This is a genomic window from Cupriavidus sp. L7L (genome assembly GCF_004353535.1).
GTDB lineage: Bacteria > Pseudomonadota > Gammaproteobacteria > Burkholderiales > Burkholderiaceae > Cupriavidus > Cupriavidus oxalaticus_A.
This window is the reverse complement of the sequence record NZ_SMNY01000005.1, coordinates 1-55612: the sequence shown is the minus strand read 5'-3', so window position 1 is coordinate 55612 and position 55612 is coordinate 1. Positions and strand designations below refer to the sequence as shown.

The 55612-nt window shown below is 61.3% G+C and carries 55 protein-coding genes, 2 tRNA genes and 5 pseudogenes; 32 read left to right on the top strand and 30 right to left on the bottom strand.

The window, feature by feature from the left end; translation table 11 throughout:
- Positions 1 to 97 precede the first annotated feature (97 nt).
- From E1J61_RS05610 to E1J61_RS05595, 4 genes are all read right to left on the bottom strand, one after another.
- Entirely contained in the window at positions 98 to 1120 is a 1023-nt protein-coding gene (locus E1J61_RS05610; RefSeq protein WP_133093145.1) for a LacI family DNA-binding transcriptional regulator, read from the bottom strand.
- A gap of 175 nt (positions 1121 to 1295) precedes the next feature.
- Complete coding sequence (locus E1J61_RS05605; protein WP_133093144.1) at positions 1296 to 2279, bottom strand: tripartite tricarboxylate transporter substrate binding protein; 984 nt, start codon at positions 2277 to 2279, stop codon at positions 1296 to 1298.
- A gap of 62 nt (positions 2280 to 2341) precedes the next feature.
- Entirely contained in the window at positions 2342 to 3565 is a 1224-nt protein-coding gene (locus E1J61_RS05600) for a CaiB/BaiF CoA-transferase family protein (RefSeq protein WP_133093143.1), read from the bottom strand.
- Positions 3566 to 3593: 28 nt separating this feature from the next.
- Entirely contained in the window at positions 3594 to 5195 is a 1602-nt protein-coding gene (locus E1J61_RS05595) for an FAD-binding oxidoreductase (RefSeq protein ID WP_133093142.1), read from the bottom strand.
- A 398-nt stretch (positions 5196 to 5593) separates the two neighbouring features.
- Between E1J61_RS05595 and E1J61_RS37335 the strand changes: the two genes are divergently transcribed.
- The 6 genes from E1J61_RS37335 to E1J61_RS05570 all read left to right on the top strand — a co-directional run bounded on the left by E1J61_RS37335 (position 5594) and on the right by E1J61_RS05570 (position 12679).
- A complete protein-coding gene (locus E1J61_RS37335) occupies positions 5594 to 5758 on the top strand; it encodes a hypothetical protein (RefSeq protein WP_165971431.1) in 165 nt (54 codons plus the stop codon).
- Between the two features lie 353 nt (positions 5759 to 6111).
- Positions 6112 to 7251 (top strand): hypothetical protein, encoded by a 1140-nt coding sequence (locus tag E1J61_RS05590; protein ID WP_243736794.1) that lies wholly within the window; start codon positions 6112 to 6114, stop codon positions 7249 to 7251.
- Between the two features lie 301 nt (positions 7252 to 7552).
- Positions 7553 to 8560, top strand: a complete 1008-nt coding sequence (locus E1J61_RS05585) for a LacI family DNA-binding transcriptional regulator (protein WP_133093140.1) — start codon at positions 7553 to 7555, stop codon at positions 8558 to 8560.
- A gap of 104 nt (positions 8561 to 8664) precedes the next feature.
- A complete protein-coding gene (locus E1J61_RS05580; RefSeq protein WP_133093139.1) occupies positions 8665 to 9999 on the top strand; it encodes an FAD-dependent oxidoreductase in 1335 nt (444 codons plus the stop codon).
- Positions 9996 to 11681, top strand: coding sequence for a dihydroxy-acid dehydratase (locus E1J61_RS05575; RefSeq protein WP_133093138.1), 1686 nt, complete (start codon positions 9996 to 9998; stop codon positions 11679 to 11681). The genes E1J61_RS05580 and E1J61_RS05575 overlap by 4 nt, the downstream gene beginning before the upstream one ends.
- A gap of 23 nt (positions 11682 to 11704) precedes the next feature.
- Complete coding sequence (locus tag E1J61_RS05570; RefSeq protein WP_133093137.1) at positions 11705 to 12679, top strand: tripartite tricarboxylate transporter substrate binding protein; 975 nt, start codon at positions 11705 to 11707, stop codon at positions 12677 to 12679.
- 389 nt (positions 12680 to 13068) lie between these two features.
- Here E1J61_RS05570 and E1J61_RS05565 read toward each other — a convergent pair whose 3' ends face one another.
- Genes E1J61_RS05565 through E1J61_RS05535 form a run of 7 tightly spaced genes read right to left on the bottom strand, consistent with a single transcriptional unit; the run spans position 13069 to position 20775 of the window.
- On the bottom strand, positions 13069 to 14067 hold the full coding sequence (locus E1J61_RS05565; protein ID WP_243736793.1) for a tripartite tricarboxylate transporter substrate binding protein: 999 nt from the start codon (positions 14065 to 14067) through the stop codon (positions 13069 to 13071).
- 58 nt (positions 14068 to 14125) lie between these two features.
- Positions 14126 to 15274 (bottom strand): mandelate racemase/muconate lactonizing enzyme family protein, encoded by a 1149-nt coding sequence (locus E1J61_RS05560; protein ID WP_133093135.1) that lies wholly within the window; start codon positions 15272 to 15274, stop codon positions 14126 to 14128.
- On the bottom strand, positions 15271 to 16284 hold the full coding sequence (locus E1J61_RS05555; protein WP_133093134.1) for a hydroxyacid dehydrogenase: 1014 nt from the start codon (positions 16282 to 16284) through the stop codon (positions 15271 to 15273). The genes E1J61_RS05560 and E1J61_RS05555 overlap by 4 nt, the downstream gene beginning before the upstream one ends.
- Positions 16281 to 17357 (bottom strand): tartrate dehydrogenase, encoded by a 1077-nt coding sequence (locus tag E1J61_RS05550; protein ID WP_133093133.1) that lies wholly within the window; start codon positions 17355 to 17357, stop codon positions 16281 to 16283. The genes E1J61_RS05555 and E1J61_RS05550 overlap by 4 nt, the downstream gene beginning before the upstream one ends.
- A gap of 21 nt (positions 17358 to 17378) precedes the next feature.
- Positions 17379 to 18263, bottom strand: coding sequence for an NAD(P)-dependent oxidoreductase (locus E1J61_RS05545; protein ID WP_207951181.1), 885 nt, complete (start codon positions 18261 to 18263; stop codon positions 17379 to 17381).
- Between the two features lie 29 nt (positions 18264 to 18292).
- A complete protein-coding gene (locus E1J61_RS05540; protein WP_133093132.1) occupies positions 18293 to 19753 on the bottom strand; it encodes an NAD-dependent succinate-semialdehyde dehydrogenase in 1461 nt (486 codons plus the stop codon).
- A 38-nt stretch (positions 19754 to 19791) separates the two neighbouring features.
- A complete protein-coding gene (locus E1J61_RS05535; protein ID WP_133093131.1) occupies positions 19792 to 20775 on the bottom strand; it encodes a D-glycerate dehydrogenase in 984 nt (327 codons plus the stop codon).
- A gap of 178 nt (positions 20776 to 20953) precedes the next feature.
- Here E1J61_RS05535 and E1J61_RS05530 point away from each other — a divergent pair, with 178 nt between their 5' ends.
- Positions 20954 to 21793 carry a FadR/GntR family transcriptional regulator gene (locus tag E1J61_RS05530; RefSeq protein ID WP_371702912.1) on the top strand — a complete coding sequence of 280 codons (840 nt, stop codon included), beginning with the start codon at positions 20954 to 20956 and terminating at the stop codon, positions 21791 to 21793.
- A gap of 356 nt (positions 21794 to 22149) precedes the next feature.
- On the opposite strand, the pseudogene E1J61_RS05525 reads toward E1J61_RS05530, so the two are convergent.
- Positions 22150 to 22476: pseudogene (locus tag E1J61_RS05525) on the bottom strand (transposase); the annotation flags it as partial.
- 225 nt (positions 22477 to 22701) lie between these two features.
- Between E1J61_RS05525 and E1J61_RS05520 the strand changes: the two are divergent.
- Positions 22702 to 23208 (top strand): phosphate-starvation-inducible PsiE family protein, encoded by a 507-nt coding sequence (locus tag E1J61_RS05520; RefSeq protein ID WP_133093130.1) that lies wholly within the window; start codon positions 22702 to 22704, stop codon positions 23206 to 23208.
- A 70-nt stretch (positions 23209 to 23278) separates the two neighbouring features.
- On the opposite strand, the gene E1J61_RS05515 is transcribed toward E1J61_RS05520, so the two are convergent.
- On the bottom strand, positions 23279 to 24211 hold the full coding sequence (locus E1J61_RS05515; protein ID WP_133093129.1) for a LysR family transcriptional regulator: 933 nt from the start codon (positions 24209 to 24211) through the stop codon (positions 23279 to 23281).
- Positions 24212 to 24328: 117 nt separating this feature from the next.
- Between E1J61_RS05515 and E1J61_RS05510 the strand changes: the two genes are divergently transcribed.
- From E1J61_RS05510 to E1J61_RS05490, 5 genes are all read left to right on the top strand, one after another.
- Positions 24329 to 25081, top strand: coding sequence for a 3-oxoacyl-ACP reductase family protein (locus tag E1J61_RS05510; RefSeq protein ID WP_133093128.1), 753 nt, complete (start codon positions 24329 to 24331; stop codon positions 25079 to 25081).
- A 14-nt stretch (positions 25082 to 25095) separates the two neighbouring features.
- On the top strand, positions 25096 to 25719 hold the full coding sequence (locus E1J61_RS05505) for an NADPH-dependent F420 reductase (RefSeq protein WP_133093127.1): 624 nt from the start codon (positions 25096 to 25098) through the stop codon (positions 25717 to 25719).
- A 930-nt stretch (positions 25720 to 26649) separates the two neighbouring features.
- On the top strand, positions 26650 to 27087 hold the full coding sequence (locus E1J61_RS05500; protein WP_133093126.1) for an Hsp20/alpha crystallin family protein: 438 nt from the start codon (positions 26650 to 26652) through the stop codon (positions 27085 to 27087).
- Between the two features lie 14 nt (positions 27088 to 27101).
- Positions 27102 to 27509, top strand: coding sequence for an Hsp20/alpha crystallin family protein (locus E1J61_RS05495; protein ID WP_133093125.1), 408 nt, complete (start codon positions 27102 to 27104; stop codon positions 27507 to 27509).
- 104 nt (positions 27510 to 27613) lie between these two features.
- Positions 27614 to 27997 (top strand): hypothetical protein, encoded by a 384-nt coding sequence (locus tag E1J61_RS05490; protein ID WP_133093124.1) that lies wholly within the window; start codon positions 27614 to 27616, stop codon positions 27995 to 27997.
- 690 nt (positions 27998 to 28687) lie between these two features.
- Here the strand turns inward: E1J61_RS05490 and E1J61_RS05480 are convergent.
- The 9 genes from E1J61_RS05480 to E1J61_RS38145 all read right to left on the bottom strand — a co-directional run bounded on the left by E1J61_RS05480 (position 28688) and on the right by E1J61_RS38145 (position 35964).
- Positions 28688 to 29818: an aromatic ring-hydroxylating dioxygenase subunit alpha gene (locus E1J61_RS05480; protein WP_133093122.1), complete on the bottom strand. Its 1131-nt coding sequence runs from the start codon at positions 29816 to 29818 to the stop codon at positions 28688 to 28690.
- Positions 29819 to 30327: 509 nt separating this feature from the next.
- Positions 30328 to 30543: a hypothetical protein gene (locus E1J61_RS05475; protein WP_133093121.1), complete on the bottom strand. Its 216-nt coding sequence runs from the start codon at positions 30541 to 30543 to the stop codon at positions 30328 to 30330.
- Between the two features lie 41 nt (positions 30544 to 30584).
- Complete coding sequence (locus E1J61_RS05470) at positions 30585 to 30848, bottom strand: hypothetical protein (RefSeq protein ID WP_092140914.1); 264 nt, start codon at positions 30846 to 30848, stop codon at positions 30585 to 30587.
- Between the two features lie 61 nt (positions 30849 to 30909).
- Positions 30910 to 32127 (bottom strand): hypothetical protein, encoded by a 1218-nt coding sequence (locus tag E1J61_RS05465; protein WP_133093120.1) that lies wholly within the window; start codon positions 32125 to 32127, stop codon positions 30910 to 30912.
- Positions 32128 to 32217: 90 nt separating this feature from the next.
- On the bottom strand, positions 32218 to 33579 hold the full coding sequence (locus E1J61_RS05460) for a hypothetical protein (protein ID WP_243736792.1): 1362 nt from the start codon (positions 33577 to 33579) through the stop codon (positions 32218 to 32220).
- 227 nt (positions 33580 to 33806) lie between these two features.
- Positions 33807 to 34451: a response regulator transcription factor gene (locus E1J61_RS05455; protein ID WP_133093119.1), complete on the bottom strand. Its 645-nt coding sequence runs from the start codon at positions 34449 to 34451 to the stop codon at positions 33807 to 33809.
- A gap of 2 nt (positions 34452 to 34453) precedes the next feature.
- Positions 34454 to 35293 carry a sensor histidine kinase gene (locus tag E1J61_RS05450; RefSeq protein WP_243736791.1) on the bottom strand — a complete coding sequence of 280 codons (840 nt, stop codon included), beginning with the start codon at positions 35291 to 35293 and terminating at the stop codon, positions 34454 to 34456.
- Between the two features lie 199 nt (positions 35294 to 35492).
- Positions 35493 to 35690, bottom strand: a complete 198-nt coding sequence (locus E1J61_RS05445; protein WP_240746092.1) for a response regulator transcription factor — start codon at positions 35688 to 35690, stop codon at positions 35493 to 35495.
- Positions 35674 to 35964 (bottom strand): response regulator transcription factor, encoded by a 291-nt coding sequence (locus E1J61_RS38145; protein ID WP_133093117.1) that lies wholly within the window; start codon positions 35962 to 35964, stop codon positions 35674 to 35676. Before E1J61_RS38145 ends, E1J61_RS05445 begins: the two co-directional genes overlap by 17 nt.
- A gap of 58 nt (positions 35965 to 36022) precedes the next feature.
- On the opposite strand from E1J61_RS38145, the pseudogene E1J61_RS38140 reads away from it, so the two are divergent.
- From E1J61_RS38140 to E1J61_RS05415, 3 genes and pseudogenes are all read left to right on the top strand, one after another.
- Positions 36023 to 36214: pseudogene (locus E1J61_RS38140) on the top strand (hypothetical protein); the annotation flags it as partial.
- Positions 36210 to 36446, top strand: a pseudogene (locus tag E1J61_RS38135) (hypothetical protein); the annotation flags it as partial. The pseudogenes E1J61_RS38140 and E1J61_RS38135, both read left to right, overlap by 5 nt.
- A 642-nt stretch (positions 36447 to 37088) precedes the next feature.
- Complete coding sequence (locus E1J61_RS05415) at positions 37089 to 37793, top strand: dienelactone hydrolase family protein (protein WP_195428368.1); 705 nt, start codon at positions 37089 to 37091, stop codon at positions 37791 to 37793.
- A 233-nt stretch (positions 37794 to 38026) separates the two neighbouring features.
- On the opposite strand, the gene E1J61_RS05405 is transcribed toward E1J61_RS05415, so the two are convergent.
- Both E1J61_RS05405 and E1J61_RS05400 read right to left on the bottom strand, forming a co-directional pair.
- The gene (locus E1J61_RS05405) at positions 38027 to 38209 is read right to left on the bottom strand and encodes a hypothetical protein (RefSeq protein WP_243736790.1); all 183 of its coding nucleotides are present in this window, start codon (positions 38207 to 38209) and stop codon (positions 38027 to 38029) included.
- A gap of 38 nt (positions 38210 to 38247) precedes the next feature.
- Positions 38248 to 39000 carry an SDR family oxidoreductase gene (locus E1J61_RS05400; RefSeq protein ID WP_133093115.1) on the bottom strand — a complete coding sequence of 251 codons (753 nt, stop codon included), beginning with the start codon at positions 38998 to 39000 and terminating at the stop codon, positions 38248 to 38250.
- Between the two features lie 479 nt (positions 39001 to 39479).
- Here E1J61_RS05400 and E1J61_RS05395 point away from each other — a divergent pair, with 479 nt between their 5' ends.
- Both E1J61_RS05395 and E1J61_RS05390 read left to right on the top strand, forming a co-directional pair.
- The gene (locus E1J61_RS05395; protein WP_133093114.1) at positions 39480 to 39959 is read left to right on the top strand and encodes a carboxymuconolactone decarboxylase family protein; all 480 of its coding nucleotides are present in this window, start codon (positions 39480 to 39482) and stop codon (positions 39957 to 39959) included.
- Positions 39960 to 39963: 4 nt separating this feature from the next.
- Positions 39964 to 40365, top strand: a complete 402-nt coding sequence (locus E1J61_RS05390; protein ID WP_133093113.1) for a cupin domain-containing protein — start codon at positions 39964 to 39966, stop codon at positions 40363 to 40365.
- A gap of 109 nt (positions 40366 to 40474) precedes the next feature.
- On the opposite strand, the gene E1J61_RS05385 is transcribed toward E1J61_RS05390, so the two are convergent.
- Positions 40475 to 40762: an ATP-binding protein gene (locus tag E1J61_RS05385; protein ID WP_256376127.1), complete on the bottom strand. Its 288-nt coding sequence runs from the start codon at positions 40760 to 40762 to the stop codon at positions 40475 to 40477.
- 519 nt (positions 40763 to 41281) lie between these two features.
- On the opposite strand from E1J61_RS05385, the gene phaZ reads away from it, so the two are divergent.
- Positions 41282 to 42523, top strand: a complete 1242-nt coding sequence (gene phaZ, locus E1J61_RS05375; RefSeq protein ID WP_133093111.1) for a polyhydroxyalkanoate depolymerase — start codon at positions 41282 to 41284, stop codon at positions 42521 to 42523.
- Positions 42524 to 42770: 247 nt separating this feature from the next.
- Here the strand turns inward: phaZ and E1J61_RS05370 are convergent, their stop codons facing one another.
- The 3 genes from E1J61_RS05370 to E1J61_RS38125 form a co-directional block, all read right to left on the bottom strand.
- On the bottom strand, positions 42771 to 42971 hold the full coding sequence (locus tag E1J61_RS05370; RefSeq protein WP_133093110.1) for a hypothetical protein: 201 nt from the start codon (positions 42969 to 42971) through the stop codon (positions 42771 to 42773).
- Between the two features lie 353 nt (positions 42972 to 43324).
- Positions 43325 to 43765, bottom strand: coding sequence for a PilZ domain-containing protein (locus tag E1J61_RS38130; RefSeq protein WP_243736789.1), 441 nt, complete (start codon positions 43763 to 43765; stop codon positions 43325 to 43327).
- Between the two features lie 103 nt (positions 43766 to 43868).
- Complete coding sequence (locus E1J61_RS38125) at positions 43869 to 44210, bottom strand: CHASE domain-containing protein (protein WP_243736788.1); 342 nt, start codon at positions 44208 to 44210, stop codon at positions 43869 to 43871.
- Between the two features lie 344 nt (positions 44211 to 44554).
- On the opposite strand from E1J61_RS38125, the gene E1J61_RS05355 reads away from it, so the two are divergent.
- The 4 genes and pseudogenes from E1J61_RS05355 to E1J61_RS05340 all read left to right on the top strand — a co-directional run bounded on the left by E1J61_RS05355 (position 44555) and on the right by E1J61_RS05340 (position 46500).
- Positions 44555 to 44977, top strand: coding sequence for an NUDIX domain-containing protein (locus E1J61_RS05355; RefSeq protein ID WP_133093108.1), 423 nt, complete (start codon positions 44555 to 44557; stop codon positions 44975 to 44977).
- An 81-nt stretch (positions 44978 to 45058) separates the two neighbouring features.
- A pseudogene (locus E1J61_RS05350) lies at positions 45059 to 45293 on the top strand (H-NS histone family protein); the annotation flags it as partial.
- A 484-nt stretch (positions 45294 to 45777) separates the two neighbouring features.
- Positions 45778 to 45862 (top strand) — tRNA-Leu (locus tag E1J61_RS05345).
- 17 nt (positions 45863 to 45879) lie between these two features.
- The gene (locus E1J61_RS05340) at positions 45880 to 46500 is read left to right on the top strand and encodes a PolC-type DNA polymerase III (RefSeq protein ID WP_133093106.1); all 621 of its coding nucleotides are present in this window, start codon (positions 45880 to 45882) and stop codon (positions 46498 to 46500) included.
- Positions 46501 to 46539: 39 nt separating this feature from the next.
- Here E1J61_RS05340 and E1J61_RS05335 read toward each other — a convergent pair whose 3' ends face one another.
- Positions 46540 to 46791, bottom strand: coding sequence for a hypothetical protein (locus E1J61_RS05335; protein WP_133093105.1), 252 nt, complete (start codon positions 46789 to 46791; stop codon positions 46540 to 46542).
- Between the two features lie 1459 nt (positions 46792 to 48250).
- Here E1J61_RS05335 and E1J61_RS05330 point away from each other — a divergent pair.
- From E1J61_RS05330 to E1J61_RS05290, 9 genes and pseudogenes are all read left to right on the top strand, one after another.
- Positions 48251 to 48445, top strand: coding sequence for a hypothetical protein (locus E1J61_RS05330; protein WP_133093104.1), 195 nt, complete (start codon positions 48251 to 48253; stop codon positions 48443 to 48445).
- Positions 48446 to 49018: 573 nt separating this feature from the next.
- Positions 49019 to 49267 carry a hypothetical protein gene (locus tag E1J61_RS05325; RefSeq protein ID WP_195427232.1) on the top strand — a complete coding sequence of 83 codons (249 nt, stop codon included), beginning with the start codon at positions 49019 to 49021 and terminating at the stop codon, positions 49265 to 49267.
- Positions 49268 to 49846: 579 nt separating this feature from the next.
- On the top strand, positions 49847 to 50314 hold the full coding sequence (locus tag E1J61_RS05320) for a fumarate hydratase (protein WP_133093103.1): 468 nt from the start codon (positions 49847 to 49849) through the stop codon (positions 50312 to 50314).
- 141 nt (positions 50315 to 50455) lie between these two features.
- Positions 50456 to 50534, top strand: a tRNA-Ile gene (locus tag E1J61_RS05315).
- A 306-nt stretch (positions 50535 to 50840) separates the two neighbouring features.
- On the top strand, positions 50841 to 51155 hold the full coding sequence (locus tag E1J61_RS05310) for an H-NS family nucleoid-associated regulatory protein (protein ID WP_133093102.1): 315 nt from the start codon (positions 50841 to 50843) through the stop codon (positions 51153 to 51155).
- Positions 51156 to 52065: 910 nt separating this feature from the next.
- Positions 52066 to 52380: an H-NS family nucleoid-associated regulatory protein gene (locus E1J61_RS05305; RefSeq protein WP_133093101.1), complete on the top strand. Its 315-nt coding sequence runs from the start codon at positions 52066 to 52068 to the stop codon at positions 52378 to 52380.
- 222 nt (positions 52381 to 52602) lie between these two features.
- The gene (locus E1J61_RS05300; RefSeq protein ID WP_243736787.1) at positions 52603 to 52815 is read left to right on the top strand and encodes an XRE family transcriptional regulator; all 213 of its coding nucleotides are present in this window, start codon (positions 52603 to 52605) and stop codon (positions 52813 to 52815) included.
- 237 nt (positions 52816 to 53052) lie between these two features.
- A complete protein-coding gene (locus E1J61_RS05295) occupies positions 53053 to 54453 on the top strand; it encodes an ISNCY family transposase (protein ID WP_133093100.1) in 1401 nt (466 codons plus the stop codon).
- A gap of 304 nt (positions 54454 to 54757) precedes the next feature.
- Positions 54758 to 55381, top strand: a pseudogene (locus E1J61_RS05290) (ISNCY family transposase); the annotation flags it as partial.
- Positions 55382 to 55404: 23 nt separating this feature from the next.
- On the opposite strand, the gene E1J61_RS05285 reads toward E1J61_RS05290, so the two are convergent.
- The coding region (locus tag E1J61_RS05285; protein WP_305791051.1) for an IS4 family transposase at positions 55405 to 55612 on the bottom strand (208 nt) is incomplete at its 5' end.

Here is a 55612-nt window from a genome sequence, read left to right as displayed (position 1 = left end):
CCGGCGGAGGGGCGCTCTCGCGGTCACGGCTGGCGGAAGTCCGCACGGCGTGCGCCCCCTACAATTTGGAGCGCTGTTTTTCCGCGCCCGCACGGGACTAAGGCGCCGCTACGATTTTCACCGCAGCAGTACTTTCCCGAACGATCAGCTCCGGCTCGAATTCGTCCTGCAGATCTTCCCGCCGTGCCGCGCCTTCAATCTGCGCAATAATGTTCCTCGCGGTCAGTTCGCCGATACGCACGGGATTCGACCGCATGGTTGTCAGGGTAGGCGTGATAAGTTCTGCGACCTGCCAGTCCCCGAAACCGGTCACGGAGATATCGTCCGGAATGGACCGGCCCAGAGCGCGGCACTCGGCGATGGCGGCGACCGCGATGAAGTCGTTTATGCAGATCAGTGCGGTAGGCCGATGTGGACTGGTCAGACAGGCGCGCGCTGCGGCGCGGGCCGGCTCGACCTCATAGGGCGTGGGCAGGACCAGTTCCTCGCGCAGTGCGATGCTATGTTCGCTGAGCACGTCCTTGACCCCCTCCAGCCGCTGGACCGACAGATGCTGAGTGTTCAGCGGCCCCGGGAGGACGGCGAATTCGCGGTGCCCAAGGCCTACCAGATAGGCGGTCAGCCGCCGCATCGCGAGCCGGTTGTCGTAGCCAACCGTCGGATGGCTGCCTTCGCGATCCGTTGCCCACATCAGCACATAGGGGACATTGTGCTTATGGATAAGGGAGAAGACGTCGGGGTGATGCTGCGAGCCGATGATGGCGATGCCGTCCACGCGCCGCTCCAGCATTTCCCGCGCACAGCGCAACTCGATTTCGCTGTTGTCGCGATGGCACGTCAGAAGAACGGTATAGCCGAGCGCTTCGAGCTGCTTCTCCAGGGTGTCCACGGCTCTTGCGTACAGTTCGTTCATCAGCGTCGGCACAATGATGCCGATGGACATGGTCCGTCCCGAACGCAGGATCCGGGCAGCGGCAAAAGGCACGTAGTCGAGGCTGGCAATCGCTTCCTGCACGCGCTTCAGAGTCTCAGGCCGCAGCAGTTCAGGTGCCGACAACGCGCGCGATACGGTGGCAGAAGACACGCCGGCAAGGAGAGCGACCTGTTTCACGTTGACCATATTCGGCATGCCTCGAAAGCGAAGGGAAGAGTAAGGTTGGAGTGAAGGATGAGCCCATCCAAGGGTGCCCTGGCGGCCCAGCCTGACGCCGCATTGTATCGTCGGGCGGCAAGTCCGCTGGTGAGGAACGCCACGCAAGCGCCGGTCGAGGCAATGCGACCGGCGCTTGCCGCGGCTAGTCGAGCCGCACCTTCGCAGAGTCCGCAACCTTCTTCCATTTGGCGAGTTCGGCGCGAAGGAAGGCGTCAAACGACTCCGGCGTGCCGCCGACGATCTCGGCGCCCTGAGCCAGCAGCTTCTCCCGGATGTCCTGATATTGCAGCGCCTTGTTGAACTCAGCATTCATCTTGGTGATGATGGCCGCCGGGGTGCCCGTCGGCACCATGAAGCCGCCCCAGGATACGGCCTCATAGCCGTTAATGCCCAGTGCTTCGTCTACCGTGGGAACATCCGGCAAGGACGGGAGGCGCTTCTTGCTGGTGACCGCAAGCGCGCGTAGCTTGCCGCTTTTGACCTGCGGCATGCCGGCCAGGGCCGTCGGCAGCGCGACATGGATCTGCCCGCCCAGCACGTCGGTGAAGGAGGGTGCGTCGCCCTTGTAAGGGACATGCGCCATCTTGACGCCCGCCATGGTATTGAGCAGCTCGCCCGCGAGGTGGTTGCTCGCCCCGTTGCCTGCCGAGCCGAAGGTGATCTCGCCAGGCTTATCCTTGGCCATGGCGATCAGTTGCCTCAGATCCTTGATGGGGGAGTTCGCCGCCGTGACAATGACCAGCGGAACGCTAGTCGCCAGGATCACGGGCGCGAAATCCTTGACCGAGTCATAAGGCAATTTCGAATAGACCGCAGGATTGATTGCATTCGGACCAAGGTTGGCCATCAGCACCGTATATCCGTCCGCGGCCGATTTCGCCACGAGTTCGTTGGCAATGATGCCGTTGGCCCCCGGCCGATTCTCGATGACGACCGATTCTCCCCAGGCCTGGCTAAGCTTTGTGCTCAGCAGCCTGGCGGTGACATCCGAAGCGCCGCCGGGCGGATAGGGCAGGACCACGCGGACCGGCTGGACGGGCCAGTCCTTGGCCGCCGCGTGCTGCCACGCGGAGATCGCTGCCAGGCAAAGCAGGGCGGCGGACGCTTGTCGTAGATATCGATGCATGATGGGGTCTCCTGTCTCCTGATGCGATCCTGCTTCGGGACCGCGCTTGTGCTACCTGCGGTTCAAATCGTTCCTCCCTTGCGCAATCCCGAGATCCGGTCCGCGGACCAGCCGAGGTCGCGGCTCAGGATGTCGTCCGTATGCTCGCCGAGCACTGGCGGGGCACGCCGATACTCGACAGTGGAGCGGGAGAACTTGATTGGGTTGGCGATCTGCGGCGCGATCGCTCCGCTTCCATGGGGAAGCGAGAACACCATGCCGCGCGACCGCACTTGCGGATCCGACAAGGCCTGCGGAATCGTATGGATTGGTCCGCACGGCACGCCGGCGGCTTCCAGTCCGACCAGCCAGGTTGCCGTGTCGCGGCCACGGAATCGGTCCGCCAGCAAGAACACCAGGCTCTCGCGGTGCTTCAGGCGCGCGGCGTTGGTCGCGTAGCGCTCGTCGCGTGCCAGTTCGCCCTGGTCCAGTGCGCCGCACAGCGCGCCGAACTGCCGGTCGTTGCCGACGGCAACGATCAGCGCGCCATCGCTGGTCGCGAACGATTGGTAGGGCGCGAGGTTCGGATGGGCGTTACCCCAACGTCGTGGCTCGGAACCCGCTACCAGGTAGTTGGAAGCCTGGTTCGCAAGCCACGCGACCTGCGTGTCGAGCAGGCTCATGTCGATGTACTGGCCGCGCGCGCTCTCGACCCGTTCGAACAAGGCGCTGACGATGGCCACCGATGCGTACATCCCTGTCATCAGGTCCGAGATAGGTACGCCGCATTTCTGCGGCCCTCCGCCGGGGAGGTCGTCGCACTCGCCGGTGATGCTCATGAGCCCGCCCATGGCCTGTACAACGAAGTCGTAGCCGGCCCGGTGACTGTAGGGCCCGGTCTGCCCGAAGCCGGTGATCGAACAGTACACCAGGCGTGGATTGAGCTCCGCCAGCGTGTCGTAGTCCAGGCCATAGCGCCGCATGTCGCCGCATTTATAGTTCTCGACGAAGACGTCGGCCGTCTTCGCCAGTTCGCGAAGCACGGCCTGTCCCTCCTCGCTGCTGACGTCCACGGTGATCGAGCGCTTGCCACGATTGGCGCAAAGAAAATAGGCCGACTCAGCCGTCAGGGTGCCGTCTTCCCGGGCAAGGAAGGGCGGCCCCCAGGCGCGCGTATCGTCCCCGCTGCCGGGCCGCTCCACCTTGATCACGTCGGCACCGAGGTCCGACAGCAACTGGGTGCTCCACGGTCCCGCAAGGATGCGGCTCAGGTCGAGCACCCGGATGCCTTCCAAAGGTCCTGCCATGGTCTTGCCTCCTGTGAATGCCCGAGCTTCAGCTCGGGTCGAACAGCACGCCGGGATTCAGGATCTGCTTCGGGTCGAACGCTTTCTTTGCCGCCTTCAGCGCGGTGCAGAACAGCTCGGGCCGCTCCTTGTCATACCAGGGACGATGGTCCCGTCCGAGCGCGTGGTGGTGGGTGACGGTGCCGCCGGCGTCCACCATGGCCTGTTCCGCCACCCGCTTGATTGCCATGTACTGCTCGGGAATGCGGGCCTTGTCCCCATAGGCAAACCAGGTGAAGTAAGGCGCAGGGCCGTCCGGATACAGGTGGGTGAAGCGGCAGGTCACGGAGCCCGGGCGGCCCGTCACTTCGTGGATGATGCGATGAGTCTCGGCCTTGACGTGCTGGTGAAGTGCGGCGAAGCGGTCCCACGTGACGGCTGTTTCCATGGTCTCGCGCATGACGCCGCGTGCAATGGCGTACTCGCGCAGATAAGGTCCGCGCAAAAACTTGTTGCGCCAGCTTGCCGTGGCCGAATCGGCACCTTCCTCCTTGGTTGCCGCAGCGGTATCCCACTCGCCGGCGCATGCTGCGCAGATCTCCAGCGCGCGCGCCATCCACGCATCGACCGGGTGATCCGCCGACTCGAAGCCCAGCACGAGGATGTCATAGGTGCCGTCGCTTGAGCCGGTGTAGGCTGCCTCCTCCCGCTCGACCAACCGCGCGTTCGCGGGGTTCAGGCCCGACTGGGACAGCAGCCGCGTCGCCTCCACGGCCTTCGCATAATCGCGGAAGCGCACCGTGGTCTGCTTGCGGAAGATTGGGCGGCGGTGCAGCTTGACCCAGGCCTCGGTAATGATGCCAAGCGCGCCCTCCGAGCCCAGAAACAGCCGGTCGGGATTGGGGCCCGAGCCCGATACTGGAAAGCGGCGCGACTCGATATTGCCCGCGGGGGTCACGACCTTTAGGCTTTCGATGTGGTCGTCGATCTGCGTGTATGCAGTGGCGAAATGCCCGGCAGCGCGGGTCGCGATCCAGCCCCCCAGCGACGAGAACTCCCATGCCTGCAGGAAAAAGCGCATGGTCAGCCCGGTCGGCTTGAGCTGGCGTTCCAGGCTCGGCCCGAGCACCCCGGCCTGGATGCGCGCGGCTTGCGAGGTCTGGTCGACTTCCAGCACCTTGTCGAAGTGTTTGAGGTCGAGCGTGAGGACGCCACGGTACCGGTCGTGCTCCGGGGGGTTCACCCCGCCGACCACGCTGGAGCCGCCGCCGTAGGGAACGACGGCGAGCTGTTGGCGGCCGCACCAGTCGAAGAGATCGACGATCTCCTGTTCGGTCTTGGGATACGCGACGACGTCTGGCGGATTCGGGAACTCCTTCCGAATGGCCCGCGCCACGTCCACCGTACCGGCGCCATAGGTGTGATAAAGGCGGTCGTAGTGGTCGGTCGTGCAGATCTCGCGCAGCGTTGCCGGCGGCTGAACGCGCGGCGCGCGAAGCTCGATTTCGTCCGCAGTGGGAAAGGGCATGGCCTCGAAATGCTCGACACCTAGCAGGCGGCTCCACGCGGCCTCGAACTCCGAGATTTCCTCCGGCGTAACGGTGTCCCCTTCGTAGCCCCAGCCATAAAACTTCCGACGGCGTTCCTGCATGTCGATGTCTCCTTCGTGGTTTCCGTTAAATGTAATCGATTACATTCCAGTGAAAAAAATATTGCCAGGCCGCAGAGTGGATGGCAAAACTGGAAATGCAATCGATTACATCATCCTAGGTGAAGGGAGAACAATGTCAAGGACGAAAGGGTGATTTTCAGCAGAGGCGGGACGACGATGAGGGGTGGCCGGGATTCGAAAATATGTGAGGCGTCACATATTTGCGAATCCAGGGCGTCCCTCTTAGTTTGTGTGCCACAAACTGTGGCGTCGGAATCGGCCCCGCACGCTAGCGCGCCCCATGGATTTCCAACAATGAGTGCCGGCCGACGCCAGGCGACACCGCGCGCTGGCCGAGTTGATGAATGCCGGATCGATAGGCCTCACGCGAGGAGCGAATGAAAACTGCCGACGTCAAATTCCTGGTGCGAGAAGTACTGAACACCTTGCCCACACCATACACGGAACACGTTAACTACCGGGATGAGCTTGTAATGCTGGTGATGGAGGGGATGTCTCCGGAAAAGGCGTTCCAAATGGTTCTGAAGGCGCATATGCTGTGAGCGTTGGCGGGAAGGGAGGCAGCATTGGAAATCGATCCCCGAGCACATGCACTGACCCACCTCATTGAGTATCCACCCTCGTTTACCCTGCATGCCGGCAACGAGGCGATGCTAACCTTAGCGCTGGACGCGAGCGGGGTTACTGCGCCATATCGACTCAAAGCCCAACGGCAGCATGTGGGTGCGTGCGCCCCGCGTGCCGCGAATCACTCGTGGCTCGGCGGGGCGTGGTGCGGGCGCACTCGAGTGTTCGCATTGGTTAGCCATTGGGCGTCCATGAATCGTCACGCGACGTTCAGGTTGCGTAAGGCACGCACTGGCCGAGGGCTGGGGGAATAATGAGAACGAGGCTGGTGCTCTGGTTCGTCGCTGTAGCGATTCTATCGCCACGGTTGGCGCTTGCCACCGAATTCGGCAGTAAGGGCGGGCCGGAGCCCGCCAACATTGAGCAGATCGCAGCAAGGCTTCGCGAGGATCCCTATGATCTGGAGTTGCTGATCAGCTTTGGCACGTCCAAACGCGGATCGGCCGGCCATATCGCACTGGCGCTCCGTGACGATCTGGCTGGCGACGAGGTGGTGTATTCGGCCAACTTTTATGCGGACCGAGACATCAAGCACGCGAGCGGCTACTACAACGCCGATCTGATGATCGCCATACCCAAGCAGGAATATCTGTTCAAGACAATCTCCACGGTCGCCGAGACAGCATCGTTTGGGCTGGACTTCGGCGAAATCTACAAGCGCTCAGTCATCGGTGTGCGTGTCTACGGCGTGCCAGCGGCGGAAAGGGCGGCACTGGCAGCTTTTTTCCGGCGCATCAACGAAGACTATCACCAGCAGCGTAGTAACACCGAGTATCACCGAGGCCAAGTAAAGTACGACTACCTGCGCCTAAACTGCGCCAAGACCATCGGCGCCGCCTTCAGGTTTGGGGCTGGCTACCGCGACCTGGAGGTGACCAGCGCTAGAGTTCTTTCAGGACGGCGCGTGGTTGCGGCAGCCACCGCCAACGTCCCTACCGATATGGCGATGAAGCTCATCAAGGAGTGGGGCCGGCGCAAGTACAGCATGGACGTGGTGCTGTATAAAAAGTACCGGGGTTCGGCCTATGTCGACCCACAAGAGGAAGAGAAAGTGGCCTTCAAGGACTTGCCCGACCGCTTTCCCTCGGTCCTGTCGCTAGACTTCCGCCGCGACGCCGGGGCTTACCAAGACTATGACAACCTTCTGGCGATGTACCTCCTTTTCAACCTCGGCAGGTACAGCGTTCGTGTCAACGAACAGACGATGCTACTCGAAATCGAGAAATCGAAGGACCCCATGCCCTATCCCGAGGCGCTGAAGCTCGCGACCCGCGACGCCAGGGCCGACAGCGAAAACTACCGGCGCCAGGTCGAGTTCCGCCCGAGCGGCGAGAGGATCGGCGAGGCGCCGGACAACACGCACCTCTACCACTTCACCGATGATGCGGCTGGACGGACGGGGCGCTAGCTGGGGCTGGCCAGTTCCGGTGAATGCCCATCTTGTAAAGGAGTTCCTCGACGCGCAAGCGCTCCGTTCCAGATGCCCAATGAATAATTTCAATCACGAAAGTATTGGATTGTGACGAGGGACCCCGCGGACAGTCGACGGTCGTCTCTCGCAATACACTTTGCCGCGCCGCGCAGGACCATTCTGATCGGTTTATCAAAGTAGCCTGTGGGCCAGCGGCACTGTCGATATCGTGGCGGCCTCGAAGGGTTCGTTTAGAATCCGGGGCATTTACAGAAATGTGTGCAGTTCCTACCTCACCATGAGCAAGAGGCTTACCAGCATCGACATTGCCAACTTGGCAGGGGTTTCGCAAACGACCGTCTCCCGTGTGCTTCAGGATTTGCCATCGGTGAAGCCGGAGACCAAGGCGCGGGTCTTGAAGGTCATACAAGACCACGAGTATTCGCCCAGTGCGGCAGCTCGACAGATGAAGACGCGTCGCAGCGGGACGGTTGCGGTCGTCATCGCGAGCCTGTCTAACCCGTTGTACCCGATGCTGCTCCAACTGTTAGTTGAGCGGCTCGCTAGTCGGGGCTTCCGCACAACGGTCTGGGAGCTTGAAGGAAAGATGGACGAGGCAACGGTACGTGCGCTTGCCGAAAGCGCAACCGATGGCGTCATCTTTGCCGCCGCGCTGGATGAATCCAGGGAGATGCTGACCCGAGTCGCGGCCGAGAAGCCGATCATCCTGATCAATCGCTCTGTCGAAACAGACTTGTTCGACACGATCGTGAGCGACAACTATGCCGGCGGCCGGCGGGTTGCAAACTATTTCGTGTCCGCGGGCAGAAAGTGCATTGGATTGATCTCAGCCGCGTCCAGCAAGAGTTCCAAGGCAAGCACGATTCGCGAACGCGAGCGCGGCTTTATGGAAGGCCTTGGCGAATTGAGCCAGGGGAACGCATTTGTGCGGGCTGATGCCGCCGACTTTAGCTACGACAATGGCTTTCGAGCGATGCAGACACTGCTCGCAGAACGCCCTGATGTCGATGCAGTGTTTTGCACAAATGACATTGTTGCGATCGGTGTCCTGGATGCCGCCCGGCGCAGTGGCAAGCAAGTCCCGAACGACATTTGGATCGTCGGCTATGACGATATTCCCATGGCGCGGTGGGAGTGCATCAGCTTGAGCACTGTCCAGCAGCCCTTGCCAGCCATGGTTGAGCAGGTAGTAGACCGGCTCCAGCGTCGTATGACTTCGCCGGAATTGGCCCCGCACACGTTTGTGCTTCCTAATGACCTCGTATTGCGACGCACAACATCTTGAGCTTGGCAGTTTTGCGATTCTGTTTATAATGACTACGTAACCAGAACGGTGGAAAGCGTGATTCGGGTCGGCGACCCGGCATCACGCATTTTTTCGGGGACAAAATGACTACGTATTCATTGGGGGCGGTGTCCGAGCCAGCTCGGTCTACATCCGTGTTTCGCACTGCAGACGTCTGCGTCGTTGGAGGTGGCGCTGCTGGGGTGGCCGCCGCCATTGCCGCGTCGCGGACGGGTGCCAAGGTACTGCTTCTGGAGCGCGAAGGCTTTTTAGGTGGCACCCTGACGTCGGTGAGCTTGGGCAGCATCTGCGGCCTCTACGCGGTCACCGATACAGAGGTACAGCAGATTGTGGGCGGGTTCTGCAACGAAGTCATCGAGCGACTGCGGTCCCTTGACGGCCTCGGTGAAACGACTCGATGGCTCGAGACGGCTTCGTTGCCTTACGATCTGTTCGCCATGAAGGTCGCTCTCGATCAACTCGTCCAGGAAGCAAAGGTCGAGGTCTTGTTTCATGCAATGGTGGTTGGTGTCGCCATGAAAGAGCGCGAACTGGACGCCGTGCTGATCGAGACCAAGGAAGGGCGACTCGCCATCCGGGCAAAGTCGTTCGTGGACTGCTCTGGCGATGCCGACCTGGTGAACTTCGCTGGCGCGCCTTGCGAAATTTCGGAAGGCGATCTTCAGTTTCCTACCACCATGGTGCGGTTCGGCGGCGTAGACACCGACTCGCTGGCCCGCTTGAGCCGTCCGGCACTTCGCGAAAGGCTTGAGCGGGCTGTCGCCGACGGCTACGACCTTCCTCGCACCGCCGGCGGCGTATTTGCCGAACGGCCAGGGCTTGCGCATCTGAACATCACGAAAGTGGCGGTTGACGGTAAATCGCCCAACCCGTTCGACCTCAGTGTCATGTCACGGGCAGAGATTGCGGGGCGGGAACAAGTCTGCACATACCTGAAGGCATTCCGAAAGTACGTGCCGGGATTCGAGTCGGCCTTCGTCATGGATACGGGCGCGGTGATCGGCATCCGTGAAAGTCGGCGTACCGTCGGAAGCTACGTCCTTACTGACAAGGATGTTCTCGAAGGAGCGCGCTTCGACGATGCCATCGGGTGCTGTGCATGGCCAATGGAGGACCACGCTGCAGGTAGGGCGACCAAATGGATTTGGTTGCCGCCTGGCACGTACTTCCAGATTCCCCTGCGTTCGCTTCTGCTGGAAGGCTTCGACAACCTGATGGTGGCTGGCCGTTGTGCATCGGCCACTCATGGCGCGCAGGCCTCGATCAGAGTAACCGCGCAATGCTTCGCTATGGGCGAAGCGGCCGGGCTTACCGCTGCAACGGCAGCGGCACGCGGCATTAGCGTTCACCATGTTCCGGCGTCCGATATCCAGCAGGTACTGGAAAACAATGGTGCCTTCCTTGGAGCCTTGCAATGAATTCCCCGAAATACCGTAGCAATTTCGCCCCGGGTACGACCCGTTGGGCTCTGCGCAAGGCCCAATGGCAAGCCCTGGGACTGAGCGATGCCGACCTGGACAAGCCGAAGATTGCCGTGGTCAACACCTCGTCGGAGCTGTCGAGCTGCTTCAGTCACCTCGATGGCGTATCCGCCCACGTGAAGGCGGCGATCCGCGCAGCGGGGGGCGTACCCTTCGAGGTCCGCACCGCCGCCCCGAGCGACTTCATTACCAGCGCAGGCAAGCAGGGCCGCTACATCCTCCCGTCCCGCGACCTCATCGTGAACGACATCGAGGTGCAGGTCGAGGGCGCACAACTCGATGGCATGGTCTGCCTGGCTTCCTGCGACAAGACGACGCCCGGACAAATGATGGCCGCTGCGCGGCTAAACATTCCGACACTGGTGGTGATTTGCGGCTATCAGGCCAGTGGTCAGTACAAGGGCGAGCATGTGGACATCGAAGATGTCTTCGAGAAGGTCGGCATGCACGTGACTGGTCAACTCTCCTTCGAAGACCTGGACGGCATGTGCAAGCGCGCCGTGCGCAGCCCCGGTGTGTGCGCTGGTCTTGGGACGGCGAACTCCATGCACATCGTCTGCGAGGCATTGGGTCTGACGCTGCCGGGCGCCAGTCCGGTCCTGGCCAACTCTCCTGCGATGGTCGACCAGGCCCGGGCAGCCGGCGCACGCATTGTCGAGATGGTCAATGAAGGTCTGACGCCCCGCAGCATTCTGACGCCGGCGGCCTTCCGAAACGCCGTGCGCGTCGCATTGGCACTGTCGACGTCGATCAACGTGCTTCGTCACCTGCAAGGTGTTGCGGAGGAAGCCGGAACGGATGTGGATCTCTACGATCTCTTTGACCGGCTTGGCCGCGAGGTGCCGTTGCTTGCGACCGTCAAGCCCAACGGTCCGCACCGTACGGAGGAGCTTGAAGCGGCGGGTGGCACCCTTGCGACGATCAAACATCTGGCGTCCATGATCGAGCAGGAGTGCTTGACGGTCTCCGGCAAGACGTGGAAGGCAATTCTCGACGAATACGAGGCGCCATCGCCGTCGATCCTGCGCACGTTGGACAACCCCATCTCTACGAAGCCGTCGCTGGTCATCCTGAAAGGATCGCTTGCACCGGAGGGTAGCATTCTCAAGCTCGGCAATGCCGGCGAGAAGGCGGAAAGCTTCCGTGGCAAAGCGATGGTGTTTCACTCTCAGGAGGAAGCTATCGCGGCGTTGGCGGATGGACGTATCACGGAGGGGACCGTAGCGTGCCTGCGTGGTATGGGGCCGATTGGCGGTCCAGGCGTGGCTTTGGCGTCGTCATTCGTTGCTGCCGTCGAAGGCGCGGGCTTCAACGGCAAGGTCGCCGTCGTGACGGATGGCCAGCTATCTGGCTTGAACCGCGGTGTCGCGGTCGGTCAGGTGTGCCCTGAAGCCGCAGCCGGTGGCCCCTTGGCTCTTGTCAAGGATGGCGATGAGATCGAGATCGACATCCCGGGACGGCAGATCAACTTGCTTGTTGACGAGAAGGAGATGGCTTCGCGTCGGGTCGACGCAGCACCAATCCAGGGTGCTACGGAGCAAGGCTGGCTGAACATCTACAGCAAGACGGTGAAGCCGCTCGCCAGGGGCGCGGTACTGATTCCCATCCATCCTCGATAAACTAGAATTGAAGGAGACATATCATGAATGCACTCATCAAAACTGCGTGGCGTGCGGCCATCGCTGCTTCGGCCTTGGCGTCAGGCATCGCCATGGCAGCCTACCCGGATAAGCCTGTGCGCATTGTTGTGCCATACCCGCCGGGTGGCGCATCCGATACGACCGCGCGTGTGCTGAGCGAAAAGCTGAAGGAAGTCACCGGTGGCACGTTTGTGGTCGAGAACCGGCCCGGCGCAAACGGAAACATCGCGGCTGAGATGGTGGCCAAGTCGCCGGCAGATGGCTATACGCTTCTGATGGCGAACGTCGGCCCGAATGCCATCAGCCAGTCGATCTACCCGCACCTCGGCTACGACGTCAACAAGAGCTTCGCCCCAATCGGGCAAACCACCACGGTGCCGATCGTCCTGGTGGCCGGACCGAAGGTCAAAGCGGCGGATATCAAGGGGCTGGTGGCAGAAGTCAAGGCCAATCCGGGGAAGTACACATTTGCCTCGGCCGGCAATGGCTCCTCCAATCACCTGGTTGGCGAGATGTTCAACTCTGGGCTGAAGCTGGACATGATGCACGTGCCCTATAAGGGCGATGGCCCAGCCATGACCGATGTAATGGCCGGGCAGGTGTCCATGATGTTCACTACGGCCGTCGCTGCGCGTCCGTTCGTGACCGGAGGCAAGCTCAAGCTCATCGCAGTGGCAAGTAAGAAGCAAGTGCCGGCGTTCCCCAATGCACCAACAATCGATGAATCCGTGCTTAAGGGATTCGACGCCTCTTCCTGGGGCGGTCTTGTTGCACCCGCCGGAACTTCGCCAGAAATCATCAAGCAACTGAGTGCTGCACTGATGAAGGTGCTTGCCATGCCGGAAGTGAAGAGCCAGTTGGCGACGCTTGGTGCCGAAGTGGTGGCAACTAAGCCTGATGAGTTTGCACGCTATATCAAGAGCGAAGCCGACAAGTGGGGCGCTGTCGCGAAGTCGGCAAACGTGGTCGCTGAATAAGCCAGCCCGGATTGTGATCGGCCCTTGAGACCTCGTCTGGTCTCAAGGGCCGATCGCGTTTGTCCGGTCGCACTGTACGGGAATTCGGCAAGCAGAGCGGAAAGAGGAAACGGCAAGCAAAAGGCCCTGCAAACATAACCTGCAGGGCCTTTTTCTGGTTCACGACTGATTCCTGGCCGGTCAAGGGATCTCCGACGCCGCTTCGGGCAGGCTTGCGCAGAAAGTGATCTGGTCCGACAGCTTGCACGGCACTGCAACGGTTCGCTGCCAACGTCCGCCGACAGATCGGGAATAAACAAAAAGCCCGCCGGACGTACGGCGGGATATTGAAGAATGCTCGCGGATCAGAGCGTGTCCGCTACCGTGCGGACACTTTCTCGACGCAGCAGTTACTCCAATCGGACGTTCGCATCGCGGACCACGCTTCCCCATTTCTGGATCTCGGCTTCCACGAGTGTGGCGAATTTGGTCGGGGAGCTGCCCACAACCTCCACACCCTGTTCGCGGAATCGCTTCATGATTTCCGGATCGGCCAATGCCTTCGCGATTTCCTGGTTGAGTTTCTGGACGACCTCCTTTGGCGTGCCAGCGGGTGCCTGAATGCCGAACCAGACGTTTACCTCGTAGCCCGGCACCCCCGATTCAGCGACGGTCGGCACGTTTGGCAGCAGCGTGGATTGCTGCAGACCGGTGACGGCCACAGGCTTGAACTTGCCGGCTCGGATCTGGTTCATCACATTGGGCAAGTTGTCGAACAACACATCGATTTCACCGCCGAGCAGGGCGAGAACAGCCGGGCCACTGCCCTTATACGGGACGTGCGTCAGCTTGGTGCCGGTCATCTTCTCGAAGAGTTCCATCGACAGATGATTGGAGGAGCCGGATCCAGTGGAGCCGTAGTTCAGCTTGCCGGGATTCTTCTTGGCAAAATCGACGATGTCCTTGACGGTCGCAAGTCCAAGGTCGTTTCGCGCCACCAGCACGTTCTGGGTGCTGGCAGCCCAGATGACCGGAGAAAAATCCTTGGTCGCGTTGTAGGGAAGCTTCGTGCCGTACAACGCGGGAAGTGCGGCGAACGGCAGGGGCGTAATCAGCAACGTGTAGCCATCGGGCGCGGCTTTCGCAACCATCGAATTGCCGATCAATGTGTTGCCACCTGGCCGATTGTCAACGACCACCGGCTGCTTCCAGAGCTTGGTCAGCTTCTCGCCCACGGTGCGCGCGAGCGTGTCGTTGAAGCCGCCGGGGGTATATGGCACGACGATGCGAATGGGCTTGTCCGGGTACGCATCGCTCGCAGCGCCCATGGCGCCACCGAAGGCGGTCGCGCCGGCGGCGCCCGCCAGAGATGACAAAATCCATTTGCACGCGGTTCTTCTGCTAGGCATCTTTGTCTCCTTCACCATCTTTGTATGTGGTGGATCGGTGTCTGCTGAGCGTACTTGCTCAGAACTTGACGACGTAACCGGGGCCGTCGATCAACGGGTACTGCTTGAAGATTTCCTCGTCGACTTCGACGCCCAGGCCCGGTGCTTCCGGCGGGACCACGCAACCATCACTGCCGATTTCGAAGGTCTTGCCGAACATGTCCCGGAAGGGATTGAAATGCGAAACGCAGGCTTCGAAGTAGCCGGCGTTCTCGGTTGCAGCGAGGAAATGCAGCGTCGCGGCATGATTGAGGCCCGTAGCGGAGCTGTGGGCGTGGATGGGGATGCGGAAGGCCGAGGCCATGGCGGCGATGCGCATGCCTTCCGTAATGCCGCCCGTCTTGGACAGGTCGGGCTGCCAGACCTGGACTGCCCCGGCTTCCAGCAGTTGCGCAAACTCGAATCGCATGAAGTGATTCTCGCCAGCCGCGATCGGGACGACAGGGGAAATCCGGGCAGCCTCGCGATACGAAGCGAAATCATTGCAGGCGAATGGCTCTTCGAGCCAGCCCGCTTGAATTTCCGCCAGCACAGGCATAACACGGCGCACGTCGGCGATCGTGTAGGCCGTATTCGCATCGGTCAGGATGTCGATGTCATCGCCGAGCACGCGGCGCACATGGCGTACCCGCTCGATATCCGCCTTGACCGAGTCGCCGATTCGCAGTTTGACGGCCTTGTAGCCCTGTTCGATATAGGACTGGGCCTCTTCGGCCAGCGACGCCGCAGGCTGGTATCCGAGCGCGATGCCGCCGGCATAGGCCGGAATGCGTCGACGCGAGCCGCCCAGCAGCTTGTAGAGCGGCATGTTCGCCGCCTTGCCGCGGATATCCCAGAGTGCCATGTCGATGCCAGAATGCGCCAGCGCGGCGCCGGCGCCAAGACCGTGGCTGGAAAACTGCATGCGATGCACGCGCTGCCAGGTGCCGACCACGTCCGTGGCGTCCATGCCAACCAGCAGCGGCGACAGCGTGTTGTGAATAAGGCTGGTGATGGCGCCAGGACTGCGCCCGGGATGCGACTCGCCATAGCCCACGATGCCTTCGGACGTTTCAACGCGGATGATGATCGCGTCACGCTTGAGCGTACTACCCACGCCCATGGTGACCGTTTTGCCTTCGGGCAGACGATAGGACAGGGGAATTGCGGTAATGCGGGTGATCTTCATTGGATTGTCTCCTGATTGACGGCGTTGAATTCGGGGTTGACGATGTTGCGTGGTCGTTCGCCTCGCAGCAGGGCGAGCATCGTGTCGGCGGCGGCCAGCCCCATGGCCATCGAGGCGTCTTGGGTGAGGCCAGCGATATGCGGTGTCAAAAGGACGTTCTGCAGATCTCGAAGCGGGCTGTCGTCCGGGAGCGGATGTTGTTCATATACATCGAGTACGGCCCCGCCTATGGTGCCGCTGCGCAAAGCGTCGATCAGATCCGCCTGCTGGATGATTGGCCCCCGTGCCACATTGACGAGCACGGTAGTCGGACGCGCATGCGCCAAAAGCGTCTTGTTCACCATGCCTCTTGTTGCTGCGGTAAGAGGGCACGCAAGTACGATGTAATCGCTGTGGGCGAACAAAGCGGAGAGTTCTGCCTGGGAGACGTGCGGCGGGAGCCTGGATGGTGTCGACGTATGCGCAAGCAGCTTCATGCCGAAGCCCGCGCCTGCAATCTCGGCGACCCGGCGCCCGATGGCACCGAAGCCAATGATTCCCAGGGTGGAGCCGCGAAGTTCCCTGGATTGCTCTGCCGCGAGCATGCGGCGGTTCCAGTCGCCGTCACGCACGGCATTGTCGAAGGTTGCCAGCCGTCTGGTCATTGCGAGCATGGCAGACACCGCAAATTCGGCAACGGCGTTCGAGTTCGTGTCCGGCGTATTGGCCACTGGGATGCCGTGAGCCGTTGCGCGGTCTACCGGAATGAAATCCACGCCAACACCATGACGAACGACGGCGCGAAGACGATGCTCGCGCTCGAACAGATCGCCAGGGAGCTGTCGCCGTACGATCAGACCGTCAACCTGCGCAATGCGATCTCGAAGGGCTTTATCACTAGCCGCGCCGATCAGTCCTGGCGGCAGTAACTCGACGTCAGCGTTAGCCGCCAGTCGAGCATGCGCCTCCGGGACGATGGCATCAGTCAGCAGCACAAGCGGGCGACTCGCTACCCTGGAGGCTTGTGTCATGCGAGAACCGCCCTGGCGATTTCGGCGCCCATTTCCTGTGTACTGGCCCTTCCACCCAGGTCAGGCGTTAGTACGCGATCGGGATGCGTAAGGACAGCTTCGATGGCCTTCATGATCGCGGCCGCTGCCTCAGGCTGTCCGAGGTGTTCCAGCATCATGGCCCCAGACCAGATCTGACCGATGGGATTCGCAATGCCTTGTCCGGCGATGTCCGGGGCTGAGCCATGCACCGGTTCAAACATCGACGGGTATTTCCGCTCCGGGTTGATGTTTGCGCTCGGCGCCACTGCAATCGTTCCCGTGATACCGGGGCCGAGATCGGAGAGGATGTCGCCGAACAGGTTCGATCCAACCACGACGTCGAAGCGCTCCGGGGACATCGCAAACCGCGCTGCCAGGATATCGATGTGGTACTGGTCGGTGCGGATGTCGGGATAGTCGGCACCCACTGCGGCAAACCGCTCGTCCCAGAATGGCATGGAATGGAAGATGCCATTGGACTTGGTTGCCGATGTCACGTGATTCCGTCCTAGCTTCTTAGCGAGATCAAACGCATAGCGCATGATTCGATCGGTTCCGCGACGAGTGAAGATGGCCTCCTGCGTGACGAACTCATGTTCCGTGCCGGCGAACATGCGTCCGCCAACTTGCGAGTATTCGCCTTCGGTGTTCTCGCGCACGATCCAGAAGTCGATGTCGCCGGGCTCCTTGTTGGCGAGCGGGCAGGGAACACCGGGCAGAAGCCTGACCGGTCGCAGGTTCACGTACTGGTCGAATTCGCGGCGGATCGGGATGAGGAGGTTCCACAGTGATACGTGATCCGGCACGCCGGGGAAGCCGACTGCGCCGAGAAAGATGGCGTCAGAGTCGCGTAGCCGCTCGATTCCATCGGACGGCATCATGCTTCCTTGGGCGTGGTAGCGGGCGCAGCTCCAGTCATAGGTCGTGAAGGCGAGCTTGAAGCCGAACTTAGCGCTGGCGGCTTCCAGGACCCGGATGCCTTCGGGGACCACTTCGTTGCCAATGCCATCGCCTGGAATGACGGCAATCTTGTATTGCTGGTTTGTGATCATGGTGTCGGTTTCCGGGGACGATCAGCGAACGGATGCCGGCTCGGCCAGCAGTGCGACAAGCTCCGGCACGGTGCCATGGGACCGTTGGTCATAGGCGCCGGCATAGGTTTCGCGGATCGCTGAGGCAGTCGCGTGACTGGCGCCCACTTCGCTCGCCATGGTGTCGTAGTAGGTCATGTCCTTCAGCGCATTGGAGATGGTGAAGCGGAACCCGGAGCTGTCGCCCCGCTCAATGAAGGGACGCAGGCGTTCCAGGATGACACCGGCACCGCCGCCCTTGGCCAGCACATCCACAAGGACCTCGGGACTGACATCAGCGCGTGCTGCACAGGCGGCAGCCTCTGCCAGGACTGCGGAGAAACCCAGAGACACGAAGTTGTGCAACAGCTTGAGCCGGTGTCCGGAACCGACAGGCCCGGCGAAGGTGATGTGTTCGGCGAAGCTCTGCAGCAGTGGCAGGCATTCCTGGTAGAGCGACTCGTCGCCGCCGACGATCAGGTTCAGACGCCCCTCGGCCGCTTCTTTGGGCGTACGCGTCATTGGCGCGTCCATGAACCTGCCACCGGCTTTTTGCACGGCGGCGGCGATGCGCTCGGTCGAAGAGGGGATCGCCGTCGAGCAATCGATGACCACGGTACCGGGCCGCAGGGCGCTGAGGAGGCCTTGGGCGCTGAAAAGCACATCCTCGACCTCGGGGGATCCGGTAACGCAGAGAATGACGATGTCGACCTGGCCGGCGAGCTCCGAGATAGCCGGTACGGTTTTCGCCCCCGCCTTCAGCAGTGCGTCGAGTGGCTGATTACCTGGATGTTCGAGGACCACCAAGGGATAACCATGCTTTGCCACATTCGTCGCGATGCCATGGCCCATCATGCCAATGCCAATCATGCCCACTGTTTTCTTCATGATTCTGTCTCCTGTTGTTGTCTCGTGGCTCAGCGCAATGCCAGGCCGCCAGCGCAGATGTACTTGACCTCGATGTAGTCCTCGATGCCGTATTTGGATCCCTCCCGGCCGACACCCGACTCCTTCACACCGCCGAACGGTGCGACCTCGGTGGAGATCAGGCCCTCGTTCAGGCCCACGATGCCGCATTCGAGCGCTTCTGCCACGCGCCAGGAGCGGGCGTAGTTAGTGGTATAGAAATAGGCAGCCAATCCGAAGGGCGTGTCATTTGCCATTGCGACGGCTTCTTCCTCGGTCTTGAAGCGGATGAGGGGGGCCACCGGGCCGAAAGTCTCCTCATTCATGAGCTTCGCCTTCGGCGACACGTCCGTGAGGATCGTCGGCTTGAAGAAGCGGCCGCCGAGGGCGTGGGCCTTGCCGCCGGTGAATACCTGAGCACCCAGAGAGACGGCGTCGTCGATGTGTTCGCGAACCTTCTCGATCGCCGCGTCGTCAATCAGCGGTCCGAGATCCACGCCCGGTGCCATGCCATCGCCGACGACTTGAGCTTCCACTGCAATCCTGAGCTTCTCTGCGAACGCGTCGTAGACGCCGTCCTGGACGAAGATGCGGTTCGCGCAGACGCAGGTCTGACCGGCATTACGAAACTTCGAGGCCATGACGCCGGCGACGGCAGCGTCGAGGTCGGCGTCGTCGAAGATGAGGAATGGCGCGTTGCCGCCCAGTTCCATAGAAACCTTCTTCACCGTACCGGCGCATTGCTCGAGGAGAGTCTTGCCGACATCGGTGGAGCCCGTGAATGACAGCTTGCGCACCACGGGGCTCGATGTGAGCTCACCCCCCACAACGGAGGCGGAACCGGTGACCACATTCAGTACCCCATCAGGGATTCCTGCTTCCTTGGCCAGAGCGGCGAGTGCCAGCGCAGAGAAGGGCGTGGCAGAGGCAGGCTTGATCACGATCGTGCAGCCTGCAGCCAAGGCGGCGCCAGCCTTGCGCGTGATCATCGCATTCGGGAAATTCCACGGGGTGATGGCGGCGACGACGCCGATGGGCTGCTTGATGACGATGATGCGGCGGTCCGATGACGGCGCAGGAATCACATCGCCATAGATTCGACGTGCTTCTTCCGAGAACCATTCAATAAAGCCAGACCCGTAGGCAATCTCACCCCGGGACTCTTTCAGCGGTTTGCCTTGCTCAAGCGTGAGGATCGTTGCCAGGTCCTCCTGGTTGGCCATGCAGAGATCGAACCATCGACGCAGCAGGCGGCTGCGTTCGCGCGAGCTGGTTGCGCGCCATGCCGGAAGGGCTCGGTCCGCGGCCGCGATGGCTGCCTGGACGTCGGCGGCCGTCATGCGGGGCACAGTACCGAGCTGTTGCCCTGTTGCAGGATTTGTGACGGGCACCACTTCGCCGTCAGCAGCGTCTACCCATTGGCCATTCACGTGGCACTGCTGGCGGAAGATAGAAGGATTCTGGATCTGCATGAAAAGGAACTCCGGTCGCTTTGACTTGAAGGGGGGAATCAGGAAAGCAGGTTGGCGGGTCGTTCGCCGCGGCGCAGTGCCGCGATCCCGTCGATCAGAAGCCATCCCATGGCGTTGCGCGTTTCCTCTGTCGCGCTGCCGATATGCGGACTGAGAAAGACGTTGTCGAGAGCGCGATAGCGCGGATCGACGTTCGGCTCGTTGGCGAAAACATCAAGACCAGCTGAAAAGACGTGGCCGTCGTTCAGCGCTTCGATCAGCGCATCGTCATCGACGATGTCGCCGCGGGAAATATTGACGACGACAGCGCCAGGGGGCAGTGCTCGGATGTGCGCTTGATCGAGCGTTCCTTTGAGCTGTGGTGAACCCGGTGCCGCGACCAGCAGCATCTCGCTGTGTCGGCAGAGGCTTTCGAGAGTCGTGTGGTAGATGGCGCCCTCGGCGACCTCTGGCCCGAGTCGGGAGCGGTTGTGGTAGTGGATTTGCACGCCGAATGCGCGGGCACGCGTCGCGATGGCTCGGCCGATGCGCCCCATGCCGAATATGCCGAGCCGCTTGCCGACCAGGCCTTTGCCCAGCAGTTGAGTGGGCGCCCAACCTGGCCATTGGCCGCTGCGGACCATGCGATCTGCTTCATAACCGCGCCGTGCGGCATTGAGCAGGAGCATTAGCGCGACTTCGGCACAAGCATCGCTCAGGACGTCAGGCGTATGCAGAACCTCGATGCCGAGCTCGCGAGCCGTGGCCAAGTCGATGTGGTCGTAGCCTACCGAGAGAGTGGCCACCGTCTTGAGGGTGGGCGACAGTGCGCGCAACACATTGCCGTCAATGCGCTCTGTCGCGGTCACCAGCAGAACGCTCACGCCCTTGGCGCGCTCGATGATTGTGGCGGAATCCGTCAGTTCGTCGCTTTCATTCAGCTTTACGACGAAGCGCTCTTTCAGCGCGGCTTCGATCTCCGCAGGCATGCGCCTGCATACGTAAGCATTTTCAAGCGACTGATTGTGATCCTGGGCCGGCATTGATGCAGTCTCCTCGTTGGGTTCGCGACAGCGTCGCACGAAGTCGTTGTGTTCTTGTGATTTGTATTACAAATTCATATGATGAAGATGTCAAGCAAATTTGTTCGGGATGCTATGATGTGAACTAGGCTGCCACAGCGCTGACGCGCGGCGAAGCAACGACAAGTGGAGCATTACCTTGCAGAGCACAACAGAAAATCTGACGGAAGCAGACCAGCAGCCAGCGGGGAAAGGCGGTTTTGAGCCCACATTGGCCGACCGCGTCACCGAACATCTCGCTGGGCAGATCCGACGCGGTCTGTACCCCGTCAATGCTCGTCTGCCGACGGAAAAGTTCATGACCGAGCAGTACGGCGTGAGCCGCACCGTGATTCGTGAAGCCATTTCCCGCCTTAAGTCCGAGGGCCTCGTGGAAAGCCGGCAGGGGAGCGGTACGGTTGTGCTCAATCCGGCGACCGCAGAGGTATTCCGCCTTGGGCGTGGCGGTACCGACCCGGCCTTGGGGGTCGTGCGAATCCTGGAACTGCGTCGTGGGATTGAGGCGGAAATGGCCGCATTGGCTGCGGAGCGCCGTAGCGAAAGGCAAATGGACGACATCCGGAACGCATTGCGCGAGATCGACTCTGCAGTGCGGGCGGGCGGCGACGGCGTTGAAGAAGACCTGGCATTCCATCTTGCGGTGTCCCGTGCCACTGGCAATCCTCACTACACCGAGCTACTCGGCATGTTGACGCGGGCATTGAGAGACGCCATTCGTCTCACGCGCGGCAATGAAGCCAGACGAAGTGATCTGGCTGCGCATGTCCGCACCGAGCATGCGGAGATCTGCGCTGCGATCGAAACCCAGGATCCGCAACGCGCCCGCCAGGCGGCCTTCCTGCACATGCGCAATACGGAGGAGCGGATTCTCGCTGCCGAACGGGACTTCTGGACTGGTGATAGCCGGACTGCCGCGCAGAGACTGGCCGGAGCCAACCTTTCGACAGTGATACGGCGTGCTGCGGAAGGGAATAGGTGAAGCCGAATAGAAGCGGCTTTCGCTTCACGAACCGATTCCACTTGGGGAGAGCCGAAAGGCCTCGGGCAGAACTTTTCGGCTGATTGCCTATAATTTTCCCCCTGCTAACCAGCACCCGACTCTCGCTGGCTGGTGCCTCGCACAACAACTGACGTTTTCCTTCCATCTTCGCTGACCATAAAAATGATTACGTAGCCATTTATGTACTGCATTGATGCGAGTATGGCAATATATTGAATCAATAAGTCATGTTGTGCTGCTTATGCGAGAAGGTCCGCGGGATGACCCGAGGCACGCTCGTGAGAGATGGTGTTTCTGTGAACCTGCACGGTCCAGTGCGCCTCCTGGTCGCAGCCCGAGCGCGCCAATTTGAGCGCGTCGCGCCGGTCGGCCTTGACCCGCTCGCCAGGCTTTCGTGGAATCAGTGATGGCGCGCACACCATGCAGTCGAATCCCCTCTGGACCAGTTAGCGGTAGAGGCCATAGCCGCAAGGGCCTGCTTCATAGACGATGCGTACGTGCTGCGCCTTGGACTGCCTGCGCTGGCACAGGCGATCGACGTCCGTCTTCCAGGTACCGATCTTGCCGACCAATTCCACCTCTCCCATGCCGATGGCATAAGCTGCAGTGATCGATCCCTTGTGTACGTCGAGACCGACGTACGCCGTGCTATCGTTTCCCATGCTGGCCTCCGTGCTGGAAATCGCCGGGTGTGGACTAAGGCCACACCATGCGGCTCTGGCAGCCAGGCTAACCCGCGTTTGATTCCCCACGGCGGGCCAGCCACCGACTTGGAGGCATACTGCCTAAACCGCTTCGCGGTGGTTCGAATCTCTGCCCAGCATCACGAATTAATAGTCGGTCTCCTACGCTCGGACGGCAAGCACGAAGCCAAATTGGAGGAACAAATGGCAGCAAAGCCTCGCACCTCGCAGAAGCTCCTGGCAGAGATGCGCGAGCAATGGCGCCTCTTGTCCCTGTACGAACGCTTCGAACAAGTCGTCGCCGTAGCGCTGAGCCTGATCGTCGCCGTAGTGATCGCGATAGCTCTCGTCCAATTGACCCTTGGTGTGCTGCCACATGTGCTCAGCGGCACGGTGAGCCCGCTCGATCATGAAGTGTTCCAAAATCTCTTCGGCATGGTGATGACGCTGCTCATCGCACTGGAGTTCAAGCACTCCATCATTCGGGTTGCGCTGCGCCGGGAGAGCATCGTTCAGGTCAAGACAGTCATTCTCATTTCGCTGATTGCACTGAGTCGAAAGTTCGTCATTCTAGATACGAAGGCAACCGACGCTGCCACAATCGCTGCGCTTTCAGGGGCGACACTCGTTCTCGGAGTGGTGTATTGGCTACTACGCGAGCGCGATGATCGAGTCGCTGGCCTCGATCGAGGAGAGCTTGGCAGCGAATGAGCGGGCGTAGGCGAACGACTCAAATTCGGGCCAGACCGGACGCCGAAGCGGCATATCTCGGCAGGCAACGCTAAATGCCGAGGCTGCCTGCCAGGCGTTCGGCCATCTGCATTTGGCGAAATGCTTCCACAACGTACTCGATGAATACGCGCGTCTTGGTTGGTATCAGTGTGCGCGTAGGGTAGTACAACGAAATGGCGCCTGCATCGGCATACCAGCGTGGCAGTAAGCGCACCAGTTCGCCACGTTCAATCCAAGGCAACACATCCGGTACAGCCAGCAGTGTCACACCGAGCCCCAGTAGCGCGGCTTCACGCATGGCGGCCGGGTCGCTCACCACAATGCGTTCGGGCATGGTCGCGGCAACCTCGTTGCCGGCGGCATCGCGCATGGTCCATTGGCGCGTGCGTCCTGTGCGTCCGGAGCGCATGACGATGCCATCCATGACGTTCAGCATGGATGGATCGGCAGGCAGCGTGCGTTCCCGCAGATACGCAGGCGACGCCACCGCGACGACATGCGCCGGTGCCAGTGCGCGCGACACGAGACCCGGCGTCAGCTCGAAGCCCCCGCCTATAGCCGCGTCGAACCCTTCGGCAATCAAATCGATCGCGCGATTCTCGAAATGCCATTCCGGGCGGATCGCCGGATAACGCTTCAGGAAATCGGGAAGCAATGGCAGCACGTAAGCCATGCCGAACGATGGGGCCAGGCTGACTTTCAGCACGCCAGCCGGTTCGCCGTGTTGGTTCGACATGGCGGCGATGGCGGCTTGGAGAGCGTCCAGGTTGCCGCCGATGGATGCAAGGAAGCGTTCGCCAGCCTCGGTAAGCGTCAGCTTGCGTGTCGAGCGCTGAAACAGTCGCATGCCCAGATTGCGCTCGAGCATGGCCACGTTGCGGCTGACGGCCGCGGGCGTCAGGGCCAGTCGGCGACCCGCCGCCGAAAAGCTACCGGTTTCGGCGCTGCGCACAAAGGATTCGAGGTTGGCGAGGGTTTCCATCCGACTCAGCTTACACGATTGCTTGAAGATGATTCCAGTCATTCGTAGCTAATCATCGTGGAATCGCACGCCCATACTTCGTTCACACCTCGTGATTCACCCCAACTGGAGAATAAAATGCCTCAACAGACGCTTTCCCTGGCCGGCAAGATCGCCCTTGTTACCGGCGGTTCGCGCTCCATCGGCGCCGCGATTGCCCGCCGCCTGGCCGCCGACGGGGCGGCCGTGGCGCTGACCTACAGTGCCTCACCGGATAAGGCCGCCACGGTGGTACGCGAGATCGAAGCGGCCGGCGGCCGGGCCATCGCGCTCGCCGCGGACGCCGGCGATCCCGCCGCGGTGCGCCTAGCCGTGGCCGCGACGGTCGACGCATTCGGTGGTCTCGACATCCTCGTCAACAATGCTGGCCTGGGCCTGGGCGGCGCAATCGAGGACATCCCGTTCGACACCTACGAGCGCATGATTGCAGTGAACGTGACCGGCGTATTTGTGGCCACACAGGAAGCGGTGCGGCATATGAAGGCGGGCGGGCGCGTAATCCACATCGGTTCGTCGATGGTGCGCTACGCAGCGTTTCCCACGGCATCGCTCTACACGCTGACCAAGGGTGCAATTGCAGGCTTCAATCGCAGTCTGGTGCGTGATCTGGGGCCGAAAGGCATCACGGTCAACACCGTCCACCCTGGCCCGACCGACACCGATATGAACCCAGCCGGCGGCCCGGTTAGCGAGATCGTAGGGCCCGGCATTGCCTTGGGCCGATACGGGCAGCCACATGAGATTGCCGGCGTGGTGGCATTCCTCGCCGGCCCGGACGCAGCCTTCGTGACCGGTGCCGAGATCGTTGCCGATGGCGGCTTCACCGCTTGAACAAGGAGTTCGTCATGCAAGCAAGCTACGGAAAGACCATTGGCATCATCGGCGCGGGCGCGATAGGCATGGCGTTCGCCACGGCGCTGGCACGGCACGGCATCCAGGCGGTGGTGGCCAACAGCCGTGGGCCTGAAACGCTTCGGGATGCCGTGAAAGCAATCGGGCCTTCGATTCGCCCGGGCACGCGCGAGGAAGCCGCAGCGCAGGACATCGTGCTGGTGGCTGTGAACTGGTCGAAGCTGCCACTGGCACTGAGCGGGCTGCCCGAATTTGGCGGGCGGACTGTCGTCGACGCAAACAATCCAATTGAGGCCCCGCTGTTTCGCCCCGCGGACCTGCATGGCCGCTCTTCGAGCGCAGTGTTTGCAGACCTCGTGCCCGGCGCGCGTGTTGTCAAGGCGTTCAATCACCTGCAACCCGCACTGGTGTCTGGCGATCCGCAAGCAGAAGGTGGCCGCCGCGTGTTGTTTTTATCCGGTGACGATGCGAACGCCAAAGCCGAGGTGGCCACGTTGATCGATCGTCTTGGGTTTTTCGGCATCGATCTCGGTTCGCTCGATGTGGGCGGAAGGCAGCAGCAATTTCCTGGAGGACCACTGGCGGCGCTTAACTTGGTGACAATGCGCTCGACTTGAAAAGATGGGATTGGAAGCAACCGAAAGAGGAACTCGCTAACGACGGCCCGGCATGCTCCATATAGTGCACGTGTCCGCTGCGGCAGAGCTTCGGCCATTCAGTCTGAGCCCGGCCTTCGCTTTCTGGCCGGCTACCGCCATTTTGATTCCGCCAGCTTGACCCGTAGCGGCTCGCCGCAGCGCGCAGAACAGAACGGGCAATCGTGACGCTCGCAAAGCTGCTGCCCCCGCTTCGTTGACACAACAGCCTTCTTTTCCTAAATTTTTTTGCAGGGCGACGAGTCGCCCGGTGTGCGTTGATTGGTCCGATACTGGCTCACCCAGCTCGGACGTTCTGCACCTGTGCTTTAGTGACCATTCGTGATGCCTTTGCAATCTGGGAGCGCACCATGTCAAAGGTTGCATATAGCCCTGTTGACGCGCGACGCTTGCGGCAAGACCGGGCAATCGAAGAATCTCGCAAGCGCGTCCGCATACAGATCACCCATATCCGGCATATTCAGGCAGAGGGTGACAGCCCGGACACCGCATATCGTGTTCTGAGGTATCTACGTCACTCAGTAAGGCAACTCAGGGAAAATCGCGACCTGTTTGTACGCGCTTTTGGGGCTGACGGGCACGATCGTATTCCGGTTGCACAGGAGTCGTCAGTACTGCCCAACGGCGCCGCTGAGCGGTTCGTGCAGGCCGAAGATGATGGCGAGCCAGCGCCAGATGCGGCCGCCACAAGTGGCGGGCCGAGGGAGGGTGCTGTATGCAACCCCCAAAATAATTGCTCCACGTACTCTTGAAATCTGACTAACTGCTTTTATTTCCGGCTCAAGCAGTCGCGACGTCGCGCTGCGTTTCTGTTTGTTTGCTGCCACCAAGGCAGGCGAACGGGAGCGCGCAAGCCCCTTCGCCTCCTTGCTGTTTTAAGGAGATAAGATCATGAGTCAAGTTTTTGGAGCCGATCTCTTCAGTGAACTCGACCGCCTGCAAAGGCAGATGGCGGACGTGTTTGGCGGCTTCCCCTCCAGTATCCGCTCCGGGCGCTCCGGCGCCTTCCCGCCGGTGAATATCGGGTCGACGGACGACACCATCGAGATCGTTGCGTTCGCGCCCGGGCTGAAACGGGAAAACCTGGAGGTCTCTATCGACAAGGGGCTACTGACGATCAGTGGAGAGCGCGGTCCTTCCTATGCGGACGACTCGCCAGATAGCAAGCGCTATGCGCGTGAGCGCTTCGTCGGCTCGTTCAGGCGCGTCATCGAGCTGCCGCAAAGCGCCGATCCTGACAAGGTTCAGGCTCGCTACGCGAATGGTTGCCTGTCGATCAGCGTGGGCAAGCGGGAAGCCTCCAAGGCACGCGCGATTGCCGTCCAGTGAACCGGGAGATTGCCATGTCAGAGATGAATCAAGTCGTTGCACAGCCTCAAGGTGCTGTCGCACCAGCCCAGGATGAAAAGGCGATGCCTACCGTGACGTTGCTCCCGCCGGTCGATATCGTCGAGGATGCGGGGGGCGTTACGTTGTGGGCGGACCTGCCTGGTGTGACCCGCGACCAGCTGGAAGTCAGCGTCCATGACGGGAACCTTCGCATCGAGGCGCAGGCTATCGTATCGATGCCCTCGGGCCTGCGGGTACAACACGCTGAAATCCGGCAGCCGCGTTTCGCGAGGACGTTCTCGCTGAGTCCCGACCTCGATTCGACGAAGATCGAGGCGAACCTGCAGGACGGCGTACTGAGGTTGACGATTCCACGTCGTGAAGCCGCGCGTCCGCGACGCATCGACGTCAGTGTTTCCTGAGTCCGGGCTGGGATAAGCCAGGATGAACGCGCCATGCCGCGCCGCAGGCGCCGGCATGGCGCATTCTCCGGTTTGCAGATAGGCATTGCAAAAGGATATAAGACATGGAGTTTGATTCCGACTGGATGACATTGGGCAAGCACCGCGTTCGCATCCGGTGCGTGCGCGGCTTCCCTACGGAGAAGACGCGAAGTGTGGCGGAGTTGGCCAGGATTGCCATCGAAAACAATCTCAGTGCAGCGGCGCGCCTGGTCGAGGTAACCGCGGACAGTGAAAAGACGTACACAATAAGCGTCGGCACAACCTTTCCGAAAGATAGGGATGTCGCGCCTCACCTCGACGTGGCGTTGGCGACCATGTTCGGGCTCAAATCCGATCAGGTGAATTTCGACGTCGTGGTAGTCAGTCAGGCCGAGGTCGATCTGCACTTCGGCGTCTACGAACGAATGCTGGCCGAGAAGCTTGGAATCGTGCCGAGTATTCAGTAAGCGAGAAAAGCGGGATGCCTTCATCGCAGCATACAGGCACAGAAACCGTTGGTGTCTGGTTTGTTGCGGCCGTGGTCATCGGCGCTTCAAGCGCCTACTTTCCGCTGCCCCTGCCGCCGATGCCAACCTTACCGCGCCCGATCTTGCGATGCGGTACACCGGGGCGCAGCCGCTTTCTGGTGCTAGCAGTCAACGTGATGTGCTCCGCAGGGTAGCGGGTTGTCCTATGCAGCGCGGCCTGGTAGGCAGGATGGTCCGGACTAATGTACTTGATCGCTGACATGATTGGCACCTCCTCCGAGGATTCTAGTCCGAAAAGGCAGGGCGACATGCCGCCTTTCTGACCACGCCATGCGCGTGTTCTGTGAAGGCACAACGCCCCATCCAACAGGGCATTGCCGAGCCATAAGAGCCAACCGAGATAATGTTAGCGATTGACGGTCCGCTTACCAGCAATTCGCCTGACGTCGGCGAACCGCTGAATTCCGCCCCCGGCGCTACTGTGCCCCAAGCCACCTCACATGAAGCCTGGATTTCGGGGAAGATAGCGCGTCCAATCGCCGCAGTCGCGCCAGCTTCCGCAGGATGACAAGTGCGAAGCTCCGACAATCTCTCACCGACCCGTCATAGCCATCGCGAGTACCGGGAGGTGAACGGCCGCGTCCAAAGTACAACTGCTATCTCGATACCCTAGTCCCCGTTGGCCTCGCCGTCAGGCCGTGTCACCACCTCGCGGAGCGGGATGACGGCGCGGCCGCCGCAGTTGCGCAGCAGGTCTCGCAATTCGTTGATTACCGGAAATACCTCGTGATTCCAGTCGCCCCCCTGCTTGTCGTGGGCCTCTTGCTCGCGCTCGACGATCCAGCGGTCCTCCCTGAAGATGCGTTCTGTGAACCAGACCAGCAGCGGCCATGCCAGGTCCAGTGCAAACGGAATGCCGGGCTTGCGGATGGAAAGCAGGCCAAACGTCCGGTTGGTGCGCTGCGCCGCGTCCAGCGGCACGTAGACGATCCACAGGTCCATCACCAACGTGCCGTCGCCCGAGCGGATCTGGAGGGTCTGGTACGGATATATGGTGCGCACCGTCATCACGTCCTTGTTGTCCCGGTCGCAGTTCTTCTTGCTGGCGCCAAACACCAGCGCCTCGCCCACAGGCTGCTTGCCTTCCATGCGCGCGAACGTGTAGTCCACTTCCACCCAGTCCTCTCCGCGACGGCGGCCCAGCGAGCGCGCGCGCATCTGTCCCATCTGCCGCCGGTGTAGGAACTGGTGGTTCATGTCCATCAGGTTCTCATGCATGAAGGAGTAGTGGCACTTGACCTCGCGGCCAAAGCGACGCGTCTTGTACGCCTTGTCCGCCACCGATGGCAGAGCGGGCAGCGGCCGCTCTTTGGCAAGCGCCCCATCGCCAGGAAAGACAAAGATCAGGCCGTGCACCTCGCGGCAGGGATAGGCACGCACGCCGTTGGGCAGGCGCTCACGCCCGAGGTATGGCACATCGATGCAGCGGCCGGTGCAGTCATAAGTCCAGCCGTGATAGCCACAGCGGATGGACTCGCCTTCCACCACGCCCGCGTGCAGCGGCACCTGCCGGTGTGCGCAACGATCCTCCAGTGCGAATATCGTACCGGACACGGTACGAATCAGTACGATCGGATCGCCGGCAAAATGCACCCCGTGGGCTTTGCCCCGCTTGACCTCATTTGACCAGGCCAATGGGAACCAGTGATCGGGATGGATGGGCACACGGCGCAGGTCGCGCACGGGCGCATTAGCGTGCGGGTCGATGGCATGGCTATCCGGCAAAGGCACTGTATGCATGCGTGACGCCTCCTCGTATAACGGGAGCTTCGACCGTCGCCACACGCCGACCAATTAGCGAACGGGGATTCGGCGCAGTTTACGCGAAGTCTACCGAACTCACCGGAATCCCGTTCTTTCCATAGTGTGGTTGATATTGTGGAAGGCTAAAGGTCATGGCCACCTTCGGCCAATCGACCCCCACACATCCTGGTGGCGGGGTAGCGAGCGCCCGGTGCCTGGTACGGAGCCGACGCTCAACTGCCGACGCTATAGCGCCGGGCAATGGCCGAAAGTGGCCGCTTGCTGCCGCTGAGTCCCCCGATAACATTGCTTACTGGCAGCCTGACTTAAGTGCGTCTTATCCACTTTTTGCGTTGAAAGTTGATAACTATTATCGAGAACGGTACATTTCGTGGCATCCGCCGTGCCCTTGCGCCCAACCCCGCCGTTGGGTGAGAAGGCGACTACGGCTGCAGAACGTCAGGGCCCTGTCGGGCGGGAGCACCGGCCCCGCCCTGGATCGCGCACTAGTCGAAGCTGACCGCGTTCACGGCGCAGGACGACAGGTTGGACTCATAGCTGCCGGGGCGCACACCCCATTGCCCTCCCCGCTGGGCCTGGAGCCAGAGCTCGATGGTGGTGATGAGCGTGGCGTCGTGGACGTGCTTGTCCTGCCGCCAGCAGACCTTGACCTCTGTTCCGTTGTTGGCTTCGGTGAATTTTTCCTGGCAATACTTGGCCATGGCTGGCTCCTTGAAGGATGCAACGTGTGGAACGGTGGACTTCACATCACGGTGAAATAGTCGCGCCAAGCGGCCTCCAGCGTGATCCGGGTAGGCATCGGCACGGCGGCGTTGTTGAACGTGGGCGGTTGGTTATTGCCGTAGTAGTAAGCGGTGCGGTCGTTCGTCGCCATATGGTCGCGCGTGGCATTGTCAACGCAACGGCTCATATGGATAGCCGGGAAGTTCGGATTCTCGTAGTACACCCAGACGCCTTGGCCGTTCGCGGGGTCGCGATACGCGCTGACTTTCCAGTCGTCCATCATGGTTGCTCTCCTTGAAAACGCTACTGCGATTGACGTGCCGGTGGGCGTATTCCCGCCAGCGCTACGAAACCGGCTTGCTGATCACGCCCAGCAAGACCGGGACATCCGAGCCGCTGCCATCGAACGAGACTTCGGTACCGTTGCAGCCCCGGCATGCCACGGCGCCCGGGGCATCCTGGGCGGCGCCCTGAACGGCAAAGGGGCCGACCCGCGTCAGCGAAGCAGCGAGTGCCTGCGCCTGGTGCGGACTGCCCGCGCGCAGCGCGATGCGCGGCTGATAGCCGATGACCGCGCCTGTTGGCAGCAACGCGAGCGCGCCGGCGGCCCCGAAGAAGTCGGGCGCGCCCGCCGGCAGCGCGGCCTGGCCGCCATCCAGCAGGCCGGCGTCGAACCAACTGCCAGGAGTCAGCGCGAAGACGCCGAACCCACCCAGCGACAAAGCCAATCCGTTGACGCCGTCAGGCAGGCCATTCGGCGCACCTTCGACCATGGCCGCTAGCGGCGCCGCGTTGATTGCATCCGCGACCGCCGCGCCACCGGCGCCTTGCAGCCCCAGGAAGGAAGGCCAGCTTCCCGCCGCCGGCAAGGCAGCAGCAGGCGCGGCCCCGGCCAGAGCGGCCAGCGCCGGAGGCGGCAGGGACACCGACCAGGCCGTAGCGCCGCCGGCCGGCGCCGCGCGCCATGCGGCCAGCCCCGCAGGCCAGCCATCGAGCGCGTATTGCGGGCAACGGAATACCACGCCCGCCGCATAGAGGCTGGCGGCCATGTTCAGGTCCGAGGCCTCTTGTTGCGATGCCAGCAAGCAGCGATTCAGGGCTGCCGTGAGCGCCGGCACGCGTTCACCCAACGCCGCCAGCAGCGCTTGATGCGCTTGCGCAGGCGCCATGGCGTTGGCCGCGGCGTTGACGCCCGCGGGCATGGGGGGCCCGGGCCGCCACGCCCGCACCGCCTGGCGGTAGCGCGCGAGGTCGGCCTGCAGGCTGCCCGTCCCGGCAGCCGCCCGCAACAGCGCGGGCTGCCCTGCGGCGCTTTCCACCAGGTAGCTCAGGCAAAGCCAGTAGGCGGCAAACAAGCCGCTGTGTGGCGCGTAGACACCCGCGGCAGCGGGAATGCCGTCGCCCAGCTGGTAGGTGCACCAGTTGCCCACCTGCGCATCCGCGTTGCCCAGTCCGCTGAAGGTGGCGGCCCCCGCGACGGAGAACACGTCGTTGCCAGCCACGCCCGCATGGCCGGCAAGTGCCGCGGCATACATGCGCCAGAGCGCAAGGTCGGATAGCACGGCGAGACCTCCCGGCAGGATGGACAGGATGAACGGCTGGGCGGCGCAGCCCCTCGCCCGAGCGCGCGAGGGACTGCGATCGCGACGGCCTCAGGTGCCCAGCTGCTGGCTTACTACCCCGAGCAGGATCGGCAGGGTGCTGCTGACCGGCCCGATCGTGACCGTGGCAGATGCATCGTCCCACTTGATGTCCTGCTTGGTGCCGTTGGTCGACACCGTGGCCGAGCCGATGCGGAAAGGGCCGATGCCGATCGACGCGGTCGCCTGCGCCTGCCAGGTGTTCTTGACGTTGCTGTAGTCGCTGGCCGCCATCTTCAACTTCACGGTCGGCTGGAAGCCCACCACGATCTGCGTCGCCATCCGCGCCAGCGAGCCGCTGTCGGCGAAGAAGGCCGGCGCGCCGGATTTGAGCCGCTGATGGTAGGTCGACACCAGCCCGCCGTTGTCCCACCACAGCCCCGGGCCGACCGGGAAGGTGCCGAAGCCGGTGAAGTCCACGGTCAGGCTGAAGTCACTGCTGGTGGTATTGATGCTGGTCTTTTGCCCGCTGGCCGAACCGCTGCCGAAGAAGGAGAAGAAGTCGCCAAACAGGCTGGCGTCTACCGAGGTGCTCCAGCCGAACTCGTCGAAGTCGTAAGTCTTCGAAGCGGAAGTCACCGAGATCGACGCGCCGGCGTTGTTCTTGCCGGCGACGCTGGCCTGCTGCCACTCGGCGTACTTGGCGCTAAACGCCTGCAGGGAATAGGACGGCGCGAAGGCCGAGATCAGGTTGTTCACCGGCACCGGATTGGTGCCACCGATCACCACCGGCTGGCTGCCTGCGGGTGCGACGCTGCCCACCTTGACCGGCATGTTGTACGGGTTCTGCAGCGTCATGCTCTGCGCGCCGTTGATGCCCACCTTGGCCCGCGCCTGCTGCACCACGCTATAGCCGGCCCCATAGGCCTTGATCATGATCTCGTCATACGCGCTGGCGGCGCCGATCAGCGCATTGTTGGCGCTCAGGTAGGACGGATAGCTCTGCTGCACCCAAGTCTGGAAGGGAGGCGGCGAGGGATTGACGTTCTTGTACGCCCCGTAAGCCGTATAGGCCGCTACCTGGACATTGTTGAATGCGGTCTGCGCGGTATTGAGCGCCGCCGCGGCCTGGTTGACCTGGCTGTCCAGGTTCGGATTAACCATGGCGCCAAGGTCGATCCAGTCGAGGAAGGTCGCGTACGTGGCCAGAAGGCCGCCCACCGGCGCATAGGCCGGGCTGTTGGCAGGCACGACATCGCCGATGCCGTACACATAGGCATTGATGATGTCCGGGTCGGCGTTGCCCAGGTCCACGTTCAGGGTGGTTGAGCCGGCGCTGAACTGCTGCTGTGCGGACATGCCATTGGGGAAGGCGGTCGCCTGCAGGGCGCCCATCCACTGCTTCCACAGACCCACGGTATCGACGTTTGCCATTTTTTTTGCTCCAGATCGTTTGCCGAGAAGGGACGGTGGCGGCATCCAGGCCCCACCCTCCGCCGACGCGCCGTGCCCCGCCGCCATCGCGCATGCACCGTTCGTCTGGCATTCATGGTCGGTTATCGCGGGCGCCGCCGAACTGTGCCGCGGCCTGATTCGCACCTTCAGGAATGCTGATTCGCGCATCAGCAGCACGGATATCGCGGCCGCCGGCGGCGTAGCGCCTAGAAGAGGTCTTCGCGAATCGCGTAGCGCGTCAGCTGGGCAATGCCCTTGACCTGGAGCTTGGCCATGATGTGCTCGCGATGGGTACCCACCGTCTTGCCGCTGATGTGCAGCCGGTCGGCGATCTCCCGGGTGGAGTGCCCCTCCACCAGCAACTGCAGGATCTGCCGCTCGCGCGTGCTGAGCTGCGCGCTCGGCTCGATCGAGCCGTGGTGCCGCGCGCAGCGCAGGCTGGCGACCATCGCGGTGGCCACCTCGGGACTGAGATAGGAACGTCCTCCCGCCACCGTGCGGATGGCCTTGCCGAGTTCGTCGCAGGCGCAATCCTTGAGCAGGTAGCCAAGCGCGCCGGCGTCCAGCGCGGCGGCGATCCTGCGCTGCTCGCCATGCGCCGAGAGGCACAGGACGCGCGCCGAGGGCACGTCCGGCACGATGCGGCAGAGCGCGTCGATGCCGTTGAGTACCGGCATGCCGAGATCGAGGGCGATCACGTCCGGGAGCAAGGCCTGCGCCATGCGCAAGGCTTCCATGCCGTCGCCGGCCTGGCCGATGACGGTCATGTCCGCTTCGCGCTCAAGCAAGGCGGCAAGTCCCTCCCGGAAGAGCGTGTGATCGTCGGCAAGCAAAACACGAGTCTGCGGCATGCTCAACCTCGCGGCATGGTGTGGATTCCGTCGCGGTGCGCCGAGCCGCCGGTATCGACGCCCGCCGCCCGCCAGTGCCCCGTGGGCATCACGATGCGCACGTGCGTGCCGCTGCCGTGCGCGGAGCCCACTTCGAGGCGTGCCCCCAGCGCGCGAAGCTGTGCCGCGCTGCTGGGAAGGCCAAAACCGCCCCCAGCACTGCCCTGGCCGGCAACAGAGCCCGGATCGAAGCCACGGCCGTCGTCCTCCACGCTGACCGTGACGTGGCCGCGCTTACAGGCCGTACGCACCCACACCTGGGATGCGCCGCTATGCTTGCGAACGTTGGCAAGCAGCTCCTTCACCACGCGCAGCAACACCGCGGTGGCAGCTTGCTCAAGCGGCGCCTGGGGGCCGCGCAGATCCAGCAGCAGGCGGGGAACCCCGCTCGATCCTTCCCCTGCGCAATGCGCCAGGCTACGCAGCGCGTCGTCGAGCGGCCCCTGCGCCAGCAGGCCAAGGCCGAGATCGATCGTCGCCGCGCGTACGCTGGCGGCAGCCTCCGCCACCAGCGTACGCGCCTCGCCGATCAGCGCGCGTGCCTGCGGCGGGCATGCCAGCTTCTCCAACTGGCCCAGCCGCAATAGCGCGAGGGCAAGCGCCTGGCCCACTTCGTCGTGCAGGCTGCAGGCGATGCGCTGCCGCTCACACTCCCGGGCCGCATGGCTGGCGTCGAGGATGGCCTGCTGTTGCTCGCGCCGCCGCCCGCGCACTGGACGATTGGCCTGGTACGCGGGCGCGCCTCCTGGGACAAGCCCGTCGCTGTCCCCGGGCGCCGCCCCGGCATTCTTGTTCTGCGACATGCCTGTCCCCATTGAAACCAACAAACTCTCCAGCGCGCGAAAATCTCTTTTAAATATTATTCAATTGACATACAGTTCCATGAATCCCGCGCCAGCTCTGGCTTTCCGGACTTCGCGGTCAAGCCTTGCGCAGCATCATCCCGCCGCGCGCACGCGGCTTGCAATACTGCCAATGCCGTATCTCCGTTAGCACAGGGATTCACTCATGGCGCCAGAGGCCATGGCGCAGGCAATAGATCGCCACGCCGGCCGCATTGCCCACGCCGAGTTTCCGGTACAGGTTCTCCCGATGCTTGCGCACGGTCAGGTTGCTCAGGCCGAGTTCCCTGGCAATCCGCTTGCTGGTATGCCCCGCTGCTACCCGTTGCGCAATGTCACGCTCACGCTGCGTCAGCACAGCCGGTGGCACGCCCGCCGGATGCGCCGCCATTGCCGCCTCGATGGGCCGCGCGAGATCGACGAAAGCCGTGCGCCACCGCGTAGGCGGCAAGCTGCGCCGCATTGCGCAAGCCCGTCTTGGCCAGCAAGTTGCTGCGATGCTTGCGGGCGGTCAGCACGCTGATCCGCAATGCAGCGGCAACGGCGCGGCAACTCATGCCGGATGCGATCAGCCCCAGGACTTCAAGTTCGCGCTGCGTCAGCGTGGCGGAGAGAATGCTTTGAGCCTGCATGTGTTGCCTGGGACGGGATGAAGCCCGCAATTCTGGCAGATAGCAGCCCCCCGGGTGGGTGGCAGACAAGCCCGCCGCCGAACAACGCGAACTAAAGTCGCTGTTCAGGCCGAAGTCGGCCCAGGTTCTACGCGCCATGCTGCGCGAGCCCGACCGTGCTTGGCGCGTCACCGAGTTGTCGGAAATCTCCGGAGTCAGCCTGGGGCACGTCAGCAATGTACGCAACGGCTTGATTGATCGGGAATGGGCAGCTCGATGTGGACGTAGGGCTAGATGCGGAAGCACTCGGCGATGGCGAATACGCGACCTTGATCGGCGCTCTTTAATGCCATGGATACGCGCAGCGCGAGGGGCTTCGGCGCTTCCAGCTGGTTCGCCAGGTCACAACGCGAGATGGCGGGGAAGCGATCGACGTCGTGGTCGATTTCTTGATGCCGCGCGACGCGGAGATCGTCAAGAACAATCCTCCGGCGCTGAAGGACCGTCTCCGGTCGTGCACGAACAGGCTGTCGCGTCCGGCGAACACCCGAGTTGGCTCGCGCCCGGCGTGCGAGAATACGGTGCGACCAGAAGCCGACTTGCTGCGGTCGCCAAAACACAACGCGGAGGCGATATTGGCCAAGAATCTACTGTACGGCCTGGTAACAATGGTACTTGCAACATCGGCGTTTGCCGGGGAGCGCTACATAGAAGTATGGAACCCGCCGGAGGCGCGCAGTTCCGCCACGAAATACCTGAAGCCATCGGCACACAAACCGAAGAATAGTCGTGTGGGTCCTCCTGCAACAAGCGGCCGGACGCGTCGAGTAGCGAAAATCTCACCGTTACGGCCGGCCACAAGGGGCAAGGCCCGGCAGGCTGACATACAACGACATTCCGCGGCAGGTTACGCCAGAAGGTAACGTGCTTCGGGTGGTAGGCGGCCACTCTCGAGCTGACATTGAGCGCTGATCGAGCAGCGGCCGGGGCGGTCCAGACCATCTGGCAGGCGGCCAACGAGGCCGCCACCGGCGAGCTGGCCACGCTGCGCGCCGCTGCCCGCCGCTGCCCGCGCATTCCGGAGCGCCCCCTTGCGCTATCATCCGGCCCATCTGGTCCACCGCAAACGACAGGAGCAGCCAATCATGCGACACATCGGTCAGACCGTCTCGTTCATCCGTCCCGACGGCCAGTCGGTCAACGGCTACCTTGCCAGGCCGGATCTCACTGACGGCGCGCCGGCCATCATCGTTGTCCAGGAGTGGTGGGGGCTGAACAACCAGATTCGCGGCGTTGCCGACCGCCTTGGGCGTGCCGGTTACTACGCGCTGGTACCTGACCTCTACCGCGGCGCCAGCACGGTCGAGCAGGAAGAGGCCCACCACCTGATGTCCAAGCTGAACTTCGGCGACGCCGTGGCGCAGGACATCCGCGGCGCCGTGCAGTACCTCGGCACCCTGAGCAGCCGCATCGGTATCACCGGCTTCTGCATGGGTGGTGCGCTGACACTGCTGTCGCTGAACTCCATCCCCGAGCTGAACGCAGGTGTGCCGTTCTACGGCATGCCGCCGCTGGAAGCGATCGATCCTGCCAATATCAAGGTGCCGGTGCTCGTTCACTCGGCCGCGCAGGACGCGTTCTTTGCGGCCGAGGACTTCGACAAGCTCGAGGAGAAGCTGCGCGCCGGCGGCGTCGACGCGACGTTCCACCGTTACCTCGCGCACCATGCCTTTGCCAACGAGGAGGCCATCGGCGACGGCCGCATCGCCGGTACCCAGTATGACGCCGCTTGGGCGCAGGTCGCCTGGGACCGCACGCTGACGTTCTTCGCGCGCCACCTTTGGCGCTGATCATCGCCAGCCGGGAAGCATCCCGTCCGCGGCCTCGGCACGCGCAACAACTGACGGGTGGATTGCATTGGGTGCAAATACGCCCCGGCAATTGCTTCGTTTACTGGATGTGCTGGAACTGTCCCATCTGGCCCATGATCCAGGTTGCTTTTCCCCGTCGGCCTCGGCTTTGGCGTACAAACCTGTACGCCTCGCAAGGGTTAGTCGCGGCACACATCAGGCGCTGTGCTCTGTTAACGCTTCAATGGCGTGGTTAGCACGGTCTCATTCGTGTCCACGACGAACACCGCAAGCAGCTTGGCGGGCTCCGTCTTGCTCGCGTTGGCACTGACGTCGTGCCGGTCGCCAGGCATATCGGTGAAGTTCTGCCCCTTCGTGAAGGTGCGAAGTGGTCCGCCGTTGAGTTGGTTCAGCACGGCGCCTTCCGTCGCGAGCTACCTGCCGAATTTATGGATCACTTCACATGAGCGCGCGCCAGCCACTGATCGAGACTGGTGCGACCTATCCGCGCATCGCCCAGCGGCACGAGCGACAGTTCCTCGACTTGGCCGCCGTAGTATCGCGCGTCGGGATCCGTCACGACGGTGCGCGCGTCGCCCACCGACTTCAGATAGCGCGAAACGATCTGCGCGAAGGGCGCGCGGTCCGGTCCGGCGATGTCGATGGTGCCGTTTAGCGGCGCCCCCAGCGCGACCTGCGCAAGCGCCGCCGCGACGTCATCCGCAGCGATCGGCTGGAACATCCCGTCGCCAATGCGCACAGTGCCGCCATCCGTACCGTAATCCGCGATGGCCCCGATGAATTCCATGAACTGCGTGGCGCGCACGATCGTGTATGGCACACCGGCCGCGTCGATCACCGCTTCCTGTGCAACCTTGGCCGTGAAATACGCGTTGTCCGGCATGCGGTCGGCGCCGACGATCGACAGCGCGACGTGATGGCGCACCCCCGCAGCCACCTCGGCCTTGCCGAGATTGCGTGCCGAGGTGCGGAAGAAGTCGAGCACCGCCTGCGGCTCCCAAGACGGCGCATTCGTCACATCCACGACGACATCCGCGTTCACCAGTGCATGGCTTAGGCCTTCGCCGGTCACTGTGTTGACACCGGTACGCGGGGATGCGGCGACTGCCGTGTGGCCCGCCTCTTTGAGTAGCGTGACAAGACGTGAGCCGATCAGGCCAGAACCACCGATTACAACGATCTTCATGGCAGATTCTCCATATCAGGGTAGAGGAACGCGCTGCGCACCTGGTGTGGGGGGTATCACTGAACGTGCCTGTCACCGTCGCATCGTATGAAGCCATTGTGGAACAATCATGCCCTATGGATAAGGGCCCGGTTCTGGACGAACGCGGATTGCATGTGGCATGGTTGAACGCCTGATTGCGATGACAAGTTCTTTGCTCGGCTTAAATGGTAGACCTTGTTCAAGCCGATTACGACATGACGCTTGCTTCCTATTTCATCGGATAGATGGATCCGTCGCCGCCTTGGCACCCACCCGCAGGAGCCCCTGATCAGCTTTGGCCAACGCTGGCTCCGATTGGTGTCGATGCGACAACAGAGTGGGTACCTTGGCGGCACTACTGGTGCCGCGGGCCGAAGGCTACGATCCTTCCCAAGCGGTGCCTGCAGCAATCCAGCGCAGGTCCGGCGAGCATCCCCGCCAACCTAGCAGGAGTGATCATGGCTCAACGCATCAACTACTTTCAGCAATCCCCGGAACTGTTAAAAAAGCTCATGGAGCTCAACAGCCTGTTCCCGAAGACGACGATCGAGGAACACGTTCGCGGACTCGTCGAGATTCGCGCGTCGCAGCTCAACGGTTGTGCATTCTGCGTCGACATGCATATCAAGACGGCGAAGATCCACGGCGAGCGCGAACTGCGGCTGCATCATGTAGCGATCTGGCGCGAATCCACGCTGTTCTCGCCGCGCGAGCGCGCAGCGCTGGCATGGACCGAAGCGTTGACCCGGCTGTCCGCAGAAGGTGTGCCCGACGATATCTACGAGCGCGTGCGCACCCAGTATTCCGAAAAGGAGCTGTCCGACCTGACTTTCCTGGTGGGCGCAATCAATACCTGGAACCGGTTGAACGTAGCGTTCCGCATGGTGCCGGGCGCCTTTGACAAGACGTTCGGACTGGACAAAGCCAATCTGGAGTGATGCCATGAAAGGCATGATTGCGATGGCGGCAAGCCTGCTGCTGGCGCTGTCGGTGCAGCTGGCCCACGCAGCGCCGCCGGACGTCGTGGTCAAACCGCTGACCACGAAGGCATTGCCCGATTATCCGGGCAAGGAAGTGGAAATGATCACGGTGGAGTATCCGCCTGGCGCCTACGACCCTGTGCATCGTCATGATGCGCACGCGTTCGTCTACGTGCTCGAAGGCAGCATTGTGATGGGCGTGAAGGGCGGCAAGGAAGTCACGCTCAAGGCGGGCGAAACCTTCTATGAAGGCCCGGACGATCTCCACACTGTTGGGCGCAATGCCAGCAACACCAAGCCGGCGAAGTTCGTCGTGCTGCTGATCAAAAAGCAGGGGGCGCCGATCTTCACTCCGGTGATGTAGCGCCAGCCGTTCTCCCGGGCCGGTGCACGCCTGAGGCATTCTGATTCTTCCTCCTGTGCCGACGCTTCGTCCTCGCGAGCGTCGGCGTTTCCTTGTTGCGACAGCGTGATCAGCGAGCAGGTCCCGCATCATCATCCAATGGGGGCACGCCATTGCCGATCGACAGCTCGCCGCCGTGCGCATCGATGATCGAACGACAGATCGACAGCCTCATCCCGAGACCCGTCGGCTTGGTCGTGAAGAACGGTGCCAACGCCTGCTCGGGGTTTTGCGATGCAAAGCCCGGCCCCGGGTCACAAACAGTCACAACCACACAGCCAGCGTCGGCCTGACTGGTGCTGATGCGCAGTTCACGGATATCATCGCTGTCCCCGTTCATTGCCTCGAGCGCGTTGATCAGATTAGTGCGAATCGCATGTCATGGCTGGCCGCGATCGGCAGGGCATCGCTCGTTCCGGGAACGAACACGGAGACTTACTTTGCATCCCGCGCCACGGCGATTTTTAATGCCGCCCGGAATGCACATCGCATGCACGTGCATGACCGCCAGGGGACCTACGTGCCCCCGTTGTGGCAACGTACGCATAGCCGACGCGCTCGCCGCGATCTTGTACTCCCGGGAACGCCTAGCAGGTACCGGTGATGTTCTAGGAGGCAGAACCCTTGAAATTCCGGAGACCAGTCTGCCCTTGACTACCTAAGCGGTACCGCCATGATGGGGCTGCTACCTCCGATATCTACCGCCCTGGATGGTTCACCAATCTTTGGCACTGCAGCAGTATCTGCCCCGCCGCCTATAGTGAAACTCTGGTAGAGGCCCGGCACCCGCATAGGTATGGGGCCTCCACAGTGGAGATTCCGCGGTGCGAGCTTGGTCGTGCCGCTTTCCAGCCGGTGTACTTCCTTGGAGGCTTCAATGCTCTACCGGTTCATGGAGTATCAGCGCGCAATGTTCGCGCCATTCGCTGTGTGGGCAGCGAACGCGGCCAGCGCGTTTTCCGATCATGAGAACCCGCTGTCGCAGATACCGGGCGCTCACATGTTTGCCACTGGTTACGAAATGCTGTCCCGTCTGGGACAAAGCGACGACAAGCCGGGGTTCGGTATCGCAGCCATTGAGCGCAACGGCTGCGTCGTCCCGGTGGTGGAGCAAGTCGTCCTGGAACGGGCATTTTGCCGCCTATTGCGCTTCGCACCGGATCCGGTCGCTCTTGGCCCCGCCGCCTCCCATACAAGACCTGCTGTGCTGGTCTGTGCGCCGCTGGCAGGGCATCACGCCGTCATGCTCCGCGAGGTCGTCGAAACCTTATTGGCAGAGCATATCGTCTATGTGACGGACTGGATCGATGCGCGCTGTGTGCCCGTGGTGGACGGGCCGTTTCACCTGGATGACTATGTCACCGAACTGCAGGCTTTTATCCGTCAGATTGGCACGGAGGACCCGCTGCACGTGATTGCCATCTGCCAGGCTACCGTACCGGCCCTGGCAGCTGTTTCGCTGTTGGCCAGCGCGGACGAGCCGGCTCCCCGCAGCCTGATCCTAATGGGCGGGCCGATCGATGCGCGTCGCAGCCCTACCGCGGTGGGAAGGTTCGCCGCAGACCACTCCCTCATGTGGTTCCAACGGAATTTGATCTATACCGTGCCCGGTCGCTATGCCGGTGCCGGTCGCAAGGTGTACCCGAACTTCCTGCAGCTTGCCGGTTTGATGGCGGCACAGCCAGGTTTGTTGGCGGCGTCGCATTGGGACTATTATTTGGAACGCGCCGCAGGTGACTACGAGCGTGCCGAAGCCCTCCGGCGCGTTTGCGATGGCTACCACGCGGTGCTCGACATGGCGGCAGAGTTCTACCTGGATACCATCCAGATCGTGTTCCAGGAATTCCGTCTGGCGCGCGACAATTGGTTCGTGCAAGGACAGCTCGTGCGTCCGCAAGACATCCGAGCCACTAGGCTCTTGACCATAGAAGGCGAACACGACGCCATTTCCGGCTGCGGACAGACGCACGCGGCGCATGCTCTGTGTCGCGGCATTGCGGCACGCGACAAGCGGCATATGACAGCGCGCCACTGCGGCCACTATGATCTATTCTCTGGCACCCGCTGGCGCTCAGAAATCTACCCTGGTATCCGCACGCTGACTCGACAGGATACCTAGCCACGATGCCCGCCGATCATGCAAACACCACAGTTGGCATCACCGGCACATTTGCAAGAATTCAGATGTCGGCCCGCACGATGACGGCCACCACTGGCCTACCGCTTCCTCAACGAGGCTAGTGCGTGCGGTATTCGGCGTTAGCAATCCGTCGCGACAAACAGGTCACAACGCGATAGGGCTTTTCGATACTCACGCCTTCCCGGTGCTAAGCACGAAAATCGCACTGCATGCCGCACGCGCCACATTACGCAATGCGGCGTAGGGCTTCAAACATGGAAGTACCTTGACTGGTCAAGCGAGGATGGACATCATCGCCACCATGACCGTGCTCCATCGTCACCAGTTTGCGGACCAGCAATCCGTCGAGCTGCTCTGGCTCAAGATCGTCGATGTCATGCGCGTCGCCAAGCAGTAGCAGCGCGGCGATTTCATGTGGACTGAGCATGTCAGGCTCCTTTGTCGGGCACGAAAAAAGGAACTACGACTGCTGCTCCGTGGATGGAGTTCCACGGAAGAGGGTAGGAAGACACTGCGAGTGGATTCGGTGCGAGGACGCGCTGAGTTTGCGCACAACCGAGCGTTTACCGTAATCGGTCTGCCCGGCGGAATCAAGCCCTTCGTGTGCTGCGATGCAGCGCAGCGTAGCCAAGGCATATGGGTCGTTGAGGTCTCAGGCGTTTCCCGACACCATGGCGAGCTGGATCACTGCTCCACGTAAGGAAGTGAATCAGCTCGCGCGAGAAACTGAGCTTCAAACGGTGCAAGGTTGAGCCGCTTTGGCGAACGCTGCGCGCAACATCATTGCCGCCGTGCGCGTTCGATCTGGTAGACCAGTCGCTGTAAGAGGGTCTGCTGATGGAGTGTGAGCAAAACAAAGGCGCAGCCTAGCGTGTGCATCACACTTCGACCCTGCCACTGCAGGCCGCATCCCGCTACCTGCAGCGTGATATCTTGCAGGCGCTGCTGGCCAAGCTCGAGCTTGCAGCCTCTCAAGACCGTGCCGATCGGTAGCCGACGGATGTCGCTTTCGTTCGATCGCAGACCAAGGCCGGATTGTGACACGTCCCCGATTTCCAGTCTCAACCGCTCACCGTTCTGAAGGCGCAGTTCGCAGATGAACGCCAAAGAGGCAGACGACCTGCGGATCTTCGACGACGAAAGCAGTTGGTAGTCGTCGGCATAGCGCCTGGTATCCAGGATATGGGCATGCCAGAACGCATCGACGAGTTCGCTGGGCACTGCCGGCATTTCCCACGTTGAGAGCGGTAGGGGCATTCGAACTCGAACGGCTGACGGTCATGCAAGGCCTTGTCCATTTTTTTCCCGCAGCACTGTACGATGGCTAGTCGCGATCGCCTGGAACAGTGTGTCCGGGGTCGGCTTGTGGCCGCGCCAAGCCAGCAAGCGCGCCGTTTCCCGCGAAAAGTGGGCATTCCCTTTGCCGAGGTCCCAAAAAGTCGCCGGCATCGTAGACGCGGAACCTGACCCAGCACATGTTCTCGTTGCTGGCCAGGTCCTTCAGCAAATCAGCCACGCGAATGCCTGCACCGAGCGAGCCAACGTAAGCAGCGCGGCGGGCTTCCACGGAGTCCAGGTTCGGCACCTTGCGGTACACCGGCAAACGCAGGGCGATGCCCACATGGGGGTTCTTGGCTTCGCTGAAAATCAGCCGGCCGCTGCTCACTGATATCCCATTGCTTACCACCCATCCGCCTCAGCCGGCCCTCGAAAGCCGGCGTCCGTAAGCGATGGACAAATCAGCTTTTAACGGGTTATGCCAGCACACCATAGCTTAATCGCCAATGGAGCAGGTTCACTTGAGAGCGGGTCGGCCGCCCCTTTGCCCCCTTTGCCACAACCAAGCGTACCCATTTCTGCGTGCAGCGTAAGCATTCTCGATTCCGCCCCGACGTTTGTAGTTTGCATGCCAGCAGAAGCGGGGTTGCCGGCCCCTGATTTGGAGTTGCTCGGACGTCGCCGAGATCGTGGAGTACGCATACTTTATGCTGGGTATGAGGGAGACTGCCAATGAGGCTCATTAAGCATTCTGCTGGATTGGTTGTGCTCCGACCTACGGTTGGTCAGTGGCTCTGCCTGGTCCTACGCGCATATCGAAATTGGGACATGCCCAAAGGCATACCAGAACCTAACGAAGAGCCATTATCGGCAGCGATGCGGGAAGCCAGGGAGGAAACCGGCTTGTCAACGCTTGAGCTTCGCTGGGGGAAGGACTATCGCGAAACAGAACCCTATACGAACGGCAAGATAGCGCGCTTCTATCTGGCGGCGTCACCGAGCGGTGAGGTGCGCTTACCAATTAGCGCTGAACTAGGGCGTCCAGAGCACCACGAGTTCCGCTGGGTGACATTTGCTGAGGCCCAGCAACTGCTGCCATCCCGGTTCGAGCCGATACTCGAATGGGCTCAGAGCATGGCCGGGCTGCCGAGCTAAGGTCAGCGGATATCCTTCCCCCAATCGCAAAGTGGTGGAGGAATCGCCAGTGCTGCGATTGCACAGCCTATCGCAACACCAATGCTCATCTTATGCGGTGCACCGCTTCAAATTGAAGAAGTGCGTGCCAATGAAGGGGCAGGTGTCATCGAGAAGATCCGGACTTTGATGGCAGAGTATGACCTGACAGTCGAGGACATTACTATGCGCCGACGCGGGCGCCCGGCGAGCTGTGGTGCAAGCAAGCCGAAGTCCGAGCTGCCTCCGAAGTATCGTGACCCCAAGACTGGGAAAAACCTGGTCGGGCCGAGGCCGTCCCTGGACGGCAAGGGTTTCACTTTTCGAGAATTGCGCTATGTCCTTTGAAACGATTCACGCCGAAATAATGCCTGCCCGGCCATATCTGATTCCCCGCGAGCGCGCAGACAAAGGGATCGCAAAGGGGAGACGGCTATGAACTCGTGCGTTCGGCCAGCGGGCGAAAAGCGCTTCAACAGGTACGACAGCGCTTCTCCGGCTCAATGGCTGAGCTCCTGGCTATCATCGCTGAACAAGTAGAAATCATGCGTGGGCATGGGCGTTAGGCAAGTCATGCTCGGGATCGGCGCATGGCCCGCGAGTCATTTGCTCTTGCACGGTGCCATCCGCGCGCCCTTCGCCGTGACCAGAGCGCGAATCTTAGGTTAGAATGCAAAGCTTGAAACGATTTCCCAGCGATTGGGGCTTAAGCGAAGGGAAATGCCCCAGCGAGAGCGGAAAGGCCTGATTTCCCCGACGTCAGGCAATATTGTTTCTTTACAGCCGACGTGGTGAAATTGGTAGACACGCTATCTTGAGGGGGTAGTGGCGAAAGCTGTGCGAGTTCGAGTCTCGCCGTCGGCACCAAACAACTTAGAAGCAGGATGCAGACGGTCGCGGTTCTTGATTTTGAAACGACGGGATTGTCGCCAAGTCTCGGTGACCGAGCCACGGAAATTGCTGTCATCTTGCTGCGTGACGGCGAGATTATCGACCGTTATCAAAGCTTGATGAACGCTGGAAGGCGTATCCCCTCGCAGGTTGTAAGCCTGACCGGAATCACCAATGACATGATCGCAGATGCGCCTGCCGCATCGAAGGTCATGAGTGAAGCGGCCAGGTTTGTCGGCAGACATCCGGTGGTAGCCCACAATGCCGGATTTGACCGAAGGTTTTGGCAAGCCGAGCTTGGGCTCCTGGACATCGCGGCCAATCAGCACTTCGCGTGCACGATGCTCACCTCCAGACGTATCTACCCACACGCTCAAAATCACAGGCTATCAACACTCGTCGATTTGCTCCATTTGCCCAAGACCGGGCGCGCGCACAGAGCGATGGCCGACGCTGAAATGACCTGCCATCTGTGGCATCGACTGCGACTCGATATCGCTCGGACGTACGGAGTCAGGCAGGTCGATTACGCGCTCATCGCCCGTGTTCAGGCCACCAACCGCGCCAAGGTTCCGATGTTCCTTCGTTCGCTAGCCGAATCGGACGCTGATTAGCATGCACCGAGCTAAGGGTAATTTTCCGGTCGGACACCATTAACTTTCGGGTTTGCTGCTGGATTCTCGGCGCTCCTCAGCATATTCTTGGCAGTCCTCAACAATGGTTTGGGAGTCGCGGGTGCAGTCGTTGGGATCGGAGATATCGGTTTCCGCCGCCCAGTAGTAGCCAGCTTCATGCCCTGAGCAGGATATGCAGCGGGAGCCCAAGGAACACTCATTGTCGGCCGCGCCCTGCGTCGGGCGGGGCACCTGAGTATCAAATCGGCGTTTCATTTCATCGATGCTCACGCCTTGGTCGGCCGCAATGGCTGGCAAGAACTGGTCCCGGTATATTTTCCGACCGGCAGCATGACGCTATGCTGCGTGGGCAGGTTTTCAAGTCAACAGGTTGGCCACAGCGCCTGGGTGCTTGCGCTCCCCGCGTAGTTGGCGTAGTCGCTATTCGCAGTTGCGCTGCTCCGTCGAGAAGCAACAGACCTCGCGATGCAGCGGAATACCATCGCTAGGGCGCCTCTCTAAAGCCCTTGACAAGCTTGTGCAAGCGCTCGTCGTCCTCCGATGTCCGTTGACCGACAGTAAGCTTCCACCAGGCTAAGTAGACGCCGTAGGCGAGCCAAGCATCCCTAATACTGTTTCCGCAATTGCATTCAGACTGACTAAGGATAAGGCGAATCGATTTTTCGGTTGTTGTCGTAAATTCATCGTAACACTTGTGAGAATTCGAACTCGGATTGATTGATCTCGCTGACTCGACAAGCATAACCGCAGCGTAAAGGGGGTTATTTAGCATAAACGTTAATTAGGTCGACAAGTTCTGGTGTGGGTCAGCTGACCAAGGCAGTGTTGGGGTAGTGCCCTGGCTCTATAGTTGCCAGCCTGCTCACTGCGGTCCGATGCGACCACCCTGTGCTCGCGCCCTACATAGTGCGAGGTCGGTGGACGCTCACTGCGCCCCGCCGCTCCCAGTTACTCATGGCGCCCCAGATTCAATTGCGGTGATCTTCACTGCAAGCGTAGTTCGCCATGACGCAGCAGCACATCAGGCGAACAGGCTAGTGCAGCGGCGCACGGGTTGATGCAGAGCCGAAACGCCACGCTCAAACAAGACGCACACTTGACGGTGGCAGCTTGCAATTTTTCAAAACAACCCTCGGAGCGCTCGCGGGGAGAGAACGATGCCAGCCGTTTTTTATTTCAATTCTGTAACGGCGACGGCGACGCAGGCGAATGGGGCCTGTGCATCGAGCCCAAATAGCACGCATCATTTTGAGGGATAAGGTCTGCGGTATGGGAAGAAGCATTGCGGCTACGCTTTGCTCGATACGTATGCCCACAATTCGCAGCTCAAATCCTCACCAGCCTATACGCTCGCCTTTTTGGCAGTTATTTATCTCGGTGTAGCTGGCGGTGTCCAACGCCTGGTCTGCAATGCACCGAAGATTGTGAAGCGCCGGAGTTCAAAGCCTGTCGCCCTGATTGCGCGGATCACCCGTCACAGGTTCGCTGCGTTTCAGGTCTGAATCAACCTGTGCATCAACAATGCAGTCCGTCATTAGACCGATAGTCTTTCTTTCATCGGTGAGTACAGAATCTCAGCACCAGCCAAGGATCGAAGCACTTACTTCGTAAATCAGTGACTCTGGTTCGGGATTGAAAATTGAAGATCCGCACATGGCTGCAAGGCTTATCTCCGGCCTGTCCGCCCGTGGTCCCGGTTCCTGGAAGCTTCCCTAACTCGGAGTCTTAAATGCAACTTTTCTCGAAAGTCCTGCACCGCAACGATACCGAACGGCGCAGCTTGAGTCAGGCTGCCCAGGGCCAGCAATGGAAGATCGCTTACGACCTTGACGGCCAGTCGATCCTCGGGGCGTTGTTCTGCGGCATTTTGTGCGCGATGCCGACCGCGTTGGGTGGCCTTCTCCTGATCCTGATCCGGCTGTAAGCCCCCCACTGACTGGCCCCGTTCTAGCGTGAGCGGGCTCTTGTGCTGACGTGTCTTCGGGGGGCGTTGGCTGGAACCAAATCTTACCTTGCCGCTGGCAGCGCAGTTGGCCATCGACGCAGAGTCCGCTTGCAGACTCCCGGACAAGATTGGGGTGGCTGCCATTGTCGCTGCCCACCAACCGCATACCTTCGGCGGGATCAGCGTCCAGCGCGTCTAGGCGAATGTTAGCCGTTTCGTTCAAGCTGCCCGTCATCGGTGGCCGGCACACTGGCGTCTCGTTTCGAACAGAAAGGAGCTCTGCCATGACTACCACTACCCAATCCCAATGCGATTGCGCTGCTTGCCCTGGCGCCGGCTGCGCCTGCGGTTGCCAGGCAACTGCTGAACGGAATCCGTGCGCCTGCGGAGCCGGATGCAACTGCGCGCCGCAATGCCAGCGCAGAACTGGATGTGCCTGTGGCGCCGCAAAGCCAGCGCCGGAAACGCGCACGTAACGTTGCCGAGGGCGCGGCGTCTTTATTCGCCCGCCTGTTCCCGGTCGCCGTATAGGGGCGCCAGCGGATTGTGCCCATGCGCCCGCAACTCGTGGCCGCGCCATCCGGCTATGCCTGGCGCGACTTCGCTCGCTTTCACGGCCCGGGCTACCTCGCTGCGGTCGGGTATATGGACCCAGGCAACTGGGCGACTGACCGCGCCGCTAGCCCCGTCCACGGCTACCGCTTGCTGTGGGTGGTGGGGACGGCCAGGGCAATGCTGATGCAGGTCATGGCAAGCCGGCTCTGCCTGATAAGCGGCAAGAACCTGGCGCAGGCGTCCTGAAGAAGCGCGGCTTCAGGCGACTGGAGATTTTCGTGATCAGCCTGGTGGCGCCGGTGTCGGCGCGCTAGCGTTGACACATGCCAAGGCCGCCGGAGCCCGGCACGCGATCCACAACCAAGTCAACCCTGCTGCGCAGCGGGTGCTTGAAATCACAGGGGGCGCGGGCCGGCGATCGCCTATTCAATTACCCGCGGGCCAAGGTCATAGACAAGGAAGAACTTGAGCGTAATTGACTGAAGAGCGTTGTTGGTACTCCGGTTGCGCTGGACAGATCGTGCAAGCGAATGCACCGTTGAGAACGGAAAGGTAGTTGACAATGTGGTGTTGGTCTTTCCATTACAGAACTAGCGGCCGCGAGCAAAACACAACACGATGTTAGTCCGGCCAGCAGCAGCCGATTAGTTTCGGATGCTTCGATGTTGCTCCATCAGATTGTCGAGCCACTATGCGCTATGCCGCGTCGCGGATTCCTGTGATCTGGTCTGACTCGCACCTCGACGCAATGCGTACATCGTTTTCTATTGTGTACACGACTTGTGCGGTTATACTCCGCACTCCACAACACTATGAATAACCAACATGATCGCAGCAAATAAAACAACGACTCGGGTGAATGCAGTTGCCAAGAGCAAGCCTGCCGCAAAGAAGGTAGCCGTTCCGACGAAGAAGGCCAGCGTGCTTGCGCGCGAGGCGCAGGCGGCCAAGAAGCGTCTGCTGAAGCTGCGCGCCGACACCAAGAAGGCGATCGAGGCAGCAAAGCGTGACGTCGCCAAGGCTACGGAAGCCGCAAAGGCTGCAGCTCGCTTTGAAAAGCAGGCTGCAAAGGACAAAGCGGCTGCAAAGAAGGCTAAGGCCGCCGGCGCAAAGAAGGCAACGGCTGGCAAGGTGGCTGCGAAGAAGCCCGCTGCAAAAAAAGCGGTTGCCGGCAATAAGGTTGCGGCGAAGCAGGCGGCCCCGAAAACGGCTGCAGTGAAAGCCGTGACGAAAAAGCGGGCCCCGGCAAAGAGGGCTGTTGCACCGGCGGCCTCGCCCGCAGCTGCGGCCTGATTTATACCTCGGCTGGTACGCGATGTTGCCAACCAGCCGATTGGCCGAAGATGTGGGGCGCATCTTAGCGCTGCGCTCTGCATCGACGGAAAAGCAAATGCTGCGCATAGCGCTGACAGCTGATCCGTTTTTGGTTTTACTGGGCCTCTAGCTCATGCCTGGTTAGAGCAGCGGACTCATAATCCGTTGGTGCCGTGTTCGACTCACGGGAGGCCCACCAAGGCATACTTGGCCTTGATCTGGTCAGATCTCTGCCCAATACTACCTGGCTCTGTCTGGCGCCGCCCCCTTCAGAAGGACACGTAACGCCGCTTTGCAGCAATGCTCGCAGTCCGCATATAACAGCCATTGTCGCAGTGGCAGTATCCCAAAGGACGATTCCTTCCCATTTCTGGACAACTTGGGGGCCTGGGCAACATCGCTCAATCCGTCCATTCTCCAATCTGGCGGCTATCTGGAAGAAATCTTGCGGACCGCCCTGGAAATGCGTATAAGTCAATCGTGATAGGAAAATATTGGAGACAGGATGACGACGTATCAGGAATTGTTGGCTCAGAAGCAAGCGCTGGAGGCCCAAATCGAAGAGGCACGCGCCTCTGAGGTGGCGGGTGTCATCGAACAGATTCGTAATCTGATGATCCAGTATAGCCTCTCGCCTGAGGACATTGCGCCTCGCCGTCGCCGAGGCCGGCCAGCGGGTACCACTTCTGCTGCCGCAGAAAAAGTAGCGCTCCCGCCCAAGTATATGGATCCCAAAACAGGGAAAACCTGGTCCGGCCGAGGCAGGGCGCCGGCATGGCTGGGCAAGCGCCCCGAGCGCTTCCTCATTCCGCAGGAATGACGTGCATGGCCATCGCCCCACGGGCGATGGCAACTTGCCTTATCCAAGGCGTCAGCTGACAGGGAATCGGTTTCGTTTCCCTGTACCGGCGCAAAAAAAGCGGCTCTCGACCGGTAGCGGAGAGCCGTGGAACGTCCAAGAAGAAATCGGGAAACTCTCGCAAGTTACCCGCATCTAGTATCCGCCAAGGCGCCAAGACATGCAATTGAGCTGCATAGTCGGCGGGACGCAGTCAGGTGGCGATCCATTGAGAACAGCTGGCCCGAGCAGCCAGCGCTCCCTGGGCGCGTGCAATAGCATGGCATCACTTGTCAAAGCCATGCGAGGGTGGGGATGCCGCAATTGTCCAACCGCTTGTCGGACAATTGGCTTGGGGCACAACCAGGCGCTGGCTGAATTCGTATTGCTTGAACGCCAGTGGCATGGGTACCGGGCGCTAGCATCAATCGATTGGCAGTCGAGTATGCGTTTCTCACCACGTTCAAAGCAGGGCTTGATCGCTCGACAATGTACCCAAGGGGACACATCAAATTGGCCAAAAAATAGTGTGGCTCCGGCAAGGAGCTGCTACTTCCGGCGGTGTCGCTTTGTATTTCGGAATATCGGACATGTTCAGAGGCGACAGTTACACGCTAATCAAATAGTATGAATAACGAGCCATCGTCCCTGTTGACACTATTGGCTCGGCCACTCGCGCTTTACATTCGTGAGGCCAAGCCGCCGAATTGGGGGGCGTGACCGCAAGGTGGGACGGCAGCCCACCATAACACCCCACGAGCCAAAATGATTTGCATCGGCGTAGACAGCAAGGGCCCGTTCACGACGTCTCAGAATAGAGAGCGAGAATATCTTGCGGTTCTGCCATGTAGTGCGTATAAGTCGATTTAGCTAACGAACCGGAGACGGAGATATGGCAACGTACAAAGAGCTTGTCGCTCAGAAGGAAGCCTTGGAAGCTCAAATTGAAGAGGCTCGTTCAACCGAGGTGGCGAGTGTTATCGAGCAAATTCAATCCTTGATGGCTCAGTATGGTCTTTCTCCGGAGGATGTAGCCCCGCGGCGCCGTCGAGGACGTCCTGCCGCTTCCAGCTCCACATCTGCAACGAAGACTTCACTGCCGCCAAAGTACATGGATCCCAAGACTGGAAAGACTTGGTCGGGAAGAGGGCGTACGCCTGGGTGGCTCGGCAAACGACCCGAGCGTTTCCTTATTCCGCAGGAATAATTGCCCCGATAAACCAGGGGTTGCGCGGTGAGGCGCCGCGAACCGCACCAATCGATCGAGGCATATTGCCATTGTTTCATTATCGTGAAACAATGGCGCAACACCTTCTTGCGCTGCTCTATGCCACGGCCTCTTCCTGATCCCACGCCTCCAGCCCGCGCGACCATTCGCTCTATTTCACAGTTGGGCGATCGAATTCGAGCAACTCGGGCTGTCCAGGGCATGCCGATTGATCAAGCCGCGAAAAATTGCGCTGTATCCGTCGGCATGCTATCCAAACTTGAAAACGGTAAAAGCGTAAATTTCGAGTACGTCCTTCGAGTGCTGGAGGGGCTTGACCTGACACTCTTGGTTGTTCCGAAAGCCCACGGCCACTGGCTTGAGCAGGCGGCTACCCATGCTGCCAAGCTTGGCGATGAGAGAGCGTGGGAATAGTCTGCATAGCTGACTTCAAACCCACACGATCGAGCTTGTGACCAGCCCTCGCGAAGTCGATTACTTCGCGAGGATGGCTGGATGCGCGCGTTTATTTAACATAATGTTTATTATGCGTTTTTGTGCTGTAGCGGCAAAGTTGTAATGTCCGGTTTCAGCAAAGTTGAAATGTCCGCCTGAGCTCCCCGTCCATGGTATTCAGCCTGCCCGGTTGAATGCAAAAAAGGACGCCCGGCGATGGCTGGAACCGAGGTTATCACAGTAAGCATGCGTGAGTTAGATAGGCTCAAGACCGTCCAGGCGGTCGTGGATGGTCAGTTGCGGCCCGGCGTGGCCGCCGAACGGTTGGAGATCACGGACCGGCAGTTCCGGCGGCTGCTGGAACGCTATAAGCAGGAAGGCCCGTCCGGGCTAGTGTCGCGACGGCGCGGGCGACCCAGCAACAATCGCATGCCTGCGGACCGCGAATCTGTAGCCCTTGGCCTGATCCGGGAACACTACGCCGACTTCGGCCCAACGCTGGCGGCCGAGAAGCTGCGCGAGCGCCATGGACTGACCTTGTCCAAAGAAACGATCCGCCGACTGATGACGGCAGCCGGCCTGTGGGTGCCGCGCAAACAGCGGCCGCCCAAGGTCTACCAGCCTCGTAACCGGCGCGCCTGCTATGGCGAACTGATTCAGATTGATGGCAGCGATCACCGCTGGTTTGAGGAGCGCGCGCCAGCCTGCACGCTGCTGGTGTACGTCGACGATGCCACCAGCCGGATCATGGAACTGCGGTTCACTCATTCGGAATCCACGTTCACGTATTTCGCGGCGACCCGTGCCTATCTGGAGCGCCATGGCAAGCCGGTGGCGTTTTACAGTGACAAGGCCAGCGTTTTCCGGGTCAACAAGCAAGGGGCAACCGGCGGGGATGGCCACACGCAGTTTGCCCGGGCGTTGTTTGAGCTGAACATCGAAGGCATCTGCGCCAATAGCAGCCAGGCCAAGGGCCGCGTGGAACGAACCCATCTGACCCTGCAGGATCGGTTGGTCAAAGAGCTACGCCTGCGTGGCATCAGCACCATGCAGGCCGCCAATGCCTTCATGGCGGAGTTCATCGCCGACTACAACGCGCGCTTTGCCAAGTTGCCGCGCAACAACCACAACGCCCATCGGCCGCTGCGACCGGATGAGAACCTGGATCTGATCTTCGCGTGGCGCGAGCCGCGATGCGTGTCCAAGAGCCTGACGATCCAGTACGACAAGATGCTCTACCTGCTGACCGACACCCCGGAACATCGGAAGCTGGCCGGTCGCTACATCGATGTCTATCACTACCCGGATGGCAGGATCGAGCCTCGGGCCAATGGCACTGCCCTACCCTACACCATCTACGACAAGCTGTCGGAAGTCGATCAGGGCGCGATCGTGGATAACAAGCGGCTGGGACACGTGCTGCAGTTGGCGCAATACGTTCAGGAGAAGCGCGACAACACGCGGTCACTATCTGTGCCTGCCACTGAAGGAATTGCCCGCAAGCGCGGGCGGCCACCTGGCAAAAAATCGCAGCGCTCGCTGGATCAGAACGATATGCTGGAAGCACTAAAACGCTTACAGCAGCAGCCGTGGCCGCTTAACGGAACGGACAACTGATCTCAGCTTGCTACTGGTAATTCAAAGCCGCTCTGCTGGCAGGACGGCTTCACCCTGAGCTGGACTCATTCGTGTCAGGCCAGCACCACCGCCCTACAGAAGACCCCAAAAACTGACCAAGCAAGCTGAAGACTCACCGGACATTTTAACTTTGCCGGCGCCCGGACATTTCAACTTTGCCTGGACATGTGCTGTTGGCCCCAAATAGTAATGTCGCATCTGAGCCAAATAGAAATGTCGCACCCCTAGCCACGGCTGGCATGCTGGCGGCTTTCGTGTCTGTCCAGGACCGGAGGCCCCAGCCATGTCGATGCCCGAGACCATCACGATGACGATGCGCGAACTCGACCGACTCAAGGTGATCCAGGCCGTGGTCGAACATGGCCTGCCGGTCTGGCGCGCCGCCGAGAAGCTCGGCTTGTCGCGGCGTCAGGTGGAACGAATAGCGCTGCGCTACCGCGAGGATGGTCCGAGTGGCCTGGGCTCACGCAAGCGCGGCCGGGACAGCAACCGCCAGCTGCCGCCCGGGCTCGAATCCCGTGTCCGGGGCCTGATCCGCGACAGCTATGCCGACTTCGGCCCGACCCTGGCGGCCGAGAAGCTGCGCGAGCGCCATGGCATCGACCTGGCCACGGAGACGGTGCGCCGGATCATGATCGACGCCGGCTTCTGGGTGCCGCGCAAGCTGCGCCCGCCCAAGGTGCACCAGCCGCGGAACCGCCGCGCCTGCCTGGGCGAGCTGGTGCAGATCGATGGCAGCGACCACGCCTGGTTCGAGGAGCGGGCGCCGGCGTGCACGCTGCTGGTCTTCGTCGACGACGCCACCGGGCGGCTGATGCAACTGCGGTTCGTGCCAACGGAATCGACGCAAGCGTATTTCACCGCCACACGCGCCTATGTCGAGCGTCACGGCAAGCCGATGGCGTTCTAGGGCATTTCCTTATACGGAAGTCAGGACTCTTCCCGTAGTGCTTGAATGGTGAGCGCGGCGTCCATGGTTCGCTGCATGCCGATCCAGATTGTCTTAGCGCCGGGCTCGCCATCGCTCTTCCGCCCAAGGAACCCACCAAGGGAAGCAACCAACCGAATCATCTGATTGAGTGTGACCGGTGTCTTCGGGCGAGCTTTCTTGGCGAGCACGTATGCCCCCCGAATCTCG

What these genes read in the sequence shown, in the direction of transcription:
- E1J61_RS05495 (WP_133093125.1), top strand. Translation starts at nt 27,102, where the DNA reads ATGTCAGAGATGAATCAAGTCGTTGCACAGCCTCAAGGTGCTGTCGCA.
- E1J61_RS05370 (WP_133093110.1), bottom strand. Translation starts at nt 42,971, where the DNA reads ATGCTCAGTCCACATGAAATCGCCGCGCTGCTACTGCTTGGCGACGCG.
- E1J61_RS05320 (WP_133093103.1), top strand. Translation starts at nt 49,847, where the DNA reads ATGATCGCAGCAAATAAAACAACGACTCGGGTGAATGCAGTTGCCAAG.
- E1J61_RS38145 (WP_133093117.1), bottom strand. Translation starts at nt 35,964, where the DNA reads ATGCAGGCTCAAAGCATTCTCTCCGCCACGCTGACGCAGCGCGAACTT.
- E1J61_RS05585 (WP_133093140.1), top strand. Translation starts at nt 7,553, where the DNA reads ATGAGCAAGAGGCTTACCAGCATCGACATTGCCAACTTGGCAGGGGTT.
- E1J61_RS37335 (WP_165971431.1), top strand. Translation starts at nt 5,594, where the DNA reads ATGAAAACTGCCGACGTCAAATTCCTGGTGCGAGAAGTACTGAACACC.
- E1J61_RS05390 (WP_133093113.1), top strand. Translation starts at nt 39,964, where the DNA reads ATGAAAGGCATGATTGCGATGGCGGCAAGCCTGCTGCTGGCGCTGTCG.
- E1J61_RS05540 (WP_133093132.1), bottom strand. Translation starts at nt 19,753, where the DNA reads ATGCAGATCCAGAATCCTTCTATCTTCCGCCAGCAGTGCCACGTGAAT.
- E1J61_RS05415 (WP_195428368.1), top strand. Translation starts at nt 37,089, where the DNA reads ATGCGACACATCGGTCAGACCGTCTCGTTCATCCGTCCCGACGGCCAG.
- E1J61_RS05500 (WP_133093126.1), top strand. Translation starts at nt 26,650, where the DNA reads ATGAGTCAAGTTTTTGGAGCCGATCTCTTCAGTGAACTCGACCGCCTG.
- E1J61_RS05330 (WP_133093104.1), top strand. Translation starts at nt 48,251, where the DNA reads ATGCAACTTTTCTCGAAAGTCCTGCACCGCAACGATACCGAACGGCGC.
- phaZ (WP_133093111.1), top strand. Translation starts at nt 41,282, where the DNA reads ATGCTCTACCGGTTCATGGAGTATCAGCGCGCAATGTTCGCGCCATTC.
- E1J61_RS05300 (WP_243736787.1), top strand. Translation starts at nt 52,603, where the DNA reads ATGCCGATTGATCAAGCCGCGAAAAATTGCGCTGTATCCGTCGGCATG.
- E1J61_RS05595 (WP_133093142.1), bottom strand. Translation starts at nt 5,195, where the DNA reads ATGCAGGAACGCCGTCGGAAGTTTTATGGCTGGGGCTACGAAGGGGAC.
- E1J61_RS05610 (WP_133093145.1), bottom strand. Translation starts at nt 1,120, where the DNA reads ATGGTCAACGTGAAACAGGTCGCTCTCCTTGCCGGCGTGTCTTCTGCC.
- E1J61_RS05555 (WP_133093134.1), bottom strand. Translation starts at nt 16,284, where the DNA reads ATGACACAAGCCTCCAGGGTAGCGAGTCGCCCGCTTGTGCTGCTGACT.
- E1J61_RS05535 (WP_133093131.1), bottom strand. Translation starts at nt 20,775, where the DNA reads ATGCCGGCCCAGGATCACAATCAGTCGCTTGAAAATGCTTACGTATGC.
- E1J61_RS05295 (WP_133093100.1), top strand. Translation starts at nt 53,053, where the DNA reads ATGGCTGGAACCGAGGTTATCACAGTAAGCATGCGTGAGTTAGATAGG.
- E1J61_RS05400 (WP_133093115.1), bottom strand. Translation starts at nt 39,000, where the DNA reads ATGAAGATCGTTGTAATCGGTGGTTCTGGCCTGATCGGCTCACGTCTT.
- E1J61_RS05515 (WP_133093129.1), bottom strand. Translation starts at nt 24,211, where the DNA reads ATGGAAACCCTCGCCAACCTCGAATCCTTTGTGCGCAGCGCCGAAACC.
- E1J61_RS05340 (WP_133093106.1), top strand. Translation starts at nt 45,880, where the DNA reads ATGCAGACGGTCGCGGTTCTTGATTTTGAAACGACGGGATTGTCGCCA.
- E1J61_RS05605 (WP_133093144.1), bottom strand. Translation starts at nt 2,279, where the DNA reads ATGCATCGATATCTACGACAAGCGTCCGCCGCCCTGCTTTGCCTGGCA.
- E1J61_RS05355 (WP_133093108.1), top strand. Translation starts at nt 44,555, where the DNA reads ATGAGGCTCATTAAGCATTCTGCTGGATTGGTTGTGCTCCGACCTACG.
- E1J61_RS05580 (WP_133093139.1), top strand. Translation starts at nt 8,665, where the DNA reads ATGACTACGTATTCATTGGGGGCGGTGTCCGAGCCAGCTCGGTCTACA.
- E1J61_RS05505 (WP_133093127.1), top strand. Translation starts at nt 25,096, where the DNA reads ATGCAAGCAAGCTACGGAAAGACCATTGGCATCATCGGCGCGGGCGCG.
- E1J61_RS05600 (WP_133093143.1), bottom strand. Translation starts at nt 3,565, where the DNA reads ATGGCAGGACCTTTGGAAGGCATCCGGGTGCTCGACCTGAGCCGCATC.
- E1J61_RS05490 (WP_133093124.1), top strand. Translation starts at nt 27,614, where the DNA reads ATGGAGTTTGATTCCGACTGGATGACATTGGGCAAGCACCGCGTTCGC.
- E1J61_RS05455 (WP_133093119.1), bottom strand. Translation starts at nt 34,451, where the DNA reads ATGCCGCAGACTCGTGTTTTGCTTGCCGACGATCACACGCTCTTCCGG.
- E1J61_RS05450 (WP_243736791.1), bottom strand. Translation starts at nt 35,293, where the DNA reads ATGTCGCAGAACAAGAATGCCGGGGCGGCGCCCGGGGACAGCGACGGG.
- E1J61_RS05510 (WP_133093128.1), top strand. Translation starts at nt 24,329, where the DNA reads ATGCCTCAACAGACGCTTTCCCTGGCCGGCAAGATCGCCCTTGTTACC.
- E1J61_RS05395 (WP_133093114.1), top strand. Translation starts at nt 39,480, where the DNA reads ATGGCTCAACGCATCAACTACTTTCAGCAATCCCCGGAACTGTTAAAA.
- E1J61_RS05475 (WP_133093121.1), bottom strand. Translation starts at nt 30,543, where the DNA reads ATGGCCAAGTATTGCCAGGAAAAATTCACCGAAGCCAACAACGGAACA.
- E1J61_RS05325 (WP_195427232.1), top strand. Translation starts at nt 49,019, where the DNA reads ATGCGCCCGCAACTCGTGGCCGCGCCATCCGGCTATGCCTGGCGCGAC.
- E1J61_RS05460 (WP_243736792.1), bottom strand. Translation starts at nt 33,579, where the DNA reads ATGGCAAACGTCGATACCGTGGGTCTGTGGAAGCAGTGGATGGGCGCC.
- E1J61_RS05480 (WP_133093122.1), bottom strand. Translation starts at nt 29,818, where the DNA reads ATGCATACAGTGCCTTTGCCGGATAGCCATGCCATCGACCCGCACGCT.
- E1J61_RS05310 (WP_133093102.1), top strand. Translation starts at nt 50,841, where the DNA reads ATGACGACGTATCAGGAATTGTTGGCTCAGAAGCAAGCGCTGGAGGCC.
- E1J61_RS05550 (WP_133093133.1), bottom strand. Translation starts at nt 17,357, where the DNA reads ATGATCACAAACCAGCAATACAAGATTGCCGTCATTCCAGGCGATGGC.
- E1J61_RS05575 (WP_133093138.1), top strand. Translation starts at nt 9,996, where the DNA reads ATGAATTCCCCGAAATACCGTAGCAATTTCGCCCCGGGTACGACCCGT.
- E1J61_RS05545 (WP_207951181.1), bottom strand. Translation starts at nt 18,263, where the DNA reads ATGAAGAAAACAGTGGGCATGATTGGCATTGGCATGATGGGCCATGGC.
- E1J61_RS05305 (WP_133093101.1), top strand. Translation starts at nt 52,066, where the DNA reads ATGGCAACGTACAAAGAGCTTGTCGCTCAGAAGGAAGCCTTGGAAGCT.
- E1J61_RS05560 (WP_133093135.1), bottom strand. Translation starts at nt 15,274, where the DNA reads ATGAAGATCACCCGCATTACCGCAATTCCCCTGTCCTATCGTCTGCCC.
- E1J61_RS05565 (WP_243736793.1), bottom strand. Translation starts at nt 14,067, where the DNA reads ATGCCTAGCAGAAGAACCGCGTGCAAATGGATTTTGTCATCTCTGGCG.
- E1J61_RS05520 (WP_133093130.1), top strand. Translation starts at nt 22,702, where the DNA reads ATGGCAGCAAAGCCTCGCACCTCGCAGAAGCTCCTGGCAGAGATGCGC.
- E1J61_RS05570 (WP_133093137.1), top strand. Translation starts at nt 11,705, where the DNA reads ATGAATGCACTCATCAAAACTGCGTGGCGTGCGGCCATCGCTGCTTCG.
- E1J61_RS05470 (WP_092140914.1), bottom strand. Translation starts at nt 30,848, where the DNA reads ATGATGGACGACTGGAAAGTCAGCGCGTATCGCGACCCCGCGAACGGC.